General features: G+C 69.3%; 46 protein-coding genes. 28 read left to right on the plus strand and 18 right to left on the minus strand.

Annotated features, from left to right (window positions below):
- From cheB to CS062_RS13720, 5 genes are all read left to right on the plus strand, one after another.
- Positions 1 to 1087: chemotaxis-specific protein-glutamate methyltransferase CheB (gene cheB / locus CS062_RS13700; RefSeq protein WP_368372856.1), on the plus strand; the 1087-nt coding region annotated here is incomplete at its 5' end.
- Entirely contained in the window at positions 1084 to 4062 is a 2979-nt protein-coding gene (locus CS062_RS13705) for a response regulator (protein ID WP_099862181.1), read from the plus strand. The genes cheB and CS062_RS13705, both read left to right, overlap by 4 nt.
- A gap of 31 nt (positions 4063 to 4093) precedes the next feature.
- Positions 4094 to 4846, plus strand: coding sequence for a response regulator (locus tag CS062_RS13710; protein WP_099862182.1), 753 nt, complete (start codon positions 4094 to 4096; stop codon positions 4844 to 4846).
- A gap of 212 nt (positions 4847 to 5058) precedes the next feature.
- Complete coding sequence (locus tag CS062_RS13715) at positions 5059 to 5619, plus strand: HNH endonuclease (RefSeq protein ID WP_099862183.1); 561 nt, start codon at positions 5059 to 5061, stop codon at positions 5617 to 5619.
- A gap of 215 nt (positions 5620 to 5834) precedes the next feature.
- A complete protein-coding gene (locus CS062_RS13720) occupies positions 5835 to 6302 on the plus strand; it encodes an outer membrane lipoprotein (protein ID WP_099862184.1) in 468 nt (155 codons plus the stop codon).
- A gap of 136 nt (positions 6303 to 6438) precedes the next feature.
- Here CS062_RS13720 and CS062_RS13725 read toward each other — a convergent pair whose 3' ends face one another.
- The 7 genes from CS062_RS13725 to cyoA all read right to left on the minus strand — a co-directional run bounded on the left by CS062_RS13725 (position 6439) and on the right by cyoA (position 13394).
- Entirely contained in the window at positions 6439 to 7011 is a 573-nt protein-coding gene (locus CS062_RS13725; RefSeq protein WP_099862217.1) for a response regulator transcription factor, read from the minus strand.
- Positions 6998 to 8410 (minus strand): ATP-binding protein, encoded by a 1413-nt coding sequence (locus tag CS062_RS13730; protein ID WP_099862185.1) that lies wholly within the window; start codon positions 8408 to 8410, stop codon positions 6998 to 7000. Before CS062_RS13730 ends, CS062_RS13725 begins: the two co-directional genes overlap by 14 nt.
- Positions 8411 to 8420: 10 nt before the next feature.
- A complete protein-coding gene (locus CS062_RS13735) occupies positions 8421 to 9197 on the minus strand; it encodes an SURF1 family protein (RefSeq protein WP_099862186.1) in 777 nt (258 codons plus the stop codon).
- Positions 9197 to 9610 (minus strand): cytochrome o ubiquinol oxidase subunit IV, encoded by a 414-nt coding sequence (cyoD, locus tag CS062_RS13740; protein WP_099862187.1) that lies wholly within the window; start codon positions 9608 to 9610, stop codon positions 9197 to 9199. The genes CS062_RS13735 and cyoD overlap by 1 nt, the downstream gene beginning before the upstream one ends.
- Positions 9607 to 10215, minus strand: a complete 609-nt coding sequence (cyoC, locus tag CS062_RS13745) for a cytochrome o ubiquinol oxidase subunit III (RefSeq protein ID WP_091726218.1) — start codon at positions 10213 to 10215, stop codon at positions 9607 to 9609. The genes cyoD and cyoC overlap by 4 nt, the downstream gene beginning before the upstream one ends.
- Positions 10216 to 10253: 38 nt before the next feature.
- On the minus strand, positions 10254 to 12248 hold the full coding sequence (cyoB, locus tag CS062_RS13750; RefSeq protein ID WP_099862188.1) for a cytochrome o ubiquinol oxidase subunit I: 1995 nt from the start codon (positions 12246 to 12248) through the stop codon (positions 10254 to 10256).
- 69 nt (positions 12249 to 12317) lie between these two features.
- Positions 12318 to 13394 carry a ubiquinol oxidase subunit II gene (gene cyoA, locus CS062_RS13755; protein ID WP_099862189.1) on the minus strand — a complete coding sequence of 359 codons (1077 nt, stop codon included), beginning with the start codon at positions 13392 to 13394 and terminating at the stop codon, positions 12318 to 12320.
- Between the two features lie 202 nt (positions 13395 to 13596).
- Between cyoA and CS062_RS13760 the strand changes: the two genes are divergently transcribed.
- The 6 genes from CS062_RS13760 (at position 13597) to CS062_RS13785 (ending at position 20599) form a co-directional block, all read left to right on the plus strand.
- Positions 13597 to 14955 carry an MFS transporter gene (locus CS062_RS13760; RefSeq protein ID WP_099862190.1) on the plus strand — a complete coding sequence of 453 codons (1359 nt, stop codon included), beginning with the start codon at positions 13597 to 13599 and terminating at the stop codon, positions 14953 to 14955.
- A gap of 193 nt (positions 14956 to 15148) precedes the next feature.
- Positions 15149 to 15655: a MarR family winged helix-turn-helix transcriptional regulator gene (locus CS062_RS13765; RefSeq protein ID WP_233218053.1), complete on the plus strand. Its 507-nt coding sequence runs from the start codon at positions 15149 to 15151 to the stop codon at positions 15653 to 15655.
- A 25-nt stretch (positions 15656 to 15680) separates the two neighbouring features.
- Positions 15681 to 17840, plus strand: coding sequence for an FUSC family protein (locus CS062_RS13770; protein WP_099862191.1), 2160 nt, complete (start codon positions 15681 to 15683; stop codon positions 17838 to 17840).
- Positions 17837 to 18055 (plus strand): DUF1656 domain-containing protein, encoded by a 219-nt coding sequence (locus CS062_RS13775; protein WP_099862192.1) that lies wholly within the window; start codon positions 17837 to 17839, stop codon positions 18053 to 18055. Before CS062_RS13770 ends, CS062_RS13775 begins: the two co-directional genes overlap by 4 nt.
- A 127-nt stretch (positions 18056 to 18182) precedes the next feature.
- The gene (locus CS062_RS13780; RefSeq protein WP_099862193.1) at positions 18183 to 19067 is read left to right on the plus strand and encodes an efflux RND transporter periplasmic adaptor subunit; all 885 of its coding nucleotides are present in this window, start codon (positions 18183 to 18185) and stop codon (positions 19065 to 19067) included.
- An 8-nt stretch (positions 19068 to 19075) separates the two neighbouring features.
- On the plus strand, positions 19076 to 20599 hold the full coding sequence (locus tag CS062_RS13785; RefSeq protein ID WP_099862194.1) for a TolC family protein: 1524 nt from the start codon (positions 19076 to 19078) through the stop codon (positions 20597 to 20599).
- A 48-nt stretch (positions 20600 to 20647) separates the two neighbouring features.
- Here CS062_RS13785 and CS062_RS13790 read toward each other — a convergent pair whose 3' ends face one another.
- Both CS062_RS13790 and CS062_RS13795 read right to left on the minus strand, forming a co-directional pair.
- Positions 20648 to 23122, minus strand: a complete 2475-nt coding sequence (locus CS062_RS13790; protein WP_099862195.1) for a CehA/McbA family metallohydrolase — start codon at positions 23120 to 23122, stop codon at positions 20648 to 20650.
- 22 nt (positions 23123 to 23144) lie between these two features.
- A complete protein-coding gene (locus CS062_RS13795; protein ID WP_099862196.1) occupies positions 23145 to 23864 on the minus strand; it encodes a PEP-CTERM sorting domain-containing protein in 720 nt (239 codons plus the stop codon).
- A gap of 374 nt (positions 23865 to 24238) precedes the next feature.
- Between CS062_RS13795 and CS062_RS13800 the strand changes: the two genes are divergently transcribed.
- From CS062_RS13800 to CS062_RS13810, 3 genes are all read left to right on the plus strand, one after another.
- Positions 24239 to 25303, plus strand: coding sequence for a flavodoxin family protein (locus CS062_RS13800; RefSeq protein WP_099862197.1), 1065 nt, complete (start codon positions 24239 to 24241; stop codon positions 25301 to 25303).
- A gap of 63 nt (positions 25304 to 25366) precedes the next feature.
- Positions 25367 to 25621: a hypothetical protein gene (locus CS062_RS13805; RefSeq protein ID WP_091726258.1), complete on the plus strand. Its 255-nt coding sequence runs from the start codon at positions 25367 to 25369 to the stop codon at positions 25619 to 25621.
- 383 nt (positions 25622 to 26004) lie between these two features.
- A complete protein-coding gene (locus tag CS062_RS13810; protein WP_143742347.1) occupies positions 26005 to 26850 on the plus strand; it encodes a hypothetical protein in 846 nt (281 codons plus the stop codon).
- A 306-nt stretch (positions 26851 to 27156) separates the two neighbouring features.
- Here the strand turns inward: CS062_RS13810 and ubiE are convergent, their stop codons facing one another.
- The 3 genes from ubiE to CS062_RS13825 all read right to left on the minus strand — a co-directional run bounded on the left by ubiE (position 27157) and on the right by CS062_RS13825 (position 30382).
- A complete protein-coding gene (gene ubiE, locus CS062_RS13815; protein ID WP_099862200.1) occupies positions 27157 to 27888 on the minus strand; it encodes a bifunctional demethylmenaquinone methyltransferase/2-methoxy-6-polyprenyl-1,4-benzoquinol methylase UbiE in 732 nt (243 codons plus the stop codon).
- A 40-nt stretch (positions 27889 to 27928) separates the two neighbouring features.
- Positions 27929 to 28360 (minus strand): gamma-butyrobetaine hydroxylase family protein, encoded by a 432-nt coding sequence (locus tag CS062_RS13820; RefSeq protein ID WP_099862201.1) that lies wholly within the window; start codon positions 28358 to 28360, stop codon positions 27929 to 27931.
- Between the two features lie 213 nt (positions 28361 to 28573).
- Positions 28574 to 30382, minus strand: a complete 1809-nt coding sequence (locus CS062_RS13825; RefSeq protein ID WP_233218054.1) for a S8 family peptidase — start codon at positions 30380 to 30382, stop codon at positions 28574 to 28576.
- Positions 30383 to 30793: 411 nt separating this feature from the next.
- Here CS062_RS13825 and CS062_RS13830 point away from each other — a divergent pair, with 411 nt between their 5' ends.
- The 4 genes from CS062_RS13830 to CS062_RS13845 all read left to right on the plus strand — a co-directional run bounded on the left by CS062_RS13830 (position 30794) and on the right by CS062_RS13845 (position 37061).
- Positions 30794 to 32830, plus strand: a complete 2037-nt coding sequence (locus CS062_RS13830) for a M13 family metallopeptidase (protein ID WP_099862202.1) — start codon at positions 30794 to 30796, stop codon at positions 32828 to 32830.
- Positions 32831 to 33239: 409 nt separating this feature from the next.
- On the plus strand, positions 33240 to 33755 hold the full coding sequence (locus tag CS062_RS13835) for a hypothetical protein (RefSeq protein WP_099862203.1): 516 nt from the start codon (positions 33240 to 33242) through the stop codon (positions 33753 to 33755).
- A gap of 73 nt (positions 33756 to 33828) precedes the next feature.
- Complete coding sequence (locus tag CS062_RS13840; protein WP_099862204.1) at positions 33829 to 34842, plus strand: Bug family tripartite tricarboxylate transporter substrate binding protein; 1014 nt, start codon at positions 33829 to 33831, stop codon at positions 34840 to 34842.
- Between the two features lie 284 nt (positions 34843 to 35126).
- Complete coding sequence (locus CS062_RS13845) at positions 35127 to 37061, plus strand: methyl-accepting chemotaxis protein (protein ID WP_099862205.1); 1935 nt, start codon at positions 35127 to 35129, stop codon at positions 37059 to 37061.
- 179 nt (positions 37062 to 37240) lie between these two features.
- On the opposite strand, the gene CS062_RS13850 is transcribed toward CS062_RS13845, so the two are convergent.
- Positions 37241 to 41164 (minus strand): FAD/FMN-binding oxidoreductase, encoded by a 3924-nt coding sequence (locus CS062_RS13850; protein ID WP_099862206.1) that lies wholly within the window; start codon positions 41162 to 41164, stop codon positions 37241 to 37243.
- 388 nt (positions 41165 to 41552) lie between these two features.
- Here CS062_RS13850 and ugpB point away from each other — a divergent pair, with 388 nt between their 5' ends.
- The 5 genes from ugpB to ugpQ all read left to right on the plus strand — a co-directional run bounded on the left by ugpB (position 41553) and on the right by ugpQ (position 46676).
- On the plus strand, positions 41553 to 42875 hold the full coding sequence (ugpB, locus tag CS062_RS13855; RefSeq protein ID WP_099862207.1) for a sn-glycerol-3-phosphate ABC transporter substrate-binding protein UgpB: 1323 nt from the start codon (positions 41553 to 41555) through the stop codon (positions 42873 to 42875).
- An 86-nt stretch (positions 42876 to 42961) separates the two neighbouring features.
- On the plus strand, positions 42962 to 43849 hold the full coding sequence (gene ugpA / locus CS062_RS13860; protein ID WP_099862208.1) for a sn-glycerol-3-phosphate ABC transporter permease UgpA: 888 nt from the start codon (positions 42962 to 42964) through the stop codon (positions 43847 to 43849).
- A 1-nt stretch (position 43850) separates the two neighbouring features.
- Entirely contained in the window at positions 43851 to 44699 is an 849-nt protein-coding gene (gene ugpE / locus CS062_RS13865; protein WP_091726300.1) for a sn-glycerol-3-phosphate ABC transporter permease UgpE, read from the plus strand.
- 20 nt (positions 44700 to 44719) lie between these two features.
- A complete protein-coding gene (locus CS062_RS13870; RefSeq protein ID WP_099862209.1) occupies positions 44720 to 45817 on the plus strand; it encodes a sn-glycerol-3-phosphate import ATP-binding protein UgpC in 1098 nt (365 codons plus the stop codon).
- Between the two features lie 82 nt (positions 45818 to 45899).
- The gene (ugpQ, locus tag CS062_RS13875) at positions 45900 to 46676 is read left to right on the plus strand and encodes a glycerophosphodiester phosphodiesterase (RefSeq protein ID WP_233218055.1); all 777 of its coding nucleotides are present in this window, start codon (positions 45900 to 45902) and stop codon (positions 46674 to 46676) included.
- An 81-nt stretch (positions 46677 to 46757) separates the two neighbouring features.
- Here ugpQ and CS062_RS13880 read toward each other — a convergent pair whose 3' ends face one another.
- The 3 genes from CS062_RS13880 to CS062_RS13890 all read right to left on the minus strand — a co-directional run bounded on the left by CS062_RS13880 (position 46758) and on the right by CS062_RS13890 (position 50780).
- Positions 46758 to 47372: a GNAT family N-acetyltransferase gene (locus CS062_RS13880; RefSeq protein WP_099862210.1), complete on the minus strand. Its 615-nt coding sequence runs from the start codon at positions 47370 to 47372 to the stop codon at positions 46758 to 46760.
- Positions 47373 to 47382: 10 nt separating this feature from the next.
- Positions 47383 to 48777, minus strand: a complete 1395-nt coding sequence (locus tag CS062_RS13885) for an MFS transporter (protein WP_099862211.1) — start codon at positions 48775 to 48777, stop codon at positions 47383 to 47385.
- A 371-nt stretch (positions 48778 to 49148) separates the two neighbouring features.
- Positions 49149 to 50780: a gamma-glutamyltransferase family protein gene (locus tag CS062_RS13890; RefSeq protein ID WP_099862212.1), complete on the minus strand. Its 1632-nt coding sequence runs from the start codon at positions 50778 to 50780 to the stop codon at positions 49149 to 49151.
- Positions 50781 to 50966: 186 nt separating this feature from the next.
- Here CS062_RS13890 and CS062_RS13895 point away from each other — a divergent pair, with 186 nt between their 5' ends.
- Positions 50967 to 51224: a hypothetical protein gene (locus CS062_RS13895; protein WP_099862213.1), complete on the plus strand. Its 258-nt coding sequence runs from the start codon at positions 50967 to 50969 to the stop codon at positions 51222 to 51224.
- Between the two features lie 144 nt (positions 51225 to 51368).
- Here the strand turns inward: CS062_RS13895 and CS062_RS13900 are convergent, their stop codons facing one another.
- Entirely contained in the window at positions 51369 to 51608 is a 240-nt protein-coding gene (locus CS062_RS13900) for a (2Fe-2S)-binding protein (protein WP_091726330.1), read from the minus strand.
- 230 nt (positions 51609 to 51838) lie between these two features.
- The gene (gene bfr / locus CS062_RS13905) at positions 51839 to 52315 is read right to left on the minus strand and encodes a bacterioferritin (RefSeq protein ID WP_067068504.1); all 477 of its coding nucleotides are present in this window, start codon (positions 52313 to 52315) and stop codon (positions 51839 to 51841) included.
- Positions 52316 to 52517: 202 nt separating this feature from the next.
- Between bfr and hemP the strand changes: the two genes are divergently transcribed.
- From hemP to CS062_RS13925, 4 genes are all read left to right on the plus strand, one after another.
- On the plus strand, positions 52518 to 52742 hold the full coding sequence (gene hemP, locus CS062_RS13910; protein WP_091726334.1) for a hemin uptake protein HemP: 225 nt from the start codon (positions 52518 to 52520) through the stop codon (positions 52740 to 52742).
- A 155-nt stretch (positions 52743 to 52897) separates the two neighbouring features.
- Positions 52898 to 55111, plus strand: a complete 2214-nt coding sequence (locus CS062_RS13915) for a TonB-dependent hemoglobin/transferrin/lactoferrin family receptor (protein WP_099862214.1) — start codon at positions 52898 to 52900, stop codon at positions 55109 to 55111.
- 14 nt (positions 55112 to 55125) lie between these two features.
- Positions 55126 to 56220 (plus strand): hemin-degrading factor, encoded by a 1095-nt coding sequence (locus CS062_RS13920; protein ID WP_099862215.1) that lies wholly within the window; start codon positions 55126 to 55128, stop codon positions 56218 to 56220.
- Positions 56214 to 56629, plus strand: a 416-nt coding sequence (locus CS062_RS13925; protein WP_158238787.1) for an ABC transporter substrate-binding protein, incomplete at its 3' end; no start/stop codon positions are given. The genes CS062_RS13920 and CS062_RS13925, both read left to right, overlap by 7 nt.

Here is a 56629-nt window from a genome sequence, read left to right on the forward strand (position 1 = left end):
CGCGACGCCACCGGCCGGCGCCGGGCCGGCCAAGCCGCTGCGGGTGCTGGTCGTGGAAGACTCGATCACGGTGCTGGCCCACATCCGCGAGGTGCTCGCCGCGCACAGCGACATCGAGATCGTCGGCGAGGCCCACGACGGCGCGCAGGCGGTGGCGCTGTGCCAGCGGCTGCGGCCGGACGTCGTGTCGATGGACATGATGCTGCCCGGCGTGGACGGCCAGGCAGCGACCGAGGCCATCATGGCCCACTGCCCGACGCCGATCCTCATCGTCTCGTCGTCGACCAATCGCGGCGAGGTGCTTCGCACCTACGAGGCGCTGGCCGCCGGCGCCGTCGAGGTGCTGGAGAAGCCCGACGCGGGCGCACCCGAGGGCGAGTGGGAGCGGAACTATGTGACGCTGCTGCGGCTGGTAGCGCGGATCCGGGTCATCACGCATGTGCGCGCCCGCCTGGGCGGACGCCCGGCCACAGGGCCCGCGCCCCTGGCGCCGGCGCCCACGCGCGCGCTGCTGGCGCTGGGCGCATCGACCGGCGGCCCGGGCGCGCTGATGAAGGTGTTGCAATCGCTGCCGGCGCCGGCGCCGCTGCCGGTGCTGATCGTGATGCACATCAACGCGGTGTTCAGCCGCGGCTTCGCCGAATGGCTGGACGCGCAGACGCCGCATCGCGTGCGCTATGCCCATGGCGGCGAGCGCCTGCGCGACCTGGCCGGCCAGGTGGTGCTGGCGCCACCCGACGTGCACCTGGTGCTGCGCGCCGGCGTGCTCGAGCTCAGCCATGCGCCGCCGCGGCACTCGTGCCGGCCGTCGGTGGACGTGCTGTTCGAATCGCTGGCCGCCGAGAACGGCCCGGGCACCGCCGCGGCGCTGCTGACCGGCATGGGCCGCGACGGCGCGCAGGGCCTGCTCGCGATCCGCCGCGCCGGCGGCGCGACGCTGGCGCAGGACGAAGCCAGTTCGATGGTCTACGGCATGCCGCGCGAAGCCGCCCAGCTGGGCGCCGCGGAGCGCGTGCTGCCGCTGGCCGACATCGGCCCCGCCCTGATGGGCTTGAGCGGTATGGCCTGGGGAGGAGCCCACACATGAACAAGAGAACCTTCATCGTCGAGGACAGCCTCACGGTGCGGATGGACCTGCGGGAGGCGCTTGAGGACGCCGGCTTCGACTGCGTCGAGTGCGCGACGCTGGCCCAGGCCCGTGCCGCGCTGGCCGAGGGCGTGCCCGCGCTGGTGCTGCTGGACAACCTGCTGCCCGACGGCGACGGCGGCGCCTGGCTGCCGGAGCTGCGAGCGGCGCCGCAGGGCGGCGACTGCGTCGTGCTGATCCTGTCCAACGCCTCGCAGGCCAGCGACCGGCTGCGCGGCCTGGCCCACGGCGCCGACGAGTACGTCGGCAAGCCCTATGACCGCCTCTACGTCATCGACCGTGCGCGCGAGCTGGTCCGCCAGCGGCAAGCCCGGCAGGCGACGCCCGCGCCGCATCTCGCCTCGGTGCTGCTGATCGACGACAGCGAGACCTTCCGCGAGGCGCTGCGCGACGCGTTGGAGCCGCACGGCTATGACATCCACACCGCCGCGCACGGCGAGGAAGGCCTGCGCCAGGCCGCGGCACTGCGCCCGAACGCAGTGATCGTCGACCAGCACATGCCCGGCATCGACGGCGCGGCGGTGATCCGACGGCTGCGCCTCGATCCGGCGCTGCGGCACACGCCCTGCCTGCTGCTGACGGCCGACGAGGGCCCCGAGGCCGAGCTGCGCGCGCTGGAGGCCGGCGCCGACGCCTTCGCCCGCAAGCAGGACGATGTCGACCTGATCCTGGCGCGGGTCGCGGCGATGCTGCGCAGCGCCAAGGCCAGCCTGCCCGAGCAGGGCGCCAGCCTGCTGGGCCCGAAGCGGCTGCTGCTGGTGGACGACAGCGCCAACGTGCTGGCCGAGCTCGGCGCGCTGCTGCGCGACGACGGCTACGACGTCATCGCCGCGGCCAGCGGCGAGCAGGCGCTGGAGCTGCTCGCGGTGCAGGCGGTGGACGCGGTGCTGCTGGATGTGCAGATGCCGGGCATCGGTGGCCTGGAGACCTGCCGGCGCATCAAGTCCGCGCCTTCGCTGCGCGACATCCCGGTGCTGCTGCTCACCGCCTTCGAGGGCCGCGCGTCGATGCTGGCCGGCCTGGAAGCCGGCGCCGACGACTACGTCGTCAAGGCCAACGGCGAGGTGGAGCTGCTCAAGGCGCGGCTGCGCGCCCAGCTGCGCCGCAAGCAGTTCGAGGACGAGGCCCGGCGCGTCCATGCCGAGCTGCATAACAGCGCGATGGAAGCCGCCGAGGCGCGCGCCGCGCGCGAGCTGGCCGACAGCCGCGCCGAGCTGCTGGCGGCACTGCAGCAGCGCAATGACGCGCTGGAACAGCTCAATGCCGAGCTCAGCCGCGCCAGCAGCGCCAAGACCGCCTTCCTGTCGACGATGTCGCACGAGCTGCGCACGCCGCTGAACGCGGTGATCGGCTTCGCCCAGCTGATGCGCGACGGCGCCGCCGGTCCCGTCAGCGATCGGCAGGCCGAGTTCTGCGGCCACATCCACAACGCCGGTCAGCATCTGCTCTCGCTGGTCAACGACCTGCTGGACATGGCCAAGATCGAGGCCGGCCGCGTCGACCTCGACATCGAGCCGGTCGAGCTCGACGAGCTGCTGCGCGACGCGCTCGCGATCGTCCAGGAACGGGCCCGGCTGAACCGCATCGAGATGAGCTTCTTCGGCGTCGGCGGCAACCAGCGGCTGTGCGTGGATCGCCGCCGGCTGCGGCAGATCATCTACAACCTGCTGTCCAACGCGGCCAAGTTCACGCCCAAGGGCGGCAACATCCGGCTCGAGGCGCGGCGGGTGTCGCGGGCGCGTGCCCGCGAGGCGCTGCCGGGATTCCCGACCGGGCGGCGCTCGGAGCTGCCCGACAGCGAGTACGCCGAGTTCGTCCAGATCAGCGTCACCGACACCGGCATCGGCATCCCGCCGGACGGTCTGGAAAAGCTGTTCCAGCCCTTCAACCAGATCCGCAACGTGCTGACGCACAAGGTGGAGGGCACCGGCCTGGGCCTGGCGACGGTGGCACGCCTGGTTCAACTGCATGACGGCGCGGTGGCGGTGAGCAGCCAGCCCGACAAGGGCAGTTGCTTCACCTGCTGGCTGCCGTGGCGCGAGCCGGTGATCCCGGACGTCATCCTGCCCGACGAGACCGGCGAGCGCCCGCTCGCGCTGGTGATCGAGCACAACGAGCAGGCCGCGGCGCTGATGCAGACGCAGCTCAAGGCGGCGGGTTTCCGGGTGCGGCACGTCGCCTCGGCCGAGGCGGCGCTGGAGCTCGCCCCTCACCTGCGGCCCGAGCTGATCACGCTGGAGGTGAATCTGCCTGGCCTCGACGGCTGGGACCTGCTGTCGCGGCTGAAGAACCTGCCGGGCTGGGCGCACATCCCGGTCGTCGTTGTGTCGGTGGATGCGGGGCAGGAAGTGGCCCTGTCGCTGGGCGCCTCCGCGGTGCTGCACAAGCCGGTGTCGCGCAAGGCGCTGAGCAAGGAACTGGAGATGCTCGGCTTCAAGCCGACCGCGACGCGCAAGTTCCTGGTACTGGCCATCAGCGACGCGCCCGGCGAGTTGCAGTCGCTGAGCGCGCACCTGTCGCAGCCCGGCTTCTCGGTGCTGCGGGCCACGGGGGGCAAGGAAGGCATCGAGCTGGCCCGCCGCCACGTGCCCGACCTGATCGTGCTGGACCTGCTGATGGCGGAGGTCGATGGCATCGGCGTGGTCGAGGCGCTGCAGCGGGATCCGCTGACGGCTGCGATCCCGGTGATCGTGGTGGCCGCCTCGCAACTCACGACCCGCGACCGCGAGCTGCTCAACCGCCATGTGCAGCGCGCCACCGTCAACCGGGAGACGGCCGCCGCCGGCGGCACGCCAGTGCCGGCGCCGCCGGGCGCGGCGCGCGCGCCGGCCGGCCCGCAAGGCCATTTCATGGACGAGGTGAAACGCGCGATCAGCCGCACCAGCTGGGGCGACCTCGACCCCTTGGACGATTGACACCGCCTGACGAGGGAGAGGCGACAGCACGATGCAAGCGAATGCGACCCCATTGACCGTGGTCCTCGTCGAGGACTCCTTCACCATCCGCCGCCAGCTGCTGCAGCGGCTGGACGCGGTGCCCGGGCTGCGAGTCGTCGGCGAGGCGGCCGACGAGGCGACCGCGCTGACGCTGATCGGCTACCTGCAGCCGGACGCGGTGCTGCTGGACCTCTCGCTCGCGCAGGGCGGCTCCGGCATCGCGGTGCTCAAGGCGCTGCGCAAGCAGGGCTATCTCGGCCAGGTGCATGTGCTGTCCCACCAGACCGAGGCCTACCGCGCCGCGGTGCTGGCGGCCGGCGCCGACGGCTTCTTCGACAAGGCGGAGGAACTGGAGCTCATGCTGCGGCAGTTGACCGGCCAGCCGGAGGTGCCGGCGCCGCGTCCGTTCGATGCGGTGGCCCTGCATGAACGCCTTGACCAGATGGTGCGGCTGGCGGTGCGCGACGGCTCCGATGTGGTCGTGCATGTGCTGGCCGGCAGCGCCGAGGCGCTGCAACCGCTGGCGGCCCGCTTGATCGCCAGCCTGGACGGCGGCGACCTGGTGGGCTGGCTCGGGACCTCCGAAGGCGGGCGGCTCTGCATCGCCCAGATCGACGGGGAGGACGCCCCGCCGCTGGGCGGGCGTCCGGAGCTGCAGGGGTCGGCCTTACGCCTTGGCCGTGCCCAGTTGCCTGACGACGCGCTGTCGGCGAGGGGCTTGGTCACGCTCGCGGAATTGCGCGCGCTCGGCCGCCTGCCGTAGGGACGCGCCCCGGTCCGTGACGACGAGGCGACACCGCGCCCGGCCCGGACGAGCCGGCCCGCTCCGGCGGGTCATCGCCTTGAACCTCGGCGATCGGGCGACTATGTTGGGCGAACAGCCTGAATTTCGTCTCGGCGGCGCGATCCTGCGCGTCCGGCACTTGAGTTGCCCCCTGCGACTGGATTACCCTTTGTCGCTGGAGGTCAACGACCGTGGACGTTCTGCAGCTGGACATCTCGGGCCGACCGCAGGCCTGGATCTCGACGAAGGAAGCAGCGGTGCTGTATGCCAGCGACGCGATCGCGTGGACGCTGGGCGAGCCCTTCCACGTGCTGCGCGGGGGCTACCAACGGCTGTCCGGCCTGCAATCCCGCATCGAGCTGCATCCGATCGTCGCCGTGCGCGGCGCCATTCCCAGCCGCGCCTGGCGCCAGGCGCCGGCGCTGTCCAACTTCAAGCTGTTCGCGCGTGACCGGCATGTCTGCGCCTACTGCGGCCACCGCTTCCACGCCGACCTGCTGACCCGCGAGCACATCCAGCCGGTCTCGCGCAACGGGCGGGATTCGTGGATGAACTGCATCACCGCCTGCCGCGCCTGCAATGGCCGCAAGGGCAACCGCACGCCCGAGGAGGCGCGCATGGCGCTGCTCTACCTGCCCTACGTGCCCAGCCTGCACGAAGACATGATCCTGCGCGGCCGGCGCATCCTGGCGGACCAGATGGAGTTCCTGCTCGCGAGCGTGCCCAAGTCGTCGCGCTTGTATGCGTCGTGAGGCCGACACGGAACGTGTGTGGGGCGCTGCCTTTCCCGCGCTGACGGTGCTGGTGTTACCTCGCGCTTAAGAGCCTTCAAAGGCGGCGCCGCTAGAGTGGCCCCACGCGCCATTCCCGCGCGGGAAGCCCGATGGCGTCGAGGTAAAGACTTGTTGCGCGGTCAACGGAATGTCACCGGTCGTCGTTGGCCGGGGCATCGATTTGGAGAGACGAGATGAAGAAGCTGCTGATTGCCACCCTGGTGGCCGCCCTGGCCGCCTGTTCCACAACGAACCCGGACGTCATCCAGCGCGGTGACGCGCAGCGGCTGTCGCAGGTGCAGGATGCGACCGTGCTGTCGGTGCGGCCGGTGACGGTGGACGGCTCGCAGAGCGGCGCCGGCGCGGTGACCGGCGCGGTCGTCGGCGGCGTGGCAGGTGGCAGCGTTGGCGGCAGCCGCGAGGGCGTGATCGTCGGCGTGCTCGGCGCGGTGGCCGGTGCGGCGCTCGGAAATGCGGTCGAGCGCGGCGTGACCAAGGAGCAGGCGGTCGAGATCCTGCTGCAGTTGCGCAACGGTGAACGCCGCGCGATCGTGCAGGCCCAGGGCAACGAGAACTGGGTCTCCGGCGAACCGGTGATCATCGTCACCACCGGCGGCAAGGCCCGCGTGGTGCGCGCGCCGGCGGCGACCCGCACGAACTGAGCGTTCCGCGCTCGCCAATGATCAGAGGCCCTCGCGGCCCCTGTGTCGTTTCAGCGCGCCGACGGTCCCGGCGCTTTTCGCATTTGGCGCTTCGCATTTGGCGCTTCGCTTTTCGCGCTCCGCTCCGCCTCACGCCTCACTTCACCCGCTGCTTCTCCAGCTTTCTCGCCAGCGTGCGGCGGTGCATGCCCAGCCGGCGCGCGGTCTCCGAGATGTTGAAGTCGGTCGCCGCCAGCGTCTCGTGGATGTGCTCCCACTCCAGCGTCTTGATCGAGGTGGTCGCGCGCTCGGTGACCTCGACGTCGGCATCGCCCTGGGCCCGCGCGAAGGCGGCCTCGATGTCGTCGGTGTTCGCCGGCTTGGCGAGGTAATGCCGGGCCCCCAGCTTGATCGCCTCCACCGCCGTCGCGATGCTCGCGTAGCCGGTCAGCACCACGATCACCATCTCGGCATCGTGCTCGTGCAGCGTCTGCACGCAGGCCAGCCCCGAGCCGCCACCGGCGAGCTTCAGGTCGACGACCGCGTACTCCGGCGATTCCTCGGGGCCGCGCTCGGCCAGCAGCTTCTGCACCTGCTCCACCGTCGTCGCCCGCAGCACCTGGTAGCCGCGGCGTTCGAACGAACGCGACAGCGTGCGCGCGAAGGCGTCGTCGTCCTCGACGATCAACAGCAGGCGGTCGGTATCGGAGGCAAGGTCATCCGGCGTCATGAGCGGCATTGTCAGGGAGTCCAAGAGGCTCGAGCGCGGACAGGGGCATGCGGATCTCGACCTCGGCGCCGCCGCCCTCCTCCGCCGGCCGGTTGCGCGCCTGCAGGCGCCCGCCCAGCGAGCGCACGACGTTCAGCGCGAGGAACAGCCCCAGTCCGCCGCCCGGCCGGCCCTTGCTCGATTGATACGGCTTGCCGAAGCGCTCCAGCATCTCCGGCAGGAAACCGGCGCCATGATCGGTGATGCGCAGCACCAGCTGGCCGTCCTCGATCAGCGCGCGCAATGACACCGGCCGGCCCGGCGCGGCCTCCAGCGCGTTGTCGAGCACGTTGTCGATCATCTGCTTGAGGCCGACATCCGACACGATGCGCACCTTCGGCAGGTCCGCGTCCGGCTGGTAATCCAGCCCGTGATGCGTCCGCGTCGCGCGCCAGTGGGTGACCAGGTCGTCGAGGAAGGCCTGCAGCGTCGTCACCACCGGCGCCTCGCCGCGCAACTCGCCGGCCGACATCAGGATCCCGCTGACGATCGCCTTGCAGCGCCTCAGCTGCACCTGCATCTCCTCGATCTCTTCGCGCAGTTCGGGGTCGCCGGCGAAGGGCGCCATCCGCGACCAGTCCCCGAGGATCACCGACAGCGTCGCCAGCGGCGTGCCGAGTTCATGCGCGGCGCCCGAGGCCAGCAGGCCCATGCGGACGATGTGTTCCTCCTCGGCCGCGCGCTGGCGCAGGTCGGCCAGGCGCGCGTCCCGCTGGCGCAGGTTGCGCCCGATGCGCTGGATGAAGATCACCAGCAGGGACGCATTGATCGCGAAGCAGATGAGCAGGCCGCCGATGTAATGCGTCGGCAGCGACAGCCCTTCCATGTCGGGCACCAGCAGCGGCAGGTGCCACTGGGTCAGCGCGACGAAGCAGCCGCCGGTCACCGCCACGGTGAACCAGATGTAGCGCGAGGGCAGCAGCACCGCGCCCACCGCGATCTGCAGCAGGAACAGGAAGATGAAGGGATTGGTGACGCCGCCGCTGTAGTAGAGCTGGCCGCTCAGCACCGCGATGTCGACGAGCAGCCCGGCGAAGAGCTCGGCATTGCGCACGCTGGGCACCCAGCGCGTGCGCAGCCAGCAGGCCAGGTTGAAGAGCACCAGCACCGCCAGCAGCGTCAGCATCTCCGGCATCGGCAGCCGGATGTGCAGCGCATGGTGCACCGAGAGCACGGTCGCGAACTGGCCGGCCGCCGCCAGCCAGCGCAGCTGCACCAGTTGCTGCAGGTTGTTGCGACCGGCCTGCAGCGCGCGGCCCTCGCCGGAGGACTCCTCGATGCCCAGCGCCCCGGCGGCGCCGTCCAGGTAGCGACTGTCGTCGGGGTGGTCGTCGTCCGGATCGGGACGGCTCAGCGGCATGGTCCCGGCCTCAGTCCGCGGCCGCATCCAGGCCGAGCGCGCGGCGGCGTTCGACCCGCCACAGCCACACGCCGATGCCGGCGGTCATCAGAGCCATCGCGAACCAGGTCAGCGCGTACTGCAGGTGATGGTTGTTGAAGCGCACCACCGTCAGCCCGCCGCGCGGCCAGCGCGTCTGGTCGTCCGCCGCGGCGGCGTCGACGAAGTACGGCGCCACGGGGCCCTCGACGATCCGGCGCGCACGGGCGATCGCCTCGACGTCGCGGGAGTACCAGCGCTCCTGCGCCGGGTCGTTCTTGCGGAGCAGGCTGCCGCCGGGTTCGGTCAGCCGCAGCAGCCCGACGACGCGGTCCTCGCCCTGCGTCTCCGACGCGGTGCGCGACGCGCGCGTCTTGAATTCCGGCGGCACGAAGCCGCGGTTGACCAGCACCCAGTCGCCGCGCACCGTCCGCAGCGGCGTCAGCACCCAGTAGCCGGTGCCCAGCTCGGTACTCGCGCCGACCAGGGTCTCGCGCGAGTGGTCGAAGGTGCCGTTGAGCACGACCTTGCGGTACTCGTCATCGGCCTTCGTGATCGCGTCCCAGCGGTCCGCGCCGGGCGCGCGTTCGGGTTCAGCCGCCAGGCGCCTGTCCACCCGCGCGATCAGGTCTTCCTTCCAGGCCAGCCGCTGCAGCTGCCAGGCGCCGAGCGCGACGAAGGCCGCAAACAAAAGGGCCGCGCCCAGCAGCAGCGCCCAGAAGGCGGTGCTGCGGCGCGGCCGCGGCAGTTCCGGATGAACGGGGGTCATCAGGGCATGTTGCGCATGTCGTGGACCGGCATCATGTTGCTGTTCAGGTGGAACATCACCCAGATCGAGCCGGCCAGCATGATCACCACGACGGCGATGGTGAAGATCAGCGACAGCATCGACCAGCCGCCCTCGACCTTCGAGTTCATGTGCAGGAAATAGACCATGTGCACGACGATCTGCACCGCCGCGAAGATCAGCAGCACGATGCCCATCGCCTGGGACGATGCGATCGACTTGGTCATCACCAGGAAGAAGGGGATGGCCGTCAGGATCACCGACAGCAGGAAGCCGATCAGGTAACCCTTGACGGTGGCGTGGTAGCCGACGTCGTCGTGGTCATGGTCGTGATGATGGCCATGGCCCTGGTCGTGGCCCTGCGAATCATGCTTGTGGTTGTGGTCGGCGCTCACGGCAGCACTCCCATCAGGTAAACGAAGGTGAAGACACCGATCCAGATCACGTCCAGGAAGTGCCAGAACATCGACAGGCAGATCAGGCGGCGCTTGTTCTCCTTGGTCAGGCCGAACTTGCTCACCTGGACCATCAGCGTCACCAGCCAGATGCAGCCGAAGGTGACGTGCAGGCCGTGCGTGCCCACCAGCGTGAAGAAGGAGGACAGGAAGGCGCTGCGCTGCGGACCCGCGCCTTCATGGATCAGGTGCGCGAACTCATAGAGTTCCACCGCCAGGAAGCACAGGCCCAGCACACCGGTGATCGCCAGCCAGGCCAGCGTGCCGGACTTCTTGTTGCCCAGCATCTTGATCATGGCGAAGCCATAGGTGATCGACGAGAGCAGCAGGAAGCCGGTGTTGAGCGCCACCAGCGGCAGGTCGAAGAGGTCTGCGCCCGACGGGCCGGCCGCGTAGCTGCGGCCCAGGACCGCATACGTCGCGAACAGCACCGCGAAGATCAGGCAGTCGCTCATCAGGTAGATCCAGAACCCGAGGAGCGTGCCGTGCTGCGGATGGTGGTCGCCGTTGTCGTAGAACACCGGCGCGCCGGTGTTGTTCGTCATGGTCGTTGCTTGCATGTTGGGTATCGCTCGCTGCGGATTCAGGCCTGGGCGGCCAGCACCTTCGTGCGGGCGTCCTCCGTGCTGGCCACTTCATCGGCGGGGATGTAGTAGTCGCGCTTGTAGTTGAAGGTGTGGACGATCGCGGCGATCACGGTCACCGCGAAGGCGACACCCGCCACCAGCCACATGTGCCAGATCAGGGCGAAACCGAACAGCGTCGACAGGCCGGCCAGGATCACGCCCGCGCCGGTGTTCTTCGGCATGTGGATCTCCTTGAAGCCGCCCACCGGACGCTGATGGCCGCGGGTCTTCATGTCGTGCCAGGCGTCGTGGTCGTGGACCACCGGCGTGAACGCGAAGTTGTACTGCGGCGGGGGCGACGAGGTCGACCACTCCAGCGTGCGGCCGTTCCACGGATCGCCGTCGACGTCACGCAGCTGCTCGCGCTTGAGGAACGACACCACCAGCTGGATCAGGAAGCAGCCGATGCCCGCGGCGATCAGCAGCGCGCCCAGCGCGGCGATCTGGAACCAGATCTGCAGCGACGGATCGTCGAAGTGGCTCATGCGGCGCGTCACGCCCATCAGGCCGAGCACGTACAGCGGCATGAAGGCGACGAAGAAGCCGATCTGCCAGAACCAGAACGAGGCCTTGCCCCAGAACGGGTCCAGCTTGAAGCCGAAGGCCTTCGGGAACCAGTACGAGATGCCCGCCAGCAGGCCGAACAGCACGCCGCCGATGATCACGTTGTGGAAGTGCGCGATCAGGAACAGCGAGTTGTGCAGCACGAAGTCGGCCGGCGGCACCGCCAGCAGCACGCCCGTCATGCCGCCGATCACGAAGGTGACCATGAAGCCGACGGTCCAGTACATCGGGACCTCGAACTTGATGCGGCCGCGGTACATCGTGAAGAGCCAGTTGAAGATCTTCGCGCCCGTCGGGATCGAGATGATCATCGTCGTGATGCCGAAGAACGAGTTGACGCTCGCGCCCGAACCCATCGTGAAGAAGTGGTGCAGCCACACCAGGTACGACAGGATCGTGATGACGACGGTCGCGTAGACCATCGACGCGTAGCCGAACAGCTTCTTCTGGCTGAAGGTCGAGACGACTTCCGAGAAGATGCCGAAGGCCGGCAGCACCAGGATGTAGACCTCGGGGTGGCCCCAGATCCAGATCAGGTTGACGTACATCATGGCGTTGCCGCCGAGGTCCGTCGTGAAGAAGTTGGTGCCGGCGTAACGGTCCAGCGACAGCAGCGCCAGGGCCGCGGTCAGGATCGGGAACGAGGCCACGATCAGGATGTTCGAGCACAGCGAGGTCCAGGTGAAGACCGGCATCTTCATCATGGTCATGCCCGGCGCCCGCATCTTGATGATGGTGGCGATCAGGTTGATGCCTGAGAGCGTCGTCCCCACGCCGGCCACCTGCAGCGACCAGATGTAGTAGTCGACCCCGACCCCTGGACTCGCGAGCAGGCCCGACAGCGGCGGATATGCCAGCCAGCCGGTGCGCGCGAACTCGCCGACGAACAGCGAGGCCATCACCAGCACCGCGCCGCCGGTGGTCATCCAAAAGCTGAAGTTGTTCAGGAACGGGAAGGCCACGTCGCGCGCGCCGATCTGCAGCGGCACCACGTAGTTCATGAAGCCGGTGATCAGCGGCATCGCCACGAAGAAGATCATGATCACGCCGTGGGCGGTGAAGACCTGGTCGTAGTGATGCGGGGGCAGGAAGCCGAGCTGGTCGCCGAAGGCGATCGCCTGCTGGGCGCGCATCATGAGCGCGTCGGCGAAGCCACGCAGCAGCATGACCAGGCCCAGCACGATGTACATGATGCCGATCTTCTTGTGGTCGATGCTGGTCACCCAGTCACGCCAGAAGGGGCCCCAGAGCTTGTACTTCGTCATCATCGCGAGGACGAAGAGGCCGCCCAGGACGACCATCGCGAAGGTGCCGACCAGGATCGGCTCGTGGAGCGGAAGCGCCTCTAGGCTGAGGCGTCCGAAGATGAGCTTTTGAGCGTCAATCATCTTGGATCTCGGTAGTGCTTGCGGTCCCGGCGCGGCTGCTCATCGCGGTCGCGCCGGGGGGGACGCCAATCAATTACGGGTGGCCGAGGCCTGCCATTGCGACGCGTACTGCCCCGCGTTGTCAGGCGTGCACAGCGCGGCCACGAAGATCCGCTTCTGCTCGTTGCTCCAGGGCTTGCTGGCCAGGCCGTCGATCGCGCCCTTGCCGCCGCCGCCTGCGGCGTCGATGGCCATCATCTGGCCCATGCACATCTTGGTGCCGTCGACGCAGCGGTTCACGACCGCGTCGAACAGACCCGGCGCGACGCTGGCGAAGCGGCGCACCGGCTGGCGCTCGGAGGGCTTCTCCAGGTCCAGGTACAGCTCCTTGGTCAGCGCGACGCCGTCGGCCTTGTTGCGCTCGACCCAGGCGGAGAACTCGTCATTGCTCAGGCCATGGAACTTGAAGCGCATGTGCGAGAAGCCGTCGCCGCTGAAGTTGGCGGAGAAGCCGTCGTACACGCCGGGCTTGTTGATCACCGCGTGCAACTGGCTCTGCATGCCGGGCATCGCGTAGATCATGCCGGCCATGGCGGGCACGTAGAAGGCGTTCATCACCGTCGACGAGCTGATCTTGAAGTGGATCGGGCGATCCACCGGCGCGGCCAGCTCGTTGACGGTGGCGATGCCCTGCTCGGGGTAGATGAACAGCCACTTCCAGTCCAGCGCCACGACCTCGACCGTCAGCGGCTGCACGCCGGCCGGGATCGGGCGCTGCGCGTCCAGGCGCTCCAGCGGGCGGAAGGGATCGAGCTTGTGCGTCGAGATCCAGGTCATCGCTCCCAGCGCGATGATGATCAGCAGCGGCGCGCCCCAGATGATCAGCTCCAGGCGCGTCGAGTGGTCCCACTCCGGCGAGTAGGTCGCCTGCGTGTTGGACGCGCGGTATCTGAACGCGAAGACGAGCGTCAGGATGATCACCGGGACGATGATCAGCAGCATCAGCAGCGTCGAGGCGACGATGAGTTGCGCCTGCTGGTTCGCGATGTCGCCGGACGGCTTCATCACGACCATGTTGCAGGCGGACAGGGGCAGCGCCAGGGCCAGCAGCCCGAGACGGGCGAGTGGGCGGGCGAGACTTGTTTTTGGAGAGGCTTTGAGGTACATGGGACTTCAGCAGACCAGCAGGCGTAGTTCACGCGGAGCCCCCTCCTCGCAGCGGGATCCCGCCGTCCGAAACCTGGGGTTTCCTCTGGAGGGAAAGCGATAAAGGGGAAAACGACACTTGTCGACCGTTGCACGCCGGGCGCAGATTTTGCCCGATTGACTCAAACCAAATATTGGACATTTTGTCCCAGGTAGGAGACGTATGAACAGCAGCACCCTTTCGACAGCCGGGCAACACCTCTCGACCGTGGGCCAGCCGCTGCCGCGCGGCAGCGGGGTCGCCACGCAGGAGGAGCAGGACGCGATCGCCCCGGGCGACATCGCCGTCGGCGTGGTGATCGGGCGGGCGTCGGAGTACTTCGACTTCTTCGTCTACGGGATCGCCTCGGTGCTGGTCTTCCCGTCCATCTTCTTCCCCCACATGGAGCGGCTGGAGGGCACGTTGTATGCCTTCGCGCTGCTGGCGCTGGCCTTCGTGGTGCGGCCCATCGGCACGCTGGTGGGGATGGACATCCAACGGCGCTTCGGCCGCAGCGTGAAGCTGACGGTGGCGCTGTTCCTGCTGGGCATCTCCACCTGCACGATCGCGGTGCTGCCCGGTTTCAACACCTGGGGCGGTGCGGCCATCGCCCTGCTGGCCGCCTGCCGGATCGGACAAGGCCTGGCACTGGGCGGCTCCTGGGACGGCCTGCCCTCGCTGCTGGCGCTGAACGCGCCAGAAGGCCGCCGCGGCTGGTACGCGATGCTGGGGCAGCTCGGCGCGCCGATCGGCTTCCTGATCGCGGCCGCGCTCTATGCCTACCTGTGGAGCAGCCTGGAACCGATCGACTTCCTCAGCTGGGGCTGGCGCTATCCCTTCTTCGCGGCCTTCGCGATCAACGTCGTGGCGCTGTTCGCGCGGCTGCGGCTGGTGGTGACGCACGAGTACGAGAAGAACATGGAGGAGCATGAGCTCGACCCCTGCGACACCGACGAGCTGTTCGCCCAGCAAGGCGCCAACCTGTTCATCGGCGCGTTCGCGGCGCTGGCCAGCTATGCGCTGTTCCACATCGTGACCGTGTTCCCGCTGTCGTGGGTGCTGCTGTACGGCGACCAGAACGTCACCCAGTTCCTGACGGTGCAGGTCATCGGCGCCCTGCTGGCGGCGGCGGCGATGCCGATCTCCGGGATGATCGCGGACCGCATCGGCCGGCGCAGCACGCTGGGCACCCTGGCCACGACGATCGGGATCTTCAGCCTGTTCACGCCGATCCTGCTGGACAGCGGCGCGATGGGCCAGAACATCTTCATCCTGGTCGGCTTCGTGCTGCTGGGCCTGTCCTACGGCCAGTCCTCGGGCGCGGTGACCTCCAACTTCCTGCCGCACTTCCGCTACACCGGCGCGGCGCTGACCTCGGACCTGGCCTGGATCATCGGCGCCGCCTTCGCGCCGCTGGTGGCGCTGGGGCTGTCGGCCAAGTTCGGCCTGTGGGCGGTGACCGCCTACCTGCTGTCGGGCGCGATCGTCACCCTGGTGGCGCTGCGCACCAATCGCATGCTCCAGATCAAGGACAAGGAATGAGCGCAGCGCCTGAGGCGTGAACCCGTGACACGGGCTTGACAGCCCGCGACGCGAAAAAGCAACGGCCGGTCGACAAGACCGGCCGTTTGTCTTTCTGCCTCGAGACGGCGACTCGACTTCCCTCCCGGATTTCGCCTTTCGCCCAATAACCCCATAGAGATAGATAGCAAGCTAACTATTTAAACTGGCCGGCATGAACACCCCCAAGGACAAGCCGACCCGCTCGCTGACCCGCACTGCGCGTGAAGCGGCCCTGATGACGCTCGGCATGATGCTGCCGGTGCTGGAGCGGGCGTACCGCGCCCGCGCCAACCTGGCGATGGCGCACGTGGGCCTGTCGCAGGCGCTGGCCTGGCCGCTGGTGATGATCGGCCGGCAGGGCGACGGGATGCGGCAAGGCGAGCTGGCGACGCTGCTGGGCATCGAGGGACCGTCGCTGACGCGCTCGGTGGACCAGTTGATCACCGGGGGCTTCATCGAGCGCCACGAGGATCCCGACGACCGCCGCGCCAAGACGCTGCACCTCACGGCGCTGGGCGCGGACGCCTGCGAGCAGATCGAGGTCACGCTGCGCGACCTGCGCAACGAGCTCTACGAAGGCATCGCGGATGCCGACGTCGAGGCCGCGCTGCGCGTCTTTTCCACGCTGGCTGAACGCGTCGGCGCGCCGACGCCGGCGGTGCCGCCGCGGCGCAAGTGAAGGCGCCCGGTCCACCCCGACGGTCATGAAGTTCCCCGCCCTCTCCTTCCCCGCGATCCGGCTGCCCGCGCCGCCGAAGCTGCCACCCGCACTGCGGCCGGGCTTCACGCGCGCCGAATGGATCTTCTCGATCAAGGCCTTCGCGGCGGCGATGCTGGCGGTCTTCCTGGCGAGCTGGGCCGGCCAGCCACGACCGTTCTGGGCGCTGATGACGGCGTACATCGTGGCCCATCCGATGGCTGGCGCAGTGCGCTCCAAGGGCGTGTTCCGCGTCGTTGGCACGCTGGTCGGCGGCATGGCCGCGGTGCTGCTGGTCCCGAGCCTGGCCAACGCGCCGGAGCTGCTCAGCCTCGCCCTGGCGCTGTGGGTCGCGGGCTGCCTGGTGATGTCGCTGCGCGACCGCACGCCGCGTGCCTACGCCTTCATGCTGGCGGGCTACACCGTGGCGCTGATCGGCTTTCCGGCGGTGGACACGCCGCTGACGATCTTCGACACCGCCGTCGCCCGTCTCGAGGAGATCGGCCTGGGGGTGCTGTCGGCCACGCTGGTGCACAGCCTGGTGCTGCCCAAGAGCCTGGCCGGCTCGGTGCTGGGCCTGCTGGATCGCACGCTGGGCGACACCCGCGCCTGGCTGACCGACATTGCCGCGCGCCGCGATGGCGGCCCCGACCGGCGCCGCGTCGCCGGCGACATCTCCCAGCTGCGGGTGCTCTCGACCCACATCCCCTTCGACACCAGCCATCTGCGCTGGACCGCCGACGCGGTCCACGCGATGCAGGACCATGTGGCCGCGCTGACGCCCCTGCTCGCGGGCGTCGAGGACCGCCTGCGGGCGCTCGAGGCGCATGGCGGCGTGCCGGACGACGTCCGCGCGCTGCTGGACCGCCTCGGCCCCTGGCTGACACTGCCGGCCGATCAAGCCCAGGCGCAGTGGCCGGCGCTGCGAGCGCAGCTTGACGCGCTCACCGGCGCGCACGCGCGCGGCCGGCTGGCCGACGCCCCCTGGGCGCGACTGCTGCGCGTCGCCCTGGCGCAGCGGCTCGGCGAGCTGCTCGACGGCTGGCTGCACTGCGTGCACCTGCGCGCCGACATCGACCGCGGCCTGTCCGGCGCGCCGATGCCTGCGCGGCCCGCGCCCGCGCCCGATGGTCCCCGGCTGCACCTGGACATGGGCATGGCACTGTGGTCCGGCGCGGCCGCGCTGATCGCGATCCTGGTGTGCTGCGCCTTCTGGATCCTCACCGGCTGGCCGATGGGCGCGGCGGCCGCGATGATGGCCGCCATCTTCTGCTGCTTCTTCGCGTCCATGGACGATCCGGTGCCGGCCATCAACGGCTTCCTCGCCTGGACGCTCTGGTCGATGCCCTTCGGCGCGCTCTACGTGCTGGTGCTGCTGCCGCTGGTGCAGGACATGTGGACGCTGATGGCGGTGTGCGCGCCGGTCTTCCTCGTCCTGGGTGCGTTCATCGGCCGGCCCGCGACCGTCGGCGCGGCGCTGCCCTTCCTGTTCGGCGTCATGGGCACGCTGGCCATGCATGACACCGCGCAGGCGGATCTCACCAGCTACCTGAACTCGATGTCGGGCCAGCTGGCCGGCATCTTCGTCGCGGCGCGCGTCACGCGGCTGATGCGATCGGTCGGCGCCGACTGGAGCGCCCGACGCATCCAGCGCGCGACCTGGCGGGAGCTCGACGACCTCGCCCGCCTGCCGCGCCCGGCAGGCCGCGGCCAGGCCTACCTGCTGCGCATGATCGACCGCATCGCGCTGCTGGCGCCGCGTGTCGCGCAGTCCGGGGGCTCGGTGCCCGGCGTGCCCACCGACGACGCGCTGCGGGACCTGCGCATCGGCGCGGACCTGGTCGCGCTGCAGGGCGTGCGCAGCCGACTGCCCACCCTGGCGCAGCGCCCGCTGCCGCCGCTGCTCAGCGCGATCGGCGACTGGCTGCGCGCGCGCATCGACGGCCGGCCCGGCGCGCTCGACGCGCCGCCGGCGTCGCTGCTGGCGCGCCTGGACGCGGCGCTCGAGGGATTGATCGAGGCCTACGCCAGCTCCGGCGACCTGCCCCCCGAAGCGCATCCCGCGGCCGGCGCGCTGATGGGCCTGCGCCGCAATCTCTTCCCGGATGCGCCGGTGCCGGCGCTGCCGGCGCGCACCGTGGACAACGACAAGGAGGACCGGCCATGACCGGCGCCGTGGATTTCTTCGGGCTCTACCTGCCGTGGCTGATGCCGCTCGCGGCGCTCGCGCTGATCGCGCTCTCCGCCGTGCGACGGCTGCTGGCCTGGGCCGGGGCCTACCGCTGGATCTGGCATCCCGCGCTCTTCGACCTCGCGATCTACCTGCTGCTCCTCTGGGCCCTGAGCAACGCCTCGCTGCGTGTGCTGCCCGTGCCGGGGTGACGGCGACCCGCGGGAGCGGCCGCGGGCCCGCCCGGTCGGGCTCCGCTGAAGCCGCCCTCTCGCGCATCGCCCCGCCGCGCGGTGGCCTTTCCCAATCAACGATGCCGGCCCGGCCGGCCCCGACGACATGAAGCCTTCTTCCTTTCCTATGCGACGCGTGATCTCGATGGCGATCACCCTGGCCGCGGTCGGCGGCGCCCTGTGGGCGGCCCATCAGCTCTGGGACCGCTACGAGCTCCAGCCCTGGACCCGCGACGGCCGCGTCCGCGCCAACGTCGTGCAGATCGCGCCGGACGTCTCCGGCCTCGTCACCGCCGTGCCGGTGCAGGACAACCAGCGCGTCGCCGCCGGCGCACTGCTGTTCGAGGTGGACCGTGCGCGTTATGAGCTCGCGCTGCGTCAGGCGCAGGCGCAACTCGCCGCGCAGAAGGTCGCGCTCGCGCAGTCGCTGCGCGAGGCCGAGCGCAACAGCGGCCTGGGCAACCTGGTCTCGCAGGAGTCGCGCGAGCAGACCCGCAGCCGCGCCGAGCAGGCGCGCGCCGCCGTCGCGCAGGCCGAGGTCGCGGTCGACGCGGCCCGGCTCAACCTCGCGCGCGCCGAGATCCGCGCGCCCTCCTCCGGCACGATCACCAACTTCGACCTGCGCCAGGGCGCCTACGCCAGCGCCGGGCATCCGGTGCTGGCGCTGGTCGATGCGGACTCGCTCTACGTCGAGGGCTATTTCGAGGAGACCAAGCTCCCGCGCATCCATATCGGCGATGCCGTCGAGGTGAAGCCCATGGGCGCGAGCCGCGCGCTGACGGGCCGCGTCGAGAGCCTCTCCGCCGGCATCGCCGATCGCGACCGCAGCACCAGCGCGAATCTGCTGCCCAGCGTCAATCCGACCTTCAACTGGGTACGCCTGCCGCAGCGCGTGCCGGTGCGGGTCAAGCTCGATCCGCTGCCCCACGGCGAGCGGCTCGTCGCCGGCCAGACGGTCACGGTGCAGGTGCTGGGAGGTGTGAAATCGTGAGCGCCCCGATGAAGCACGCGCTGGCGATCCTGGCCGCGGCGGCGCTCGCGGCGTGCTCGACCGCGCCAAGGGGACCGGACTATCGGGTGCCCGCGGAGGCCGTCGTCATGAAACCGGCAGCGGCGAAGCCCTTCCTGGAACAGCAACGCGCCGCACAGGCCGCCGGGGCCGCCGGGGCCGCCGACGGCTCCGACCCGGCCCAGGCCGGCGGCGCGACGAGCGCAAGGCCCGCGCCCTTCGACGACGCGCCGCTGCCGCAGCACTGGTGGCGGCTCTTCCAGGATTCGACGCTCGATGCGCTGGTCGAGCAGGCGCTCGCGCGCAACACCGACCTGCGCCAGGCGGCGGCCAACCTCGAACGCGTCCAGGCCCTCGAGGCCGAAGCGCAGGGCGGCGAGAAGCCCGTCGTCAGCGTCAATGGCGGCCCGAGCTACGGCCACCCGTCCGGGCTGTCGATGCTCAGGAAGGACTTCGTGCCGCCCGACACCTACCGCTACAGCGCGACCGCCGGCCTGTCCTACCAGCTCGACCTGTTCGGCCAGATCCGGCGCGCGATCGAGTCCTCGCAGGCCAGCACCGAGGCGGCGGCCGCGGCGCTCGACCTGGTCAAGGTGAATGTGGCGGCCGGCACGGCCCGCGCGTATGCCGAGGCCTGCGCGACGGGACAGCGACTCGAGTCGGCGCGGCACTCGGTGGACCTGCAGCGCGAAGCCGTGTCGGTCACCGAGCGGCTGCAGCGCGCCGGCCGGGTCGGCGACATCGACGCGGCGCGCGCACGCAGCCAGCTCCAGCAACTGAATGCGGCGCTGCCGCCGTTGTTGGCGCAGCGCCAGTCGGCGCTGTACCGGCTGGCCGTGCTGACTGGCGAGCTGCCGGCGGACTTCCCGCGCAAGCTGGCCGAATGCCACGTCGCGCCGCGTGTCGCAGGCACGATCCCGGTCGGCGACGGCGCGGCGCTGCTGCGCCGTCGGCCCGACATCCGCCAGGCCGAGCGCGAACTGCATGCGGCGACCGCTCGCATCGGCGTGGCGGTCGCGGACCGCTATCCGAGGATCACGCTGGGCTTGTCGGCCGGCTCGGCCGGCACGCTGGCGGGCTTCGGCAAGAGCGACACGCTGAGCTGGAGCCTGGGGCCGCTGATCTCGTGGACGCTGCCGAACAACGGCGTCGCCGACGCGCGCATCGCGCAGGCCGAGGCCAGCACGAGGCAGGCCGCGGCGCGCTTCGACGGCGTCGTGCTGAACGCGCTGCGCGAAACCGAGACGGCGCTCAACCAGTACGCCCGCGAGCTGGACCGGCGCTCGGCGCTGCAGGCCGCGCGCGACGAGGCGGCGACCGTTGCCGACCAGGCGCGGCGGCTGTACCAGGGCGGCAAGGTCGGCTACCTGGACGCGCTGGACGCGGAGCGCGGACTGGCCGCGAGCGATGCGGCGCTGGCGGCGTCCGAGGCCGCGTTGATCGACGAGCAGGTCCAGCTCTTCCTGGCGCTGGGCGGCGGTTGGGAAGCGGAGCAGCCGCCCACCGCGCAGTGAGGGGAGAAGGGAAGCGGAGGGCGAGCGGTCGCTGCGCCCCTCGCTCCTTCAGGGATAGCTGATGGTCAGCTTGTATGGGGACGTGGTGCTCGACCCGGCATACGACATCACCTTGATGTAGACCGTCTGCGCGCTCGTGCCGTTCTGGTACGTCAGCGACTCGGTGCTGCCCACCGCCTCCGAGCGCGCCAGGCCGGTGCCGGTGGACTTCACCACGTACAGGTCATAGTCGATGCTCGACGAGGTCGGCCCGGTCATGTCGACGCGCAGGCGCTGGTTGGCGGCCAGCGTGACCTTGAAGAAGTCGACGTCGCTGGCGCTGCCGATGAAGCCGGTCAGCTGGTTGCGGCTGCCGACCGCGTTGGCGGCGGAGATCGTGTTGTTGGGCTCCACCTCGTCGGCCGCGTCGATCACGTTGTTGACGCTGAAGCTCACCGGCGCCGAGGTCGTCGTGTTGCCGGCCGCGTCATAGGCCTTGGCCACCAGGCTGTGCGTGCCGTTGGTCAGCTGCGTCGAGTTGACCGTGATCGCATACGGCGCCGTGGCGTCGATCTCGCGCAGTGCGCCATCCAGCCAGAACTCCACCTGCGTCACGCCGACGTTGTCGCTCGCCGTCGCGGTGAAGGTGATCGTGCCGGTGGTGCCGTTCACCGCCGCGGTCACCGCGGGCGGCGTGGTGTCGCCGCCGCTGGCGCCCTGGTTGACCCAGATCGGCGCGGACCACAGCACCTTGCCGTCGTCCTGCGTGACCTTGGCGTAGTAGAAGTGCTTGCCATTGGCCGGCGTGATGGTCGCCGTCGGGTTGCTGCTCAGCAGCGTGACCGTGCCATTGCGGCCCGGCACGCCTTCCCAGATCTCGGTCGACACCACCGTGCGGCCGTTCGGGTTGTAGAAGCCGACATTGAGCGCCAGCGCGCCCGCGTTGTCGAAGCGCTCGCCCATGATCTTGCCGTTGGCGCTGAAGATCAGCTGCGAGTGCTTGTCCATCGTCGCGAAGACGCGGCGCGCCTTCAGCGCGTCGACCAGCGCGGCCTTGCTCAGCGCGGTGCCGGTCGGGATCAGCACGGCGGTCCGGTTGGTGTAGGACTTGCCCCAGTTGGCGCAGTGGTTGTCCTGGTTGGTCGCCGGCGCCACATGGAAGCCGCGCTCGAGCAGCTTCTTCCACGAGCCCTCGTAGGAGCTGCGCGAGGTCTCGCTCTCGGTCGTGTTGGACGAGAAGGCCGAGGTGTTCATCACCTCCGCCATCACCATCACCTCGTCGCCATCGGCGCTGTACGCCATGTCGGTGCCGTTGATGATGAACTGGCCGCTCGAGTCCGGATGGTTGAACTGTCCCACCAAGCCCTGCGCGCGCATCACCGAGTACAGCGCCGCGTAGTCGTTCTTGGCGATGTAGCGATCGCCGAAGAGCTCGTTCTGCGCGTTGTACTCCCACGAGAACAGCTCGTTGCTGTTGAAGATGTTCAGGTGGCCGCCGTTGCTGATGACGCCCCACTCCATGCCGTACATCGCCAGGAAGCCGGGGTTGGCCGCGGTGACGTCCGCTGCGATCTGCAGGCCGCGCTGGTAGCGCGCCTTGGCCGCGGTGGCGCTGCCGCCGGTGTTGGTGCTGGACGAGCCGTCGTAGTAGTGGTTGTGGTCGGTGTTGGCGAAGATGTCCAGGCCCGCCTCCTTCGCATACGGGAAGGCGACGTCGGGGCCATAGGCGCCGCTCTGCGCCGGCTGCGACGAGTTGCAGCTGCCGATCGCGCCACCGCCGTCGGAGTCGTTGGTCTGGCCGTGGAAGCTGCCGTAGTAGATGGTGTAGGGCCAGGAGCCCGCGCCCACCGCCGCCGACTGCGCACGCACGCGCTGGTCGGCCTCGCCGGTGGCGCCCATCGCCAGCGGACGCAGCGTGCCCATCGCGATCTTTGCCGGCTTGCCGACGGCGAAGTTCCAGCTCTGCTCGACCGCATGACCGTGACTGTCGCCCGACTGCTGCGCGGCCAGGATCTCGGCGAACTGCGCATCGGCGCCGCTGGCCTTGAGCACCGTGCCCGCCTTGGCGCTGAGCGCGGTCAGCGTCGCGGTGTAGACGCCGTCCGCCAGGCCAGCGTCGCCGCGGCCAGCCCAGTTCAGCGTGACCGTGCGGACGTCGCCGGCATACGACTCGATGCCGCTCCAGCGCTTGACGACCGCGCCGCTCGGGGCGCGCAGCTCGACGCGATAGGCCAGCAGCGTGCCGGCGGGCGCGCCGACGTAGTCCAGGTGGACCTTGAACTCGCGCGCGCCGGTGGTCTCGGCGCCGGTGAAGGGCACGTCGAGGGCGGCGTCGAACTCGTGGTGGTCGGGGTACTTGGCCGCCGGATCGGCGACCTGAGCGGTGGCGCGGTCATCCGGCGCCGCGGCCTGCGGTTGCGCGGACGACTTGTCGCCGCCATTGAGGCCGCCGCCGCAGGCGGTCAGCACGACCGCCATCGCGCTCAGCGTGGTGACGCGCAGCACAGCGCGACCGGACAGGGCAATCAGGGTACGGACTCTCATGGGGAAGGCTCCTTGTTCTGAATCAGGCTTGCTTGCGGCGGCGGACCACGGCGCCCATCGCGCCCAGGGCGGCGAGGGTCAGCGCGATCGAGGCGGGCTCCGGAACTTCCGGCACGACTTCCGGGATCAGCGTGCCGGCGAACTGGACCATGTCGTAGCGGATGGTCCCGGCGGTGCCGTAATTGCTGCTCGTGCCGACGTAGTTCGTCGTGTTGGGCGCGAACATGCTGACCAACTGCACCGCGAAGTTGGCGTTGTCGTCGACGCCGGCGATGTCGGAGAAGTCGAAGCCCAGGCCTTTCACGAAGACGCTGTCGCGCACCATGCGGAAGGTGGTCGCCTCGACCCAGTTCTCGCCGTCGATCGTGTAGAGCAGCGCGGTCCAGGCAGACGCGGTCCCGCTGTTGCGCTGGTCGAAGCTCAGGACGATGTCCTGGAAGCCGGAGGTGTCGACCGAGAACTGCACGCCGGTCGTGCGGTTGCCAGTGCCTTGCGCCGCGTAGCCGGAGCTGTTCAGCGCCTGGCTGCCGGGGGTGGTGTCGGACGAGCCCGACTGGCCGGCGAAGGTGGTGGTGACAGTGCCCAGGGTGCTGAAGTAGGCACCGCCGTGGTCGGTGTAGGTCGGCTTGGTGGAGAACTTGCCGTTTGCGTCGGCATGGTAGCCCCACAGCGCGACGGTGTCGGCTTGGGCAGCCCCGGTCAGCAACAGCCCGGCGGCCAGCAGGATGGATTTGAGATTCATGGCAACCCTCGACGTCAATAGTTAAAACAAATGTTTGCGCAAACGTTTACGGCAAAACTTTGTCAGCAAATCTGTGAGCTTGTGCGCTTGACTCGCACGGAAACGGGACCGGCGGAGCGTAGGGTGGCTTGATGACAAGCAGGTTGCGGGGAAGCCCGGGGGAGGGAATGCCGCATCCCGCATTCGAGGGGGACGCCTGCACGATCGCGGTGCGGGTTTGGCCGCGATTTCGAGGACGGTGCAGATCGCCCCAAGCTGGGCATCGCCACGCGCAGGACGCGTAGGACGACGCCCGCCTGACAACCCGTGCTCGTCTGACGGCCTGTTGAGCCACGGCTGGGAATACTGGGCGCATCGCCACTCCGGGACCGTCGATGACCGAGATCCGCAAGGGCCAGCAGCCGGCGGAATTGACCCGCGACCAATTCCACGAGCGCTTCATGCGGCGGTTCATGGATCCGGCCTACCGCGTCGAGCACGAGGCCATCGCGCGACTGGAAACCATCGCCTGGCAGGCGATGAAGGAAGGGCGCAAGGCGCCGATCACCCGGCGCGCCGGCAACGGCTTCCAGGATCCTGACTACGAGGCCTCGGTCGAGTGGCTCGACGCCCACCAACGGCTGAAGCAGGCCCAGCAGCGCTGGGCGGATCCCGCCACCCGGTCGCGGGTGCTGCTGGTCTGCGGCAGTGACCGCAACGATGGCTCCTGCCCCGGCGAGATGTCCAAGACCTGGCGCCTGACGCAGCTCGCGAAGGAGCAACTGGCGGGCCGTGACCTGATCGTCGATGTCCTGGACCTCAGCCTGCTGACCTCCGAATTCGGCCGCGAGATCCATCCCTGCAAGGGCTGCGTCTCGACCGCGATGCCGCTGTGCCACTGGCCCTGCAGCTGCTACCCCAACCATGCGCTCGGCCAGTCCAACGACTGGATGAACGAGATCTACGAGCGCTGGGTCTCCGCCCATGGCGTGATCCTCTTCACCCCCACCTACTGGTATCAGTCGCCCAGCGCGCTGAAGCTGATGATCGACCGGCTGGTCTGCGCCGATGGGGGCAACCCGGACCCGACGTCCACCCATGGCAAGCGCGTCGAGGAGGCCAAGGCGATCGAGGCCCGCGGCTGGCACTACCCGAAGCACCTCGAGGGCCGGGTCTACGGTCTGGTGGTGCACGGCGACGTGGCGGGCGTCGAGGCGCAGCGCCGCAACCTGTCCGACTGGCTCGACTGGATGGGCCTGGTGGACGCCGGCGACCTCTCGCGGCTGGACCGCTACCTCGGCTACTACGCGCCCTACTACGACAGCCACGAGGCGCTGGACCGCGACGAGGCCCTCCAGCGCGAGGTCCGCCTGGTGGCCGACCTCGTCGGCGACGCGGTCAAGCAGTTGCGGGAGGGAAAGCTGCCCCGTTCCAATCGCAAGGCCGTCCGCCAGAAATGACGGCGGCTTCGCCATTCCGCATGACCTCCCCTTCCACGACCTCTGGACTCAAGGAGCACTCCGATGGCCGCTTCCCACTCTCCCTCCCGATCGACGCAGCAACTCCGGCCGGAGTTGCCGGCCGATGTGCCGCCCTTTCCCACCACCGATGCCGAGATCGATGCCGACGACCTCGACAGCGTCTACGGCCAGCTCGTGAAGGGCGTCGGCCATGAGTACGTCAACGATCGCAACGTCGACGAACTCGCCCGCCGCGCGGAAGAGGACGGGCATCCGATCCTCGCGACCGAACTGAGGGAGTGGAAGTCGCCCTGCTGACGCCCCCACCGCTCCCGTCTCACGGGGCGCTGACCTGAATGCAAAGGGCCCCGGATCCTTATTCCCCCAACATTCCATGCATGGTTGCGGCGGATTAGGTATCAAACCAACCCCAAGCCCCTTTCGCAGGGGCTTTTTTTCGTCCCGACATGCTTATGCTATCCATGAACGTACATGGCATGTAGACCGCGCGGCCGCGCGCATAGGTGATGCACGCGGCAATCCCTATCCGTCCAACGAGGACGGCAATGGCGATTGGGGTGACGGCGACTGGGGCGGCGGCCGTGGGTCGGCAAGCCGATCTTCGAAGACGCGGAGAACTGACGGCATCCTGATCGGGATGCAAGGGCGGCTTGGCCGCCCTTTCTCAAACAATCGGATCCATGACACACACATTCCTCTGGCTGGCGCTCTCGACGGCCACCGCCGTTCCTGTTGCGGAGGCGAAGCCATCCATGCCCGACGGTCGTGCTCGCATCGGCATGAACGTGGGCCTCTGCGGGGCCGAGAACACGGCCACCGAGCGCGCCACTGCGCTGCGTATCGTCAAGCTCCAGGGTCGGTCCGACGCGGGCAAGGCCATCCAGCGGTACTTCGCGGCGCAGCAGGACAACGCTCGCCTGAGCCTGAATGCGTCGACCGGCACCGTGTACCTGGAGGGCCTGATCAGCAAGGCCACGGTCCGCGCCCTCACCGGCGCGCTGGGGCAGCCTTCACGACCGCGGCGACTCGTGGTCAATTCCTTCGGCGGGGAAGCGCGTGCCGGCATGGCCATGGCGGACCTGCTCCGCAAGCATCAGGTGGAGATGACGGTTCGCGGGTTCTGCATGTCGGCCTGCGCGACCTATCTGCTGCCTGTGGCCCGTCAGGTACGGCTGGATGACGCGGTGATCGGCCTGCATGGCCGTCCCGCGACGTGCCGCGAACAACTGTCCCTGTGGACCGGCATCCGCCAATGGGGTCTGTCGAACTATCTGGAATTCATCAAGGTCGCCAGGCTCGATGCCGATTTCGCGGCCGGGACACCGCGGATGTCCACCGCGATCTCGCTATCGCAGCGTCCCGACCGCGGCGCGATGGACGGCAAGACCCGGGACTGGCTGGTCGTGGATCCGGCCCATGTCGAGCGTCTCGGCGTTCCCGTCGCGTCGATCTCGTCGACCCAGACTTTCGACCTCCTTGCCGCAGACCCGACGGGCTCCCTGGTCGGTGGCATCCACATCTACTAGACCCACCATGCGCGTGGAGACCATTCTCCAATCGGAGGCGTCGGAATGTGGTCTCGCCTGCCTGGCCGCCATCTCGAGCGACTTCGGCGCCACGCACGGAGCTGCGTGAGCTGAGGTTGAAGTAGCCTGCCCTGCATCATCCACATGGACCTGAAGCGAGCTGCGGGTACAGCCGCGTGCTGACCGTCTGCCGGGCCAACTCGCACGGCACCGAGTAGCGGTTGCGTGCAACGGTGAGCTGCCTCGATGAGCGCGGCTTGAAGGAAGGCAGCCACGGCGAGATCGTCAACTAGCGCGTTCGCCGGTTCAGCACTTGATGCCCGCGTGCAGGGCCACGACCCCGCCGGTCAGGTTGTGCACGTCGACATGGCCGAAACCGGCGACCTTCATCAGCGCCTTGAGCTCGGCCTGCGGCGGATGCATGCGGATCGACTCAGCCAGGTAGCGGTAGCTGTCGGCATCGCCGGCGATCAGCGAGCCGATCCGCGGCAGCACCTTGAAGGAGTACCAGTCGTAGGGCTTGCGCAGCGGCTCGGCCACCTGCGAGAACTCCAGCACCAGCAGCCGGCCGCCAGGACGCAGCACGCGGTTCATCTCCGCCAGCGCCTTGTCCTTGTGGGTCATGTTGCGCAGGCCGAAGGCCACGCAGACCAGGTCGAAGGAGCCGTCCTTGTAGGGCAGCGCCTCGGCGTCGCAGAGGTTGGTGGGCAGGACCAGGCCCTCGTCGATCAGGCGCTCGCGGCCGGTGCGCAGCATCGCCTCGTTGATGTCGGTGTGCACGACCATGCCGCGCTCGCCGACCTTGCGGGCGAACAGCCGCGCCATGTCGCCGGTACCGCCGGCGATGTCCAGCACGCGATCGCCCGGCTTGAGGTTGGCCACCGCCAGCGTGTACCGCTTCCAGGCGCGGTGCAGGCCCATCGACATCAGGTCGTTCATGACGTCGTAGCGGGAGGCGACCGAATCGAAGACGCCACGCACGCGCCGGGCCTTGGCGGTCTCGTCGACGGTCTCGAAGCCGAAATGGGTGGAACTCATGGAGTGATGTCCTGCTGAATGGGGGCGTCGTCGACGCCAGTCAGTGGCTGGCGCAGCCGCCGCCATGCGAATGGCCGCCGGCCGCCTTCGCCGGCATCGGCGCATCCCGGTCCAGGCCCGCGGCGGCCAGCCTGGCTTCGTACTCGCGCATCAGGCGGTCCTGGTCGCGGCCGAGTTCATACAGATAGGCCCAGGTGAACAGGCCGCTCTCATGGCCGTCCGAGAACAGCGGCTGCAGCGCGTAATGGCCCACCTGCTGCACCGCGACGATGGACACCTCGCGCTTGCCGGTCTGCAGGGTCTCCTGGCCGGGACCATGGCCCTGGACCTCGGCCGACGGGCTGTACACCCGCATCAGCTCGAACGGGATGCGGAAGCGCGCGCCGTCGCTGAAGGCGAGCTCGAGCACCTTGGATTGCTGGTGCACGACGATGTCGGTGGGGAGCGGGGTGGTGGGATCGAGGCCGGCCATGGGAAAAGCGCGGTGCGGCGCGGCGAGCGCGCGGAAGGTCGAGCCCCGCAGTGTAGCGGCCCGTTCCGGGGGGAGCCGCCGGACGCCCTTCCCGCCGCGGGGATGAAAAAAATCCCGCCGGCTCGCACCGGCGGGATTCAACGGGAGCCCCGTTCGGGCCCGAGGCACCCGGCTTACCAAACGAGGAGAGTGGCAAACCTGGTTGGCGGCTCCTTACCAGCTCAGGCCCAGCGAGTACGTCCCGCTGGTGCCCGAGTAGTAGAGGACCCGCACGTACACGGTGATCGAGGACGATCCGCTGTTCGTGTAGGTGAAGCTGTCGACCGCGCCGGCGCCGTTCTCGCTGGCCCGGAGCTGCGTGCCGCTGCTGTTCTGCAGATACAGGTCGAAGTCCTTGCCGCTGGCCGGCGTCAAGGTCGCGCTCAGGGTCTTGCCGGCTGGGAGCGTGATCTTGAAGTAGTCATTGGTGTCGGAAGTCGACAGGCTGCCGGTCACCGTGGCCGGGGCGCTGATCGTCTGCGGCGCGGTGCGGCTGTTGTTGGGCTCGACCTCGGCGACCGTGCCGCCACCGCCGCCGCCGCCCTTGATCGCGGTCACCGCCGCGTTCGCGTCCAGCAGGCCGGTGCCGCACTGGTTGCAGACGCCCGGGAAGGCGCGAGCGCTGCTCTTGAGCGCCGCCGTGATCTCGTCCGGCGTGGCGGTGGGCTTGGCGCTGTACATCAGGGCCGCGACGCCAGCCACGTGCGGCGTGGCCATCGAGGTGCCCTGGTAGTACGCGTAGTTGTCCGCGCCCGGCGTGGTCGTGCCGGCGTTCAGCGTCGACAGGATGCCGTTGCTGGCGCTGGAGCGCACGTCGCCGCCCGGCGCCGCGAGCGCCACGATCGAGCCGTAGTTCGAGTAGTACGCGCGGGCGCCGTAGCGGTCCGTCGCCGCCACCGTCACCACGCCGGAGCAGTTGGCCGGGCTGGAGTTGGAGGCGTTCTGGTTCTCGTTGCCCGCCGCGACGATCACGCTGGCGCCGCGCGAGCGGGCACCGTTGATGGCCGTCTGGGTCGTGGTGCCGCAGGCGCCGCCGCCGCCCAGCGACAGGTTCAGCACCTTGGCCGGCGTCGAGTTGGCCGGCAGGCCGGACACGCTGCCGCCCGAGGCCCAGGTGATGCCGTCGGCGATGTCGGAGGTGTAGCCGCCGCACTTGCCCAGCACGCGGATCGGCTGGACCTTGGCGTTGAAGGCGATGCCCGCCACACCCAGCGCGTTGTTGGTCTTGGCCGCGATCGTGCCGGCCACGTGCGTGCCGTGCCAGCTCGAGGACGACGCCGGATCGCCGGCCTGGCACTCGTTGGCGGCGCTGTAGTCGCCGGGGTCGCTGGGGTCGTTGTCACGGCCGTTGCCGTCCACCGAGACCGCGGTGTCCGCGATCATGTCGTAGCCCGCGACGATCTGGCCCGACAGGTCCGCATGCGGCCGGTAGCCGGTGTCGATGACCGCCACCACGACGCCGGTGCCGGTCGCCTGATCCCAGGCGGCCGGGGCACGGATGCCGCCGACGCTGTCGAACAGGTCCCACTGCGAGTTGTAGCTCGTGTCGTTGGGCGTGAACATCGGGTACATCTTGCGGTCGGGCTCGACGTACTCGACGTTGGCGTCCTGCGCCTTGATGCGCTCGCCCAGCTCGCGCAACTGCTCGAGGCTCATCCGGCGATCCAGCCGGAACACATGAGCGCCGGTGCCCATCTGGCGCACCAGCGACAGCCGGGTGCCCAGCGGGGCGGCCAGCTGCTGCAGACGTTCGGTGCGGGCGCCGATGGCGTCGCTCGCCAGCGGCTGGGCCTGGATCGCGGCGCCCAGGCGCCCTTGCACGACGGTGCTGCCGTCCTTGTATTTCACGATCAGCCGGTCCGTCTGGCTGCTCAGTTCGCGCGGGGCCTTGTCCACATCCACCGACGACACGCCCGCCTGGGCCGCGCCCATCGTGACGAGACCCAGAGCCAGCGCCCAGCTGAGCTTGTTCAATCGCAACATGCTTGTCATCTCCAGAGTTTTCAAACGACGTCGGGTTCCCCGGCGTCCGCAAAGCCCAGACCCTGGCGCGTTGGCGCCGTTGGCGGGGCACGCCGATCGGCCCAATCCGAGCGGTGTGCGGCGCAGTGTAGAAAGCCGCCCGGGCGACAAACGCCCCACCTGCAACAGTTAACAGGAAGGAATACCCCTATAACCGTTTTGTGTCAAAACGCAGACTTTCATCCGCCAATCGCCCCTTTCTTACGGCTAAAGCGCTGATTCGTAAGGTTTGCGCGCCGTTTGCGCGAACGCGCGAACGGCGTGCCTGGGGTGTCGGAAGCCATCCGCGGGACGGCGCCGATGGCAGGGGGACAGGGGCTCGTTTAGCCTGTGCGGCTTGTCGTTTTCGCCACACATTGGTGACAAATAACCATGTTCTCTCTACGCCTGATCGCTGTCGCGGCCGGTGCCGCCGTGGCCTTGAGCGCCGGACCGGCCCGCGCGCTGGATGTCGCCAGCTTCTCCACCGAGGTTTCGCCCTGCGCCGACTTCTATGACTATGTGAACGGCCCGTGGGTCGCTCGCACGGAGCTGCCGGCCGACCGCACCCGCATCGGCAGCTTCGACGCGCTGCGCGTGGCCAACGACCGGCTGCTGAGCCAGGCGCTCGCCGAGCTGGTCGCCCAGCCGGCGCTGCAGAAGACGCCGGGCCTGAAGCAGGTTGCGGCCTATTACGCGAGCGGCATGGACCTGGTCGCCATCGAGGCGCAAGGCCTGAAGCCGGTGAAGCCGCTGCTGGACCGCATCGCGTCGATGAAGTCGGCGCAAGACCTGCCTTACCTGCTGGCGCAGCTCAACCGGGTCGGCATCGCGGCGCCGGTGGGCAGCTTCGTCCGGGCGGACGTCAAGAACACCCGCGTCAACGTGCTGACGCTGAGCCAGGCCGGCCTGGGCCTGCCCGATCGCGAGGACTATTTCAAGGACACCGACATCGCCAAGAAGCTGCGCGCCGCCTACCGGCTGTATGCACAGCGTCTGCTGGCCTCGGCCGGCTTCGAGGCGACGCCGGCGGTCCTGGACGCGCTGATGGGCTTCGAATCCCAGCTGGCGGAGGCGACGATGCCGCGCGCGCAGCTGCGCGACCCGCTCAAGGTCTACAACCCGATGACGACCCCGGAACTGGCCGGCAAGGCACCGGGGCTGGCCTGGGAGGCGTATCTGAAGGCGCTGACCCGCAGCGACACCCGCGCCGGCGGCGTGGAGCGCCTGATCGTGGCGCAGCCGACCTTCATGACGCGCGTCGCGCTGATGGCCGAGCACATCCCGCTGGCGACCTGGCAGACCTACCTGCGCCTGCGGGTGCTCGAGAACAGCGCCGCCCGACTGCCCAAGGCTTTCGCGGACGCCGATTTCGACTACCGCGGCGTCGCGATCAACGGACTCGAGCAGCATGCGCCGCGCGACGAGGAGGTCATCCTGATGATCGGCGGCCGCACCGGCGGCAGCCCGCTCGGGCTGGCGCTGGGCGAGCTGTTCGTGTCCAAGGCGTTCTCGCCCGAGGCGCAGCGCCGCGCCACGCTGCTGATCGGCGACGTGAAGGCGGCGATGAAGACACGGATCCAGAACCTGAGCTGGATGAGCCCGGAGACCAAGGTCAAGGCGCTGGAGAAGCTCGAGGCGATGCAGCCCAAGATCGGCGCGCCGCAGACCTGGCCCCGGTTCGAGGGCCTGGCGCTGGATCCGAAGGACTTCGCCGGCAACCAGCTGCGCGCGGCGGCATGGTTCCACGGCGAGCAGATCAAGGACCTGGATCGCCCGAGCGACCGCACCCGCTGGACCATGTCGCCCCACATCGTCAACGCGCAGGCGGGCGGCCTCAATGAGATCACCTTCCCGGCGGGCATCCTGCAGCCGCCGTTCTTCGACGCCAAGGCCGACGACGCGGTCAACTACGGTGGCATCGGCATGGTGATCGGCCACGAGATCGTCCATCACTTCGACGATCGCGGCCGCCAGTTCGACAGCATCGGCAGCCTCAACGACTGGTGGACCGCCTCCGACGCCGAGCACTACCAGGCGCGCGCGGAGCGGGTGGTGGCGCTGTACGAGCGCTACGAGCCGGTCAAGGGCACACCGATCAACGGACGCCTGACGCTGGGCGAGAACATCTCGGACATGGCCGGCATGCCGATCGCCTTCGACGCCTTGCAGAACGCACTGCGTCGCACCGGCAAGACCGACAAGATCGACGGCTTCACGCCCGAACAGCGCTTCTTCCTGTCCAACGCGATGGTGTGGCGCAACAAGTCGCGGGAAGCCGCGCTGCTGAACCAGCTGCGCACCGATCCGCATTCGCCGGGCAAGTACCGCGTGCTCGCGCCGATGTCCAACATGCCGGAGTTCGCCAAGGCCTTCGATTGCAAGCCGGGCGATGCGATGGTCGCCTCGGATCCGATCAAGGTCTGGTGACCGACCGCGCCGCCGCGACCCCGAGGTCGCGGTCCCGGGGCCCGCGCGCCGTGAGGCGTGGCGGGCCCCGTGCCATTCGGCATCCCTGCCTTCCAGGACGGGGCGGCGGAAGTCATGGATCGTTGGCGCCAAGCGATGGGGTCAGGTCTTGCCACAGCATTGACACATCGTCTTCGTGATCGATGCCGGCATGACTTTTGACCCGATGGATACGGGAGAAAGTCGGTTCGCGGCTCGTCGCGCCGGCATGCGTTTCGTCGCGGCAAAGCGGCGCTCCAGCCCTCGCCTTCAACGCTTGGTCGCCCGCCGCTTGGTGGGACCGTCCGCGCTGCCTACGCTGAAAAAAGACCGATCGCATGGACGCCTGGAGGCGCGCCACGACGGTCCCTCACGTCCTCAGGAGCACGACATGCAAGCGACCACCCGCCCCTCCCACACGACCCTCGTCCGCGCCGCGTTCGGCGCGCTCCTCGCCGTGCTGGCCACCGGCGCCGCGCAGGCCGCGCCCGACGACCTGCAGCGCGTCGAGATCTCCGGCCGGCGCCCCGGCGAGATCGCCCGCACCGATGTGCGCGCCACCTGCCCCGGCGTCGACCAGGCGCTGTTCGACCGGCTGGCCCGGCAGCAGTACATCGAAGGCAAGGAGGGCCTGGCCACGGTGAGCTTCCGTCTCAACGGCAGCACCATCTCCGACGTCCACCAGTCGCGCGGCCCGTGGGTCTACGCGGCGGCCGTGCGTCGCGCCGTGCGCGGCCTGTCATGCCAGGGCGCCGCGCGCGACACGCTCTACGTGATGCAGATCGCGTTCCGCAACCAGGACAGCGCCGGCGACATGAACCAGCGCGTGGCGATGATGGAACTGGCGCCGCCCGCGGCCGGTCCGTCCGACATCGCGGCAAGCGCGGCCTCGGTCGACGGGCGCTGATCGGGTTGTCCCGCAACGGGGGGCTCGCGGGGCTGGCTAGGATGGCCGCCACCGCCACCAGGAGACCCTGTCCATGCCCACCCGTCCGACCGATGCGGCCGCCGATGCCGCGCGCCGCTCCCTGCTGATCACCGGCGCGCTGGGCGCCAGCGCCGCGGCGCTCGGCTGGCCCGGCGCGGCGCGCGCAGACAGCTGGCCCAGCCGGCCGGTGCGCTGGGTCGTCGCCTATCCGGCGGGTGGCGGTTCGGACTTCCTCGCCCGTCAGCTGGCGCCGGTGCTGGGCAAGGCGCTCGGCCAGACGCTGGTCATCGACAACAAGCCCGGCGCGGCCGGCATCATCGGCACCGACAACGCCGCCAAGTCGCCGCCCGACGGCTACACCCTCCTCACCGGCGACAACGGCGCGATGGTGTTCAACAGCGCGCTCTACAAGAAGCTGCCCTACGCGCCGTCGGACTTCGCGCCGGTGGGTTTCATGGCTCGATTTCCGCTGCTGCTGGTGGTCAACCCCGGCGCGGGTTTCACCAGCGCGAAGCAGTGGCTGGAGGCCGTCAAGGCCAGGCCCGGCAAGTACAGCTACGCCTCGCCCGGTGTCGGCAGCCCGCACCACCTGGCGATGGAGCTGCTGAAGGACCGCACCCACAGCTACATCGTCCACGTGCCCTACCGCGGCACGGCCTTCTCGACGCAGGACCTGATCGCCGGCGTGGTGCCGATGGGCATCCTCGACACGGCCGCCGCGCTGCCCCATCTGCGCGCCGGCAAGCTCAAGGCGCTGGCGGTGCTCGCGCCACGGCGCATCGCCGCGCTGCCCGACGTGCCGAGCTTCGACGAGACCGGCGTCAGCGGCGTGGAGGTCAGCGCCTGGCAGGGCCTGTTCGTACCGAAGGGCACGCCGGAGGCGATCGTCTCGCGCCTGGGCACGGAGCTGGCGAAGGCGCTGGCCCAGCCCGACCTGAAGGGCCGGCTCGAGGACTTCGGCCTGGAAGTCGCGCCGGGCGACGCGGCGTCGCTGGCGCGGTTCATCCAGGCCGAGACCCAGAAGTGGCATGCGCTGATCCGCAGCCGCGGCATTTCCGCCGAGTAAGGGCGGCGCCGCCCCGGGGCCGTCGGCATCCTCGGGAAGGCTCGACCGCCCGGTCGGTCGCCTTCCAAGGGGACGATAACGCTGTCCTTCCCTCGGAGGACGGCCGCGCATTACTTCACGGGGGGATCGAATAGCTGCGGGTTATCCCTCGAACTGCGGTCATCGGAAGCTGCGCGGTACGGCTCAAGCGGAATAAAGTTTGACCGGGCGCAAAGACAAAACGACAACGACGCGCCAGGAGACGTCCCCCCACTCCCGCCCGCGGCGACGCGGACCGTCCAGTCATGAACAACAACAACGCCGTTCGCGCGACGGTGGCCCGTCGCGTTTCCATCTGGTCGAGCGCTGCGATCGCGGTGCTGCTGATCGTCATCTGCGGCGCCCTGTCCTGGGTGCTGACCAACCAGGCGCAGCAGCGCACGCTGGACTACATGTCGGCCGAGGCCTCGTCCGTCGCCCGCATCGCCGACGCGCTGGACCGCACCGCGCGCGACTCGGCGAACCGGCTGTACGACGTGCTGGCGGGCGATTTCACCGGTGGCGCCTTCACGCTGGAAGGCGACGGCGAGCTGGCTTTCAACGGCCAGAAGCTCAACGGCAATTTCGACGCGGTGGACCGATTCACGCGCCTGACCGGCGGCAACGCGACGATCTTCGCGCGCAAGGGCACGGACGACTTCATCCGCATCACCACCTCGGTGAAGAAGGAAGACGGCTCGCGGGCGGTCGGCACGACGCTGGACCGCGCCGGCGCGCCCTACGCCAAGCTCGCGACCGGCGAGACCTACGTCGGACCGACGACGCTGTTCAAGGTGCCCTACATGACCCGCTACTCGCCGATCAAGGACGCGAGCGGCAAGGTCGTCGGCGTGCTGTACATCGGCTTCGACATGCGGGGGCTGCAGCAGGAACTGGTCAAGATGGCCGACGCCGTCAAGCTCTACGGCACCGGCGGCATGTACCTGCTGGATCCGGGCAAGACGCCGGCCGACGCGCTGCTGCGCGCGCATCCGCGCGCCCAGGGCAAGAAGCTGTCGGAGGTGTTGCCGGCGGACCAGGCCGAGCAGTACGTCAAGAAGATCACCGAGGACGCCGACGGCGTGCTGGAGGAAGTCCAGGCCGTCTACGGCGACAGCTACCAGGACGCGTTCGCGGTGGCGCGCAAGTCGCAGGCCACCGGCTGGTGGGTGGTCGCCGAAGCCTCGCGGGCGCAGGCGCTGGCGGCGCACAACACCACGCTGTGGGTGCTGTGGGGCTTGATGCTGGCGACCGTGGTGCTGCTGGGCCTGGGCGTGACCTGGATGCTGGGGCGCTGGGTGGGCCAGCCGCTGGCCGACCTGAACGAGGCCGTCGGCGCGGTGGCCAATGGCGACCTGACGCGGCCGGTCCACGTCCGCCAGCAGGATGACCTCGGTGCGCTCGCCGCGGGCGTCGAGCGCATGCGGCTGCAGCTGTCGCGCACGATCAACGAGGTGCGCCAGGCCAGCGACTCGATCGGCACGGCCTCGGCCGAGGTCGCGGCCGGCAGCCGCGACCTGTCCTCGCGGACCGAGCAGTCGGCCAGCCATCTGCAGGAAACCGCGTCGGCGCTCGAGGAGCTGGCCAGCTCCATGAGCCAGACCGCGGCGTCGGCCGCCCAGGCGCATCAACTGGTCGGCGAGTCCGACCGCGCGGCCCAGCGCGGCGGCAATGTCGTGGCGCAGGTGGTGACCACGATGGACGAGATCAGCGCGGCCAGCCGCCAGATCGGCGACATCATCGGCACGATCGACTCGATCGCGTTCCAGACCAACATCCTGGCGCTGAATGCGGCGGTGGAAGCGGCGCGGGCCGGCGAGCAGGGCCGCGGATTCGCGGTCGTGGCCGCCGAGGTCCGCCAGCTGGCGCAGCGCAGCGCGGAGGCTGCCAAGCAGATCAAGGCGCTGATCACCGCCAGCGGCGAGCGGGTCGAGTCGGGCGCCCGGCTGGTGGGCGACACCGGCGAGGCGATGCGGGACATCGTGTCCAGCGTCAAGCGCGTGACCGACATCATTGGCGAGATCTCCACCGCGGCGCGCGAGCAGTCGCAGGGCGTGACCCGCATCAACGGCGCCGTCGCGCAGCTGGACCAGGGGACGCAGCAGAACGCCGCGCTGGTCGAGGAAAGCACCGCAGCCGCCGAGAGCCTGCGGGAGCAGGCGCATCGGCTGGTCGAGCAGGTCGGGCAGTTCAGGGTCTGATCCCTGCGGCGGTCCTTGCCGCCGCCGCTGGCCCTCTCCCCGACCCTCCCCCGCAAGCGGGAGAGGGAGAGGGAGAGGGAGTCAATGAGCAGCGCCGCCATGGGCCGGAGAGTCTTCTCCCTCGCCCCGCTTGCGGGACAGGGCTGGGGTGAGGGGCGCGCCCTAGCGCGCCCGCCTCCTCAGACGAGCACCCGCTCGATCCCGCCGTTGTTGGCCTTGGCCACGTACTCCGGCATCCAGTTCTCGCCGAGGATCTTGCGGGCCATCTCGACCACGATGTAGTCCGCCTCGAGCAGCCCGTTCTGCAGGTCCCCGCCATAGCGGCTCAGCCCCTGCAGGCACGACGGGCAACTGGTCAGGATCTTGAGGTTCTCCTCCGCCCCGACCTTGCCGGTCGCGCGCAACTGGGTCTCGGCCTTGCGCAGTTCCTCTTCCTTGCGGAAGCGCACCTGCGTCGACACATCCGGCCGCGTCACCCCCAGCGTGCCGCTCTCGCCGCAGCAGCGCTCGCTCTTCATCACCTCCGGCCCGACCAGCGCCTTCACCGTCTTCATCGGGTCCTGCAGCTTCATCGGCGAGTGGCAGGGGTCGTGATACAGGTAGGCCTGCTTGGCGTCGAGCTGGATGCCCTTCTCCAGCAGGTACTCGTGGATGTCGACGATGCGGCAGCCGGGGAAGATGTCCTCGAACTTGTAGCCCTGCAGCTGGTCATAGCAGGTGCCGCAGCTCACCACCACCGTCTTGATGTCGAGGTAGTTCAGCGTGTTGGCCACGCGGTGGAACAGCACCCGGTTGTCGGTGATGATCTTCTCGGCCTTGTCGAACTGTCCGGATCCGCGCTGCGGATAGCCGCAGCACAGGTAGCCCGGCGGCAGCACCGTCTGCACGCCGGCGTGCCAGAGCATCGCCTGCGTGGCCAGGCCGACCTGGCTGAACAGCCGCTCCGACCCGCAGCCGGGGAAGTAGAAGACCGCCTCCGCGTCCGCCGAGGCCTTCTGCGGGTTGCGGATGATCGGGACGTAGTTCTTGTCCTCGATGTCGAGCAGCGCGCGGGCCGTCTTCTTCGGCAGCCCGCCCGGCAGCTTCTTGTTGATGAAGTGGATCACCTGCTCCTTGACCGGCGCGACACCCACCGTCGCCGGCGGCGCGCTGGTCTGCTTGCGCGCCACGCGCTTGAGCAGGCTGTTGGCCACACGCTGCGCCTTGAAGCCGACACCGACCATCGCCGCGCGGGCGATCTTGATCGTCTCCGGGTTCGTCGCGTTGAGCATGAACATCGCTGCCGCGTTGCCGGGCTTGAAGCTCTTCTTGCCCATCTTGCGCAGCAGGTTGCGCATGTTCATCGTGACGTCGCCGAAGTCGATCTTCACCGGGCAGGGATTCACGCACTTGTGGCAGACGGTGCAGTGGTCGGCGACGTCCTCGAACTCCTCCCAATGCTTGATCGACACGCCGCGGCGGGTCTGCTCCTCGTAGAGGAAGGCCTCCACCAGCAGCGAGGTCGCCAGGATCTTGTTGCGCGGGCTGTAGAGCAGGTTGGCCCGCGGCACGTGCGTCGCGCAGACCGGCTTGCACTTGCCGCAGCGCAGGCAGTCCTTGATCGACTCGCTGATCGCGCCGATGTCGCTCTGCTGCATGATCAGCGACTCGTGGCCCATCAGGCCGAAGCTGGGCGTGTAGGCGTTGGTCAGGTCGGCGAAGGTGTTCTGGCCGCCGTGGCCACCGGTGCCCGGGCGCAGCAGCTTGCCCTTGTTGAAGCGGCCTTCCGGGTCGACCTTGGCCTTGTAGCCGGCGAAGCCCGCCAGCTCCTCGTCGTTGAGGAACTCCAGCTTGGTGATGCCGATGCCGTGCTCGCCCGAGATCACGCCATCCAGCGAGCGCGCCAGGGTCATGATCCGCGCCACCGCCTCGTGCGCGGTCTGCAGCATCTCGTAGTTGTCGGAGTTCACCGGGATGTTGGTGTGCACGTTGCCGTCGCCGGCATGCATGTGCAGCGCCACCCAGACCCGGCCACGCAGCACCTCCTTGTGGATGCGCTTGCACTCGGCCAGGATCGGCGCGAACGAGGCACCGGCGAAGACGTCCTGCAGCGGCTTGAGGATCTGCCGTTTCCAGCTCGCCCGCAGCGTGTAGTCCTGCAGCTGCTCGAAGTAGCTGCGTTCGCCGTCGCGCGGCAGGTCCAGCTCCTGCATCCAGGTGCGCCACTGCGCGCCCACCTCGTCCAGCAGCGCCAGCGCCTGGGCCACGCGGTCCTCGAGCAGTTCGGCGCTGGGGATCTCGCCGGCGTCGTCGCTCTTGCCCAGCGGCAGGTTGCCCGCGGCGAAGAATTCGCGCAGCGCCTCGACCAGCGCCAGCTTGTTGCGCAGCGACAGCTCGATGTTGATGCGCTCGATGCCCAGCGTGTACTCGCCCATGCGGGGCAGCGGGATCACGACGTCCTCGTTCACCTTGAACGCGTTGGTGTGCTTCGAGATCGCCGCGGTGCGCTTGCGGTCCAGCCAGAACTTCTTGCGCGCGTCGGCGCTGACGGCGACGAAGCCTTCGCCCGAGCGGCCGTTGGCCAGGCGCACCACCTCGCTGGTGGCGCGGGCGACCTCATCGGCATCGTCGCCGACGATGTCGCCGATCAGCACCATCTTGGGCAACCCGCCGCGCTTGCTCTTGGTCGCATAGCCGACCGCCTTCAGGTAGCGGTCGTCCAGGTGCTCGAGGCCAGCGAGGATCGCCCCGTTCGGCTTCTTCATCTCGCCGAACATGAAGTCCTTGATGTCGACGATCGACGGCACGCAGTCCTTCGGATTGCCGAAGAATTCGAGGCAGACGGTGCGCACATGCGCCGGCATGCGGTGCACGATCCAGCGCGCGCTGGTGATCAGGCCGTCGCAGCCTTCCTTCTGCACGCCCGGCAGGCCGGCCAGGAACTTGTCGGTGACGTCCTTGCCCAGGCCCTCCTTGCGGAAGGTGCGGCCGGGAATGTCCAGACGCTCGGTGCGCTCCAGCGTCTTGCCGGTCGCGTCGTAGTAGTGCAGGTCGAAGCTGGCGACCTCGACGTCGTGGATCTTCCCGAGGTTGTGGTTGACGCGCACGACCTCGAGCCATTTCGCGTCCGGCGTGACCATGCGCCACGAGGCGAGGTTGTCCAGCGCGGTGCCCCACAGGACGGCCTTCTTGCCGCCGGCGTTCATCGCGATGTTGCCGCCGATGCAGGACGCCTCCGCCGACGTCGGGTCGACCGCGAAGACGAAGCCATGCAGCTCCGCCAGGTCGGACACGCGCTGGGTGACCACGCCGGCCTCGGTCCAGATCGTGGGCACCTCGCGGTCCACGCCCGGCAGGCGCTGCATCTCGACGCCGCGCATGGCCTCGAGCTTCTCGGTGTTGATCACCGCGCTGTTCCAGACCAGCGGCACCGCGCCGCCGGTGTAGCCGGTGCCGCCGCCGCGCGGGATCACCGTCAGGCCCAGCTCGAAGCAGCCCGCCACCAGGGCGGCCATCTCGGCCTCCGTGTCCGGTGTCAGCACGACGAAGGGGTACTCGACACGCCAGTCGGTCGCGTCGGTGACGTGCGCGACACGGGACAGCCCGTCGTACTTGATGTTGTCCTTGGCGGTGTGCTTCGCGAACACCTTGGTGGCGCGCTTGCGCAGCTCGGCCACCTGGTCGAACTGGTGCGAGAACGCGGCCACGGCGGCCTCGGCCGCGGTCAGCAGTTCGCCGACCCAGGCGTCGCGCTTGGCGTCGCCCTCCGGATGGCGGCGGCGCTGCACCTCGCCCAGGCGATGGCGCAGCGCGCCGATCAGCGCTTCGCGGCGCTTGGGGTTGTCCAGCAGGTCGTCCTGCAGGTAGGGGTTGCGCTGGACCACCCAGATGTCGCCCAGCACCTCGTACAGCATCCGCGCGGAACGGCCGGTCTGGCGCTCGCCGCGCAGCTGGTCCAGCAGCTCCCAGGCGCGGGCGCCGAGCAGGCGAAGGACGATTTCGCGATCGGAGAAGGAGGTGTAGTTGTACGGAATCTCGCGCAGCCGGGCGGCGGGCGTGTGCGGCGGGGTCACGTCGCCGGCCATCGCGGGGTCGGCGGGCATCAGCAGATGCGGTGCGTTCATGGCGGCCAGGTGCTCGCGCACCGGGGTTGCGGCAGGCCGGCGCCCTGGGGAAGGTGCCGATGCCAGGCTGGGGGAAAGCATGGGGCCCGGTGCCGGACGGCGCCCCGGACTTGTGGTCCCCGCGCCCGCTGGACACGGGGTTGGAAGGGGCGTTCGCGATGGCCGCGATCAGCGGCCGGCCCGGTTCGGGCAATGGGCGGAATCCTACCGCAGCGCCAGAGGGCCAGCCCCGGCGAGGGACTCTAGGGAAGGGTGGCTTCGCACCCTGCGATGGATGGTTCGCCAGTGTCACAATGCGCCGATAAGCTCGCCGGCCCCCGGTGGACCGTCCACCCGACGATGTCCGCCCCGGGACCGCAAAACCACCCTCCCCGAGCATCGGAGACCCATGAAGCCTCTCAAGACCTCCCTGCTGGCCGCGTCCGTCGCGGCCGTCGCGCTGATGACCCCGTTCGCCGCCTCGGCCCAGACCGAGATCCAGTGGTGGCACTCGATGGGCGGTGCCCTCGGCGACTGGGTCAACGACCTGGCCAAGGACTTCAACGCCAGCCAGAAGGACTACAAGATCGTCCCGACCTACAAGGGCAGCTACGACGAATCGATGGCCGGCGCCATCGCCGCCTTCCGTGCCGGCAACGCGCCGCACATCCTGCAGGTGTTCGAGGTCGGCACCGCCACGATGATGGCCAGCAAGGGCGCCATCGTGCCGGTGGGCCAGGTGATGCAGCAGGCCGGCGCCAAGTTCGACAACGCCGCCTATGTTCCTGCCGTCGCCGGCTACTACACCGCGCCCAACGGCCAGATGCTGAGCTTCCCCTTCAACAGCTCGACCACCGTCTTCCACTACAACAAGGACGCGTTCAAGGCCGCCGGCCTGGATCCCAACAAGCCGCCGAGCTCCTGGCCCGAGGTGGCCGCCGCGGCCGCCAAGCTCAAGGCGGCCGGCCACAAGTGCCCGTTCACCACCAGCTGGGTCAGCTGGACGCAGCTGGAGAGCTTCTCCGCCTGGCACAACGTCGAGTACGCGACGAAGAACAACGGCTTCGGCGGCCTGGACGCGCGGCTGGCGTTCAACTCGCCGCTGCATGTGCGTCACATCGAGAACCTGGCCAACATGGCCAAGCAGGGCCTGTTCGTCTACAAGGGCCGCGGCAACACGGCCGACGCGACCTTCTATTCGGGCGAATGCGCGATGATGACCGGCTCCTCCGGCCTGTACGCCAACATCAAGAAGAACGCCAAGTTCGCCTCCGGCATCGCGCCGCTGCCCTACTACCCCGACGTGCCCGGCGCGCCGCAGAACACGGTGATCGGCGGCGCCAGCCTGTGGGTGATGGCGGGCAAGAAGCCGGCCGAATACAAGGGCGTGGCCGCCTTCTTCCAGTACCTGTCCAAGGCCGAGGTCGCCTCCGAGAGCCACAAGCGCACCGGCTACCTGCCGGTGACCAAGGCGGCCTACGAGCTGACCGAGCAGAGCGGCTTCTACAAGCAGAACCCGGGCACCGACGTGGCCGTGCAGCAGATGATCCGCAAGACGACCGACAAGTCGCGCGGCGTGCGGCTGGGCAACTTCGCGCAGATCCGCACCATCATCGACGAGGAGATGGAGCAGGTCTGGGCCGGCAAGAAGCAGCCCAAGGAAGGCCTGGACGCCGCGGTCAAGCGTGGCAACGAGCTGCTCGAGCGCTTCCAGAAATCCGCCAAGCTCTGATCCCGCATTGAACCGGCCCGGGGCGGCGCGGGCCGCTCCGGCGGTTCTCCCGCCGCCCCCTCGATTCCTCTCGACGTCAATCCCGGATGTCCCAACAGAAACGCGTGGTGTTCCGATCGCGCTGGCTGCCCTGGCTGCTGCTGGCGCCACAGGCGCTGGTGATCGGCGTGTTCTTCTTCTGGCCCGCCAGCCAGGCGCTGCTGCAGAGCCTGCAGCAGCAGGATGCCTTCGGCCTGTCCACCGAATGGGTCGGCCTGGACAACTTCCGCCAGCTGTTCAACGACGACAGCTACCTCGCCTCGTTCAAGACGACGGCGATGTTCTCGCTGCTGGTGGCGGTGCTGGGGCTGGCGGTGTCGCTGCTGCTGGCCACGATGGCCAATCGCGTGGTGCGCGCCGCGCCGGTCTACAAGACGCTGCTGATCTGGCCCTACGCGGTCGCGCCGGCGATCGCCGGCGTGCTGTGGCTGTTCATGTTCGCGCCGTCCATCGGCGTCGTGGCCTATGGCCTGCAGCGCGTGGGCATCCAGTGGAATCACCTGCTCAATGCCGACCACGCGATGGCGCTGGTGGTGATGGCCGCGGTCTGGAAGCAGGTCTCGTACAACTTCCTGTTCTTCCTGGCGGGACTGCAGTCGATCCCCAAGTCGCTGATCGAGGCCGCCGCGATCGACGGCGCCGGCCCGTGGCGCCGCTTCTGGACGATCACCTTCCCGCTGCTGTCGCCGACCTCGTTCTTCCTGCTGGTGATCAACGTGGTCTACGCCTTCTTCGACACCTTCGGCATCATCGACGCCGCCACCCAGGGCGGCCCCGGCAAGGACACCGCGATCCTCGTCTACAAGGTCTACTACGACGGCTTCAAGGCGCTGGACCTGGGCGGCTCGGCCGCGCAGAGCGTGGTGCTGATGGCGATCGTGGTCGCGCTGACCGTCATCCAGTTCCGTTTCGTCGAGAAGAAGGTGCAGTACTGACATGGTCGAGCGCCGCCCCGCCCTCACGCTGCTGTCCCACCTGATCCTGGTGCTCGGCGTATTGATCGTCGCCTTCCCGCTGTACATCGCCTTCGTCGCCTCGACGCAGACGGCCGCGGAGATCGTCCAGTCGCCGATGTCGCTCACCCCCGGAGCGCACCTGGTCGACAACTACTCGGCCGCGCTGTTCGGCAGCAGCGGCGCCGGCTCCAAGGCGCCGGTCGGACAGATGATGTGGATCAGCTTCGTCTCCGCGATGGTCATCGCGGTGGGCAAGATCGCGATCTCGCTGCTGTCCGCCTTCGCGATCGTCTACTTCCGCTTCCCCGCGCGCAATTTCTTCTTCTGGGCCATCTTCGTCACCCTGATGCTGCCGGTGGAGGTCCGCATCGGGCCGACCTACCAGGTCGTCTCCGACCTGAAGATGCTCAACACCTATGCCGGCCTGACGGTGCCGCTGATCGCCTCCGCGACGGCGACCTTCCTGTTCCGGCAGTTCTTCCTGACCGTGCCCGACGAACTGGTCGAGGCCTCCCGCATCGACGGCGCCGGGCCGATGAAGTTCTTCCGTGACGTGCTGCTGCCGCTGTCGCGCACCAGCATCGCGGCGCTCTTCGTCATCCAGTTCATCTACGGCTGGAACCAGTACCTGTGGCCGCTGCTGGTGACGACCGACGAGCAGATGTACCCGGTGGTCATCGGCATCAAGCGGATGATCAGCGGCGGCGACGCCGCCAACGACTGGAACGTGATCATGGCCACCGCGATGCTGGCGATGATCCCGCCGGCGCTGGTGGTGGTGCTGATGCAGCGATGGTTCGTCAAGGGCCTCGTGGACGCCGAGAAGTAAAGACACAAGAAGAGACTCCGATGGCAAGCATTTCCCTGCGCAACGTCGTCAAGCAATACGGCTCCGGCGCCAAGGCCAACCCGGTCATCCACGGCGTCAACGCCGAGATCGCGGATGGCGAGTTCGTCGTCATCGTCGGCCCCTCGGGCTGCGGCAAGTCCACGTTGCTGCGCATGGTCGCCGGGCTGGAGGAGATCAGCGGCGGCGAGATCGCCATCGGCGATCGCGTCGTCAACGAGATCGAGCCGGCCGAGCGCGACATCGCAATGGTGTTCCAGAACTACGCGCTGTATCCGCACATGAGCGTGTTCGAGAACATGGCCTACGGCCTGAAGATCCGCAAGCTGCCGCCCGAGCAGATCCGCGCCCGCGTGGACAAGGCGGCCGGCATCCTGGAGCTGTCGCACCTGCTGCAGCGCCGGCCGCGCGAGCTGTCCGGCGGCCAGCGCCAGCGGGTGGCGATGGGCCGGGCGATCGTGCGCGATCCGCAGGTCTTCCTCTTCGACGAGCCGCTGTCCAACCTCGACGCCAAGCTGCGGGTGCAGACCCGGCTGGAGATCCAGAAGCTGCATCGCGAGCTCGGCGTCACCTCGCTCTTCGTCACCCACGACCAGGTCGAGGCGATGACGCTGGCGCAGCGCATCGTCGTGATGAACGGGGGGCGCATGGAGCAGTTCGGCACGCCGGAAGAGGTCTACGGCCGCCCGGCGACGACCTTCGTCGCGAGCTTCATCGGCTCGCCGGCGATGAACCTGCTCAAGGGGCGGGTGGAAACGCAGGGCGGTACGCAGCGCTTCCTCGTCGGCGGCACCTCGCTGCACCTGCCGCTGCCCGCGCCGCGCGACGGCGATCTGATCCTGGGCCTGCGTCCCGAGCATGCGCTGCCGCACGATGGGCAAGCCGTCGCCGCCGACGCGACGGCCTGGCCGCTGAAGGTGGAGATGGTCGAGATGCTGGGTGCGGAGCGCCTGGTTTATGGCCGGCTCGGCGAGGCGGCCTTCACGCTGCGCATCGACGGCACCGACACGCCGCCGCGCCCCGGCGACGAGGTGCTGTTGCAGGCGCCCGGCGAGCGGCTGCACTGGTTCGACCCGGCGACCGGACAGCGCGTCGACTGACGCGCGGCCGGACGCCACCGGCGTGCGGCCCATCTCGACCGGCCACAGACGAGCGATCGCGACAGCGAACAGGGAGAACGACATGACGGTCTCGATGCATTCCCTCGATGAACCCAGCTGGCCGTGGTCAGTGCCGTTCTGGGTGGCCCATCGGGGGGCCGGCAAGCTCGCACCCGAGAACACGCTGGCCGCGTTCCGGGAAGGCGCGCGGCATGGCTATCGCGCCTTCGAGTGCGACGTGAAGCTGAGCGCCGATGACGTGCCCTTCCTTCTGCACGACGCGACCCTGGACCGCACGACGACCGCGCGCGGCCGCGCCGCCGACCGGAGCTGGAGCGAGCTGTCGCGACTGGACGCCGGACGCTGGCACAGCCGCGCCTTCGCCGGCGAGCCGCCCGCAAGCCTGGAGAGCATCGCGGCCTTCGTGCGTCGCAACCAGCATGTGCTGAACATCGAGCTCAAGCCCACGCCGGGCGACGAGTTCCGCACCGGCGAGATCGTCGGCCGGGAGGTGCTGCGGCTGTGGGAGGAGACGGCACCGCTGTCGGTGCTGTTCAGCAGCTTCCAGCCAGAGGCGCTGCGCGGCGCCCGCGAATCGGCGCCGCAGGTGCCACGCGGGCTCCTGCTCGACAAGCTCGAGGGCGACGGCTGGCTGCAACTGGCCCAATCGCTGGGCTGCCGGGCGGTCATCACGCATTACGCGCTGATGGACCAGGCGCTGGTCGCGCGGTTGCGCGAGGCGGAAATGAAGGCGCTGGTCTACACCGTCAACGACGCCGCGGCCGCGCAATGGCTGATCGCCAATGGCGTGGACGGCATCATCACCGACGCGGTCGACCGCTTCAGCCCGACCGCCTGACCGCCCTCGTCGCCGCCGATGCGGCCAATGCAGCGATGCGGCCAATGCAGCCAATGCGGCCGGTGAAGGCCGCCAGTGCCGTCAACGCGCCGGCTCCCGCAGCTCGGTGAGCGCCGTCATGCCGTAGACGCAGCTGTCGCACGCCTCGCCCGCGACATCGAGCGCGTCGCGTCGCAGCACGCCTTCCAGCGTGAAGCCGCAGCGCTCGGCCACCGCGCGGCTCGCCGCGTTGCGGCTGTCGGTGCGGATCTCCAGGCGGCGCGCCCGCAATTGCTCGAAGCCCAGGCGCACCAGCGCGGCGACGACTTCGACGACCAGACCCCGGCCGGTGTGCGACGGCACGATCCAGTAGCCCAGCTCGAAGCGGCGCACCTGCCAGTCGGGCGAGTGCAGCCCCGCCCCGCCGATCAGACGCCCGGGCCGCCCCTCCGCGCCGCGCTCGTGCAGGTAGTAGCCGAGGTGCTCGCGCTGCAGGAACTGCGCCTGCATGCGCCGCACGACGCCCTCGGATTGCTCGACGGTGGGCGTCTCGTGCGCCCAGGGCATCCAGGGCTTGAGATGCTCCTGGCCCTCGAGCACCGCACGGTTCAGCGCGGGACCGAGGCCGGCGCGCGGCGACAGCAGCACGAGCCGGGCGGTGTCGAGCCGCTCGGGCACCTCGACCAGGAGCGGATCCGGGGCGGTTTGAATGCGCATGGGTCGGACCTCAGTTGCCGTTGGCGGGTTGCAGCTGCGCGCCGGCCGAGGACGCGGGGGGCGGCACCCCCGGCATCGCCTCGGCGCCCAGCGCAGGCTCCTCGCCCTCGACCTTGGGCAGCGCCTTCACCGCGCGGATCGCCTGGACCTGCCAGGCCAGCACCGCCAGCAGCAAGGCGCCGAGCCCGGCGAAGGCCAGCGCGGCACGCAGGCTGACATGCTCGCCGAGCCAGCCGCCGATCAGCGCGCCGGGGCCGGCGGGGATCAGGATCAGCCAGCGCATGGTGCTGGTCATCCGGCCGAGCAGCGGGGCCGGCGTCACCGCCTGTCGCAGCGACAGGAAGTTGATGAAGATGAGCACCGCGCCGACACCGAACATGAACAGGGTGAAGGCGAAGGCCGCGACGCCGACCGCATTGGCCGGCGCGACGCACAGCGCCGCCCAGCCGATGCCGCACATCGCGAAGCCGCCGATCAGGCTGGGGCCGGGGCCGAAGCGCGCGCTGATGCGGTGGCCCAGCGCGCTCGCCAGCACCGTACCCGCGCCCAGCGCGATGTAGGACAGGCCCACGCTCTGCGCGGACAGTCCCAGCACCCGCGTCGCGAAGAGGATCTGCACCACCTGCGCCGCCTGGTTGAACATCTGCCAGCCGCCGACCGCGCAGGCCAGCGCGACCAGCATGCGCTTGCCGTGCACGAAGGCGATGCCGGCCTTCAGGTCGCGCCAGAAGTGGGCGCCGTCCCCGCGATGCAGGGTCTCGGTGACCTTCACGCCGCGCAGGATGGCCGCGGACACCACCAGCAGCAGCGCGTCCACCGCCAGCGCCAGCGGCGCGCCGACGATCTTGATCAGCGCACCGGCCACGCCCGGGCCAGCCACCTCGGCGCCCGAGGACGCGAGTGCGTTCTTCGCGTGGGCCTCGACGAGGCGGTCGCGACTCACCACCTGCGTCAGCACGATCTGCGAGGCGCTGCCCGCGATCGTGTAGACGGTGCCGAGCAGGAAGCCGACGAAGTACAGCCAGGGCATGCCGAGCCAGCCCATCCAGTGGGCCACCGGTACGCTGCCCACGGCGACCGCCAGCGTCAGCTCGCCCACGATGTAGACCGGCAGCTTGCGCACCCGGTCCAGCCAGACGCCGGCGGGCAGCGAGAACAGCGCGAAAGGCACCAGCTCCATCGCGGTGAGCACGCCCATCTGGGTGGGCGAGGCATGCAGCAGCACCGCCGCGGTCAGCGGCAGCGCGAGCAGGGTGATCTGCCCGCCCAGCGAGCTGATCAGGATCGACGTCCACAGACGCCGGTAGACGAGGTTGCGCAGCAGATCGCCGGCGGGCAGCCGCAGGAGATCGAGGAAGCGGTCGAGCAGACGGTCGACCCACGTGGATGCCTTGATCGGCAGCATGTTGACACTCCGGATGCGATCCACGCGGGGCGTCGTGCGCCGGACGCGGATCGGGCGAGCGGCACGCGGTGAGCGTCGCCGTCGCGAAAAGCCAGGGACCTGGGGACCGGCCGTCGAGGGCCGGCGGGCGTCGTGCGGACGCCTACGGTCGTCGCGCCCAGCCGGACGGCCCAAGCGCGCGCACCGACGCCAGGGCGTCGTGTTTGGTGCGGTCCAGCAGCTTGGTCATGGGGTCCGGCTCCGATCGGGGATCGTGGCGTGAGAGCTTCCGGGGAGGAAGAAGGCGCCGATGCTATCAGCGCCCTTCCGACAGCGACAAGTGAGGAAAGACAGGGGGCCTGCGCGCCGCGGGCCGCCCCGGCCGTCGACGTTCACCAGCCCGCGGCGGCGCCGTCTCGACGGGGGTCGCTCGCGGCGACATAGCCTTCCACCGCCGGGTCGCCCAGGCGCCAGATGAATTGCCCGGCGCCGAAGTCCTGGTAGCTGTCGTGGATGTCGCCGATCTGATGACCCAGCGCGCGCAGGCCGTCGATGGTCTCCGGCTTCATCGAGGGCTCGACATTGATCGACAGCCCCTCGTTGAAGCGCCAGCGCGGCGCGTCGCAGGCGGCCTGGGGATGCTGGCGGTAGTCGAGCATCCGCACCAGCGTCTGCATGTGGCCCTGCGGCTGCATGTTGCCGCCCATCACGCCGTAGCTCATCTGCGGCTGGCCGTCCTTCATCAGGAAGGCCGGGATGATCGTGTGGAACGGCCGCTTGCCCGGCGCGACGACGTTGACATGCCCGGTTTCGCGGGTGAAGCCATGGCCGCGGTTCTGGAGCGACAGCCCGTAGCCCGGCACCACCACGCCCGAGCCGAAGCCCATGTAGTTGCTCTGGATGAAGCTGACCATCATGCCGCTCTCGTCCGCGGCGGTCAGGTAGATGGTGCCGCCCTTGACCGGGTTGCCGGCCTGGAAGTCCTGCGCGCGCTTCATGTCGATGAGCTTCGCGCGGCGGGCGAGGTAGTCCGGATCGAGCAGCTCCGCGACCTGGACCTTCATCGTGCGGGGATCGCTGACATGGCGGTAGACGTCGGCGAAGGCCAGCTTCATCGCCTCGATCTGCAGATGCTGCGACGCGGTCGAGTCCGCCGGCAGCGCGCCGACGTCGAAGTGCTTCAGGATGCCCAGCGCGATCAGCGCCGCGATGCCCTGCCCATTGGGCGGGATCTCATGCAAGGTGTGGCCGGCGTAGTCCATCGAGATCGTATCGACCCACTGCGGCGCATAGGCGGCGAAATCCGCGGCGGTGATCGCGCCGCCGGTCTCGCGCGCGAAGGCGGCGGTGGCCTCGGCGATCTCGCCGCGGTAGAAGGCCTCGCCCTTCGTCGCGGCGATCAGGCGCAGCGTCCGCGCCGCGCCCGGGAAGCGGAACAGCTCGCCCACCTCGGGCGCTCGCCCGCGCGGCAGGAAGGCCTCGGCGAAGCCGGGCTGCGCGACCAGATCGGCCACTTCGGACGCCATGCGCCACTTGCCCTGCACGATCACCGGCACGGCATAGCCGCGCTCGGCGATCTCGATGGCCGGCGCCATCAGGTCGGCGAAAGGCAACTTGCCGTAGCGCTCGCTCAGCGCCACCCAACCGGCGACCGCGCCCGGCACGGTCACCGCGTCCCAACCGCGACGCGGCATCGCGGTGCCGGCGCCATGCTTGCGGTCGAAGTAGTCGGGCGTCCAAGCCTGCGGCGCGATGCCGGAGGCGTTCAGCCCTTGCAGCGATTGGCCGTCCCACACGATGGCGAAGGCGTCGGAGCCCAGGCCGTTGCTGCAGGGCTCGACGAGCGTCATGCAGGCGGCCGTGGCGATCGCCGCGTCGACCGCGTTGCCGCCCTGACCCAGGATGCGCAGTCCCGCCTGCGCGGCCAGCGGGTGTGAGGTCGACACGACGTTGCGCGCGAAGACCGGGCTGCGCTGGCTGGGGTAGCCGCGGGTCCAGTCGAAGGCATGGGATGGGGCGGTCATGGACGGTCTCCTGTAGGTGCGGGGCATCTTGCCCGATGCCCATCGCTGCCGACATCGCACAAGACCCGACGCGTGAAGGACCCGTGCGGATTGCGTAACCCATTGCAAAGCTGCGAACCGGTGTCAACACACGATCACGCGGCGTCGTTGTTCGCTCACCTTGTTCAACCCGCTGGAGTAAACCAGATGCAAGCCTTCAAGACCGTCAAGACCCTGGCCCTGATTCCCGCCCTGCTGATCGCCGGCGCCGCGATGGCCCAAGGCACCGCCACGCCGGCTGCGCCCGCCACGCAAGCCGCCCCGGCCGCGACGGCCGCCCCGGCCTCCGATGCCAAGGCCGAGCACAAGACCGCCAAGCACCACAAGGCCTCCGGCGACAAGGCGATGCACAAGACCCACAAGAAGGCCGAGAAGCCTGCCGAAGGCGCTTCCGCCGCCAAGTAAGCGGCGATGACGCGAGGACGTCGCTGACGGCGTCCTCGACGATCCCAAAAAAGAAACCGCAGCACCGGGCGACCGGTCTGCGGTTTTGCTTTGTCCGGCGCCAACGCGTCCGGCAGCGGCCGAGCGCCGCGTGGCGATGCCGGATCAGGCCGCGGCCATCTGGGCGATCGGGATGACGCGCGCGCTGCTCGCGCAGGTCACGCCGTGGGCGGCGGCGCAGGCGCGCCGGGCTTCGTCGAAGATCTCGCGGGCGCAGTCATGGCAGCTGCCGCAGGCCGACGCCACCTGGGTCTCGTCCTGGAGCACCTCGAAGTTGTGCACGCCATCGGCCACGGTGCGGCGGATGTCGCGGTCGGAAACTCGGTGGCAGAGGCAGACGATCATGGCGGCAGGACAGGAATGAACCTGGGATGGACGCGATACTAACGCAAACGCGAATTCCTCTCAATTAGGTTGCAGAGCCCCTTTGCGCCGTCCGGCCAATGTCGGCGAACCGCGACACGGCCTCCCCGCCGAGCCACCCTGCACGGCGGCGCGGACGCAAAAAAGCCCCGGCAAGCGGGGCTTTGGGGTCCTGGCGACGGCTGGGGCCCCAGGATGGACGTGGCTGGCGTTCAGCTGGCGTCGCCCATCTGGCTTTGCAGCCAGTTCTGTTCGCCGACCTGGGCGATGAGCTCGATCTGGGTTTCCAGATGATCGATGTGCTCCTCGGTGTCGGACAGGATCTCTTCCAGGACCTCGCGCGACACGTAGTCGCGGACCGATTCGCAGTAGGCGATGGCCTCCTTCAGCAGGGGATGGCTGCCCATCTCGATCTTCAGGTCGCAGTGCTGGACCTCGACGGCGTTCTCGCCGATGTACAGCTTGCCCAGGTCCTGCAGGTTCGGCAGGCCTTCCAGCATCAGGATGCGATCCATCAGCTTGTCGGCATGCTTCATCTCTTCGATGGACTCGGCGTACTCGTGCTTGGCCAGCTTCTCGAAGCCCCAGCTCTTGAGCATCCGGTAATGCAGGAAGTACTGGTTGATCGCGGTGAGCTCGTTCTTCAGCTGCGCGTTCAGGTACTCGATGACCTTGGCATCGCCCTTCATGTTCTTCTCCTGGAAATCGTACGGAATGGCGCGCATTGTCCTCATCCCTACGACGAATGGGGACAAGACCCGCCCCAGCCGCTCTGCATGCGAAGTATTCGCAGCCCGCGCTCTCCTCTCGCCGGCTCGGATCCATCAAGAAAAAAGCGATCGCCGCGATTCTCGGTTGCTATTGCGAATCGTTCTCATTAAGATGCGTCGCATGAATGCCCATCACCACTCCCACATCGAAGCCCTGCAAGCCGTTGCGCTGGATGGCGCCCGGGTCGCCGCAGGTTCGCCGCGTGAAGCGGCTCCGCTGGTCCAGCGCCGGCGCATCAGCAGCCAGGCACTGATGGGCAATGACCGCGAGGTCGAGATCGAGCATGCCGGCCAGCTCTACCGACTGCGCGTGACCTCGCTGGGCAAGCTGATCCTCACCAAGTGAGCTGGTGACCCGCCGAGCGGCGGCCGGCCGAGGACCGCCCGCCCGCTCGCCTCCCCGTTCCCTGACCCGAACCCGGCCGTCCGAGAGGACCGCCCGCACCAGCCCGCGCCGCGCCAGCCCGTGCGAGATCCAAGAACTACAAGGATTTCGACACCATGCAACTGCGCCCGACGCCCGTCGCGCTGGCCCTGTCGTTGGCATTCCCGCTGGCTTTCGCCCAGACGCCGGCTGCCACGAACCTGCCGACCGCCGAGGCCCCCCAGCCGCTTGGCGAGCTGACCGTCTCCGCGACCCGCACCGAACGCTCGATCGACGCGGTGCCCAACACGGTCACCGTCAAGAACCGCAAGCAGCTCGAGCGCCGCGATGCACGCGACCTCAAGGACCTGCTGTCCGAGGAAGTCGATCTCGATGTCAAGGCGACGGCGCCGCGCTTCACCGCCGCCGGCGCCTCCACCGGCCGGCCGGGCAACGAGGGCATCAACATCCGCGGCCTGGAGGGCAACCGGGTGCTGATGATGGTCGACGGCATCCGACTGCCGCAGAGCTACGCGTTCGGCGCGTTCGCGAGCGGCCGGGCCGACTTCGTCGACCTGAACAGCCTGTCGAGCGTCGAGGTGCTGCGCGGCCCGACCTCGACCTCCTACGGCAGCGACGGCCTGGCCGGCGCGCTGAGCCTGCGCACCCTCTCGCCGGAGGACCTGCTGGTGGACGGCAAAACCTTCGCCGGTTTCGCGCGCCTCGGCGCGGCGAGCGTGGACAACTCGCGGCAGGCGAGCGCCGCGGTCGCCTTCGGCGCGGGCGACTGGAGCAGTCTGCTGCAGGCCACCGTGCGCCGCGGGCATGAGACGAAGAACGAGGGCGAGAACGACGCGCGCAACACCAACCGGACCAAAGCCAATCCCGCCGACATCGACAGCCGGAGCGTGATGGCCAAGCTCGGTTATCGCATCAATGCGAACCATCGGCTGAGCGGCACCCTGGAGCATCGTGAGCGCAAGGTCGACACCGACGTGCTCAGCGCCATCACCGCGCCGCCGGCCAGTGGGACGTTACCGACCACGGCGGTGCTGGGCCTCGCTGCGCGGGACAAGTCGGAGCGCACGCGCGCCTCGATCGAGCACCGCTACGAGGACCTCAACGCGACCTGGCTGCAGCAGGCGACCACGCATCTGTATGTGCAGGACAGCGAGACCCGGCAGTTCTCCTTCGAGGACCGCAACGGCGCGGCGGACCGCATCCGCCTGGGCACCTACAAGGAGCGCCTGCTGGGCTTGAGCTCGCAGGCGCAGACGCAGCTCGCCAGTCAGCGGCTGAGCTACGGCGTCGACGTGAGCCGCAACACGATCGAGGGCGTCCGCGACGGCACCGTCCCGCCGGCGGGCGAGAGCTTCCCCAGCAAGCCCTTCCCCGACACGACCTACACGCTGGCCGGCGCCTTCGTGCAGGACGAGATCGAGGCGGGCGACTTCAGCATCATTCCGGCGCTGCGCTTCGAGCATTACCAGCTCAAGCCGAAGTCGTCCGGCTACAGCGGCAACGCGGTCCCGCTCAGCGACCACGCGGTGACGCCGCGCGTCGGCGTGATCTGGCGCGCGCAGCCGTCGCTGCAGCCGTATGTGCAATGGGCGCAGGGCTTCCGCGCACCGGCACCCGACCAGGTCAACAGCGGATTCGAGAACCCGCTGCAGGGCTACCGGTCCATCGCCAATCCGGACTTGAAGGCGGAACATTCGACCAGTTGGGAACTCGGCCTGCGCGGACGCTTCGAGCAGGTCCTGCGCTGGCAGCTGAGCGCCTATGACAACCGGTATCGCGACTTCATCTCGCAGGAGCAGGTCAGCGGCTCGCTGACGCAGGCGGATCCGGCGATCTTCCAGTACGTCAACCTCGCCCAGGCCCGCATCAAGGGCGTGGAAGCGCGCGCGGTCTGGGAGTTGCGCCCGGGGCTGAGCCTCAACGCCGCCGTGGCGAAGTCGCGCGGCCACAGCCGTTTCAATGGCGAGAAGCGTCCGCTGAACAGCGTCCAGCCGCTGCGCGGCCAGCTTGGCGTGCGCTACGAATCCGGCCCCTGGACGGCCAACGCCAGCTGGGTCCACAGCTCGGGCAAGAAGCCGTCCGACATCTACGTCGCGCCGCGCACGACCCAGTACGCGCCGTCCAAGTACGACGTCGTCGACGCGGGCGGCAGCTATCGGCTCTCGCCGACATGGACGCTGGCCGCCTATGTGACCAACGTCTTCGACAAGAAGTACTGGCGCTGGAGCGATGTCCAGGGCGCCGCCGCCAACGCGGCCGGCCTGGCTGTCGTCGATGCCTTCACCGCCCCCGGACGCGCCGTGCAGGTGTCGCTGCGCGCCGATTTCTGATCAGGAGTCCTTCCATGCATGCCAGCTTCACCGCCCTGCGCCAGGCCTTCGCCACGGCGCGCCACGAGCGCAAGGCCCGCCACCGTGACATCGCCAGCGCGCTCAGCATTTCGGAAGCCGAGCTGCTCGCGGCCCACGCCGGCGCGTTCGCCGACGACGAGTCGCCGCTGCGCGCCCGCCGGCTGCGCGCCGACTGGCAGGACCTCGTCGCGGCGCTCGAGCCGCTGGGGCCGGTCATGGCGCTCACCCGCAACGAGTCCTGCGTGCACGAGAAGGTCGGCGTCTATCGCGAGGTCAGCGCGCAGGGACCGCAGCGCCTGGTCGGCCTGGTGCTCGGCGGCGCGATCGACCTGCGCATCTTCTACAGCCACTGGCGCCACGGCTTCGCGGTCGCCGAGCGCCTGTCCGACGGCGCGGTGCAGCGCAGCCTGCAGTTCTTCGACGCGGCGGGGCAGGCCATCCACAAGGTCTTCATGAAGCCGGAGAGCGACCTGGTCGCCTACGAGGCGCTGGTGGCGCGCTTCCTGGCCGAGGACCAGCGGCCCGGCTTCGAGCCGGGCGAGGCCTGGCGGGAACCGGCGGAGACGCCCGACGAGCGCATCGACGTCGCCGCCTTCCGCGCGGAATGGGCCTCGCTGCGCGACACGCACGACTTCTTCGGGCTGCTCAGGCGCCACGGCTTGAGCCGCACCCAGGCGCTGCGTCTGGCGGAGCCGCGCTTCGCGCAGCCGGTGGCGCTGTCCAGCGCGCAGGAGCTGCTGAGCCGCGCCGCGCAGGAAGGCGTGTCGCTCATGGTCTTCGTCGGCAACCCCGGGATGATCCAGATCCACAGCGGCCCGGTGAACAAGGTCGCGATGATGGGACCGTGGATCAACGTGCTGGATCCGGGCTTCAACCTGCACCTGCGCGAGGACCACATCGCCGCGGCCTGGCTGGTGCGCAAGCCCACGGTGGATGGCCTGGTGTGCTCGCTGGAGTTGTTCGACGCGCAGGGCCGGACCATCGCGATGCTGTTCGGCGAGCGCAAGCCGGGACAGGCCGAGCGTTGCGACTGGCGCAAGCTGCTGGAGAGCCTGGTCGAAGCCGCGCCGGAGGCGGTGCCATGCTGAGCCGCCGCCATGTCCTCGCCCTGGCGCCGGCCGCGGCGCTGCTGACGATCGGCGGTCCTGCCGGCGCCGCGTCGCGGCGCGTCATCAGCGTGGGCGGCGCGTTGACCGAGCTGATCTATGCGCTGGGCGCGCAGGCCGAGCTCGTCGGTGTCGACAGCACCTCGCTCCATCCCGCGCCGGCGACGAAGCTGCCCAACGTCGGCTATGCGCGCACGCTCGCGGCCGAAGGCCTGCTGTCGCTGGCGCCGACGATGATCGTCGCGACCGAGGAGGCCGGCCCGCCCGCGGTCCTGCGCCAGCTGGAGGCCGCTCAGGTGCCGCTGCACGTGCTGCGCGCGGAGCACCGCTTCGACGGCGTGCTCGAACGCACCAGGCGCCTGGGCGACCTGCTGGGCCGCCCGCAGCAGGC

This window comes from Roseateles chitinivorans, assembly GCF_002761755.1.
Taxonomy (GTDB): domain Bacteria; phylum Pseudomonadota; class Gammaproteobacteria; order Burkholderiales; family Burkholderiaceae_C; genus Roseateles; species Roseateles chitinivorans.

What these genes read in the sequence shown, in the direction of transcription:
- ugpA (WP_099862208.1), top strand. Translation starts at nt 42,962, where the DNA reads ATGTCCCAACAGAAACGCGTGGTGTTCCGATCGCGCTGGCTGCCCTGG.
- CS062_RS13790 (WP_099862195.1), bottom strand. Translation starts at nt 23,122, where the DNA reads ATGAGAGTCCGTACCCTGATTGCCCTGTCCGGTCGCGCTGTGCTGCGC.
- CS062_RS13895 (WP_099862213.1), top strand. Translation starts at nt 50,967, where the DNA reads ATGCAAGCCTTCAAGACCGTCAAGACCCTGGCCCTGATTCCCGCCCTG.
- CS062_RS13735 (WP_099862186.1), bottom strand. Translation starts at nt 9,197, where the DNA reads ATGACCCCCGTTCATCCGGAACTGCCGCGGCCGCGCCGCAGCACCGCC.
- CS062_RS13885 (WP_099862211.1), bottom strand. Translation starts at nt 48,777, where the DNA reads ATGCTGCCGATCAAGGCATCCACGTGGGTCGACCGTCTGCTCGACCGC.
- CS062_RS13785 (WP_099862194.1), top strand. Translation starts at nt 19,076, where the DNA reads ATGAAGCACGCGCTGGCGATCCTGGCCGCGGCGGCGCTCGCGGCGTGC.
- CS062_RS13810 (WP_143742347.1), top strand. Translation starts at nt 26,005, where the DNA reads ATGACACACACATTCCTCTGGCTGGCGCTCTCGACGGCCACCGCCGTT.
- CS062_RS13730 (WP_099862185.1), bottom strand. Translation starts at nt 8,410, where the DNA reads ATGCCGCTGAGCCGTCCCGATCCGGACGACGACCACCCCGACGACAGT.
- CS062_RS13705 (WP_099862181.1), top strand. Translation starts at nt 1,084, where the DNA reads ATGAACAAGAGAACCTTCATCGTCGAGGACAGCCTCACGGTGCGGATG.
- CS062_RS13920 (WP_099862215.1), top strand. Translation starts at nt 55,126, where the DNA reads ATGCATGCCAGCTTCACCGCCCTGCGCCAGGCCTTCGCCACGGCGCGC.
- CS062_RS13760 (WP_099862190.1), top strand. Translation starts at nt 13,597, where the DNA reads ATGAACAGCAGCACCCTTTCGACAGCCGGGCAACACCTCTCGACCGTG.
- CS062_RS13845 (WP_099862205.1), top strand. Translation starts at nt 35,127, where the DNA reads ATGAACAACAACAACGCCGTTCGCGCGACGGTGGCCCGTCGCGTTTCC.
- CS062_RS13720 (WP_099862184.1), top strand. Translation starts at nt 5,835, where the DNA reads ATGAAGAAGCTGCTGATTGCCACCCTGGTGGCCGCCCTGGCCGCCTGT.
- CS062_RS13795 (WP_099862196.1), bottom strand. Translation starts at nt 23,864, where the DNA reads ATGAATCTCAAATCCATCCTGCTGGCCGCCGGGCTGTTGCTGACCGGG.
- CS062_RS13820 (WP_099862201.1), bottom strand. Translation starts at nt 28,360, where the DNA reads ATGGCCGGCCTCGATCCCACCACCCCGCTCCCCACCGACATCGTCGTG.
- CS062_RS13765 (WP_233218053.1), top strand. Translation starts at nt 15,149, where the DNA reads ATGAACACCCCCAAGGACAAGCCGACCCGCTCGCTGACCCGCACTGCG.
- CS062_RS13770 (WP_099862191.1), top strand. Translation starts at nt 15,681, where the DNA reads ATGAAGTTCCCCGCCCTCTCCTTCCCCGCGATCCGGCTGCCCGCGCCG.
- CS062_RS13805 (WP_091726258.1), top strand. Translation starts at nt 25,367, where the DNA reads ATGGCCGCTTCCCACTCTCCCTCCCGATCGACGCAGCAACTCCGGCCG.
- CS062_RS13800 (WP_099862197.1), top strand. Translation starts at nt 24,239, where the DNA reads ATGACCGAGATCCGCAAGGGCCAGCAGCCGGCGGAATTGACCCGCGAC.
- CS062_RS13775 (WP_099862192.1), top strand. Translation starts at nt 17,837, where the DNA reads ATGACCGGCGCCGTGGATTTCTTCGGGCTCTACCTGCCGTGGCTGATG.
- CS062_RS13900 (WP_091726330.1), bottom strand. Translation starts at nt 51,608, where the DNA reads ATGATCGTCTGCCTCTGCCACCGAGTTTCCGACCGCGACATCCGCCGC.
- CS062_RS13780 (WP_099862193.1), top strand. Translation starts at nt 18,183, where the DNA reads ATGAAGCCTTCTTCCTTTCCTATGCGACGCGTGATCTCGATGGCGATC.
- CS062_RS13850 (WP_099862206.1), bottom strand. Translation starts at nt 41,164, where the DNA reads ATGAACGCACCGCATCTGCTGATGCCCGCCGACCCCGCGATGGCCGGC.
- cyoC (WP_091726218.1), bottom strand. Translation starts at nt 10,215, where the DNA reads ATGACGAACAACACCGGCGCGCCGGTGTTCTACGACAACGGCGACCAC.
- ugpQ (WP_233218055.1), top strand. Translation starts at nt 45,900, where the DNA reads ATGACGGTCTCGATGCATTCCCTCGATGAACCCAGCTGGCCGTGGTCA.
- hemP (WP_091726334.1), top strand. Translation starts at nt 52,518, where the DNA reads ATGAATGCCCATCACCACTCCCACATCGAAGCCCTGCAAGCCGTTGCG.
- cyoB (WP_099862188.1), bottom strand. Translation starts at nt 12,248, where the DNA reads ATGATTGACGCTCAAAAGCTCATCTTCGGACGCCTCAGCCTAGAGGCG.
- cyoA (WP_099862189.1), bottom strand. Translation starts at nt 13,394, where the DNA reads ATGTACCTCAAAGCCTCTCCAAAAACAAGTCTCGCCCGCCCACTCGCC.
- CS062_RS13840 (WP_099862204.1), top strand. Translation starts at nt 33,829, where the DNA reads ATGCCCACCCGTCCGACCGATGCGGCCGCCGATGCCGCGCGCCGCTCC.
- CS062_RS13915 (WP_099862214.1), top strand. Translation starts at nt 52,898, where the DNA reads ATGCAACTGCGCCCGACGCCCGTCGCGCTGGCCCTGTCGTTGGCATTC.
- CS062_RS13825 (WP_233218054.1), bottom strand. Translation starts at nt 30,382, where the DNA reads ATGTTGCGATTGAACAAGCTCAGCTGGGCGCTGGCTCTGGGTCTCGTC.
- CS062_RS13880 (WP_099862210.1), bottom strand. Translation starts at nt 47,372, where the DNA reads ATGCGCATTCAAACCGCCCCGGATCCGCTCCTGGTCGAGGTGCCCGAG.
- CS062_RS13870 (WP_099862209.1), top strand. Translation starts at nt 44,720, where the DNA reads ATGGCAAGCATTTCCCTGCGCAACGTCGTCAAGCAATACGGCTCCGGC.
- CS062_RS13725 (WP_099862217.1), bottom strand. Translation starts at nt 7,011, where the DNA reads ATGACGCCGGATGACCTTGCCTCCGATACCGACCGCCTGCTGTTGATC.
- CS062_RS13830 (WP_099862202.1), top strand. Translation starts at nt 30,794, where the DNA reads ATGTTCTCTCTACGCCTGATCGCTGTCGCGGCCGGTGCCGCCGTGGCC.
- ugpB (WP_099862207.1), top strand. Translation starts at nt 41,553, where the DNA reads ATGAAGCCTCTCAAGACCTCCCTGCTGGCCGCGTCCGTCGCGGCCGTC.
- ubiE (WP_099862200.1), bottom strand. Translation starts at nt 27,888, where the DNA reads ATGAGTTCCACCCATTTCGGCTTCGAGACCGTCGACGAGACCGCCAAG.
- ugpE (WP_091726300.1), top strand. Translation starts at nt 43,851, where the DNA reads ATGGTCGAGCGCCGCCCCGCCCTCACGCTGCTGTCCCACCTGATCCTG.
- CS062_RS13890 (WP_099862212.1), bottom strand. Translation starts at nt 50,780, where the DNA reads ATGACCGCCCCATCCCATGCCTTCGACTGGACCCGCGGCTACCCCAGC.
- bfr (WP_067068504.1), bottom strand. Translation starts at nt 52,315, where the DNA reads ATGAAGGGCGATGCCAAGGTCATCGAGTACCTGAACGCGCAGCTGAAG.
- CS062_RS13710 (WP_099862182.1), top strand. Translation starts at nt 4,094, where the DNA reads ATGCAAGCGAATGCGACCCCATTGACCGTGGTCCTCGTCGAGGACTCC.
- CS062_RS13835 (WP_099862203.1), top strand. Translation starts at nt 33,240, where the DNA reads ATGCAAGCGACCACCCGCCCCTCCCACACGACCCTCGTCCGCGCCGCG.